Genomic DNA, 56,232 nt, shown 5'->3' on the forward strand with positions numbered 1-56,232 from the left:
AGACCGCACGAATTGTAGCCCGGCTAAGCGCAGCGCGAGCCGGGGAGTTTATTGCGGCTTTTTGGGCCGATACTTTTCCGGTAACTCCGGCACCGGGCGTTTGTCATCGATCAGGTGGCGAATCGTCAGGATCGGGTGCCGCCAGAGCATCCGCGGCCCCGCCCAGCGCATAATCTGCTTCATCTCTTCGCGTTTCGCGGGCTGATAGCAGTGCACCGGGCACTGCTTGCAGGCGGGCTTTTCTTCGCCAAATACGCACTTATCCAGCCGCTTGTCGGCATAGCCGTTGAGCGCCTGATAGTGTTCAGCGTCGTCGCGGGCATCCGGGCAGCGGCGCTGGTAGAGCGCAATCATGCTGCTAATGGTCTTTTTTTCCCGCGCAATACGTTTGCCCGCCATCGCCTGTTCCCCCCGATAAAGATGCATTCATAATACACATTCAGAGAGGGCGATGCAGCCCCATACTCCCTGAGGATTATGCCGGTTTATCCACGTGCCCCAGCGGTTTTTCCGGGAAGCACACATCGCGCACCCGGCGCTTGAGCTCCGCCGCGTCGGGAAAACCGCCATCCTGCTTGCGCTCCCAGATTTGTACATCATCAACGGCCACCACGAAGATCCCGCCGGTTCCCGGAACCAGCGTGACCGAAGCGATATCGGTGCTAAAGCTGTGCAGCAGTTCCTGTGCCATCCAGCTGGCGCGCAGCATCCAGTTGCACTGCGAACAGTAGGTGATGGTAATCGCGGCTTTATGGCTCATCGGCTTCTCGCTGTCGGTAAAAGGGCAAATTGTAAACAACTTGCAGATTAATTGAAGATAACATGATTATTTTGTTGCAAACGATAATACCTATCATTACCATTCGCAATCAATAAGCATGGAGAAAAAACGTCCAGTAACGGAATAACCGGACACACCTGCACTCTGGAAGTAACGCGTGAGCCAATACTAATAATGATTAAGGCGTGGCTACTATGTATAACTCCACTCAATCAACAGCATGGTTCAAGAAAAGCCTGCTGGTGACTTCTTTGCTTACAGCAATTTATCAGACTTCCGCCGGGGCGGCTGATACCACCGCGAAAACCACCAGCAGCGCATCGACTGATGACAGCTCGGAACGGATGACCGTTACCGCGCCGGCGCCGTTGCTGAAAGCGGGCAGCGAACATTCGATCGGCGCTCAGGAGCTGCAGGATAAAGGGGCCAACGACTTTGGCTCGATCATGCGCTACGAGCCGCTCATTAGCGCCACCGGCGCCAGCGGCGGTTCCGGCAACGGCAAAAGCGGCTTCGACCGCGGCGGCTATACCGGCTACAACATACGCGGCATGGAGAGCAACCGCGTCGGGATCGACGTCGACGGCATCGCCCAGCCGAACGCCACCGGACGCAGCTACGCCAGCCGCGCAGGCCTCAATACCTTCGGTATGGGCCGCGACTATATTGACCCCTATATGTACGGCAGCATCGATATTCAGTCCGGGGCGACATCAACGGAAACCGCCAATAGCGCCATCGGCGGCAACGTCTCTTTCCGCCCGAAATCCGCGGATGACTATCTGCATCCGGGCAAAACCAGCGCCTTCGGCTACCGCAGCGGCTACGACTCGTCCGATCGCAGCTGGCACAACGGCGTCACGGTCGCCGGCGGCGACGAGACCCTGCGCGGGATCTTCGTCTACAGCCGTCGCGACGGCCAGGAGACGGAAAATAACAGCGGGACCGTTGATTCCTATCCGGCAAACTGGCACTCGGACGCCTTTATGGCCTCCGGGATCTGGCAGCCGAATGACGAACATAAGTTCACCAGCACCTTCGATTATTACCATAAAACGAACCACACGCATTACGACGCCTGGGACTCCAGCGGCAACAGCGTTATCGGTACGTCAAACCAGACCAGCCAGACCCGCCGCTGGGGCCTGAGCCTGAAAGACGACTGGACGCCGATGAACGACTATATCGACAGCGTATCGACCAAAGTCTACTACCAGCATACCGAGGCCCATGACTGGACCTATATGCCGGACAGCGTCACCCGCGCGATGCAAACGGTGAGCTCCGACTACGATACCGACACCTGGGGGATTCAGAGCGCGCTGGCGAAATCGATAGGCCGCCACGATCTGAGCGCCGGTTTTAACGCCAGCACGACGAAAACCCAGCGGCCGTTAACCCAGTCGCCAACTCCGAGCGCCTTTAGCCAGATTATGCAGCCGGACGCCGACAGCCGCGGCTATATCGTCGCCGGCTTCCTGCAGGACAAAATTAACTTCGACCTCGACGGCCATAACTTTGCGGTTATCCCGGGCATTCGCGTGATGCATCAGTCGACCAAACCGGAAAACGTCTCCGATCTGGCCAACAACAGCAGCGTGCTGACCGGTTCCGACGTGTCAAATCTGTACGGTAAGAACGCTGATACCCAGGCGCTACCGTCGCTGGTGTTGCAGTACGATATCACCCCGCGCCTGATGACTTATCTACAGTATCAACGCGGCGCACAGTTCCCGAACGCCAGCCAGCTGTACGGTTCGTGGAACCTCGGCTCCAGCTACGCCGGACGCGCCCAGTATGCGCTGATCGGCAACACCGATCTGAAAACCGAAACCAGCGATAACGTTGAGTGGGGGATGAAGGGCGAAGTGGCGGAAGGCATCACCATGCGCACCGCGCTGTTCTACAACACCTATAAGAACTTTATCGCCTATACCCGCTACACCCGCGCCAATAATCCGACGCAGTTCACTAACGTACCGTCGAACATCTACACCATTTACCAGGCGGAAAACCGCGATAAAGCGTACATCTACGGCGGCGAAATCAGCGCTAAATTCAACTTTGGCACCTGGTTTGAAGAGGTTAACGGCCTGAGCGCCACCCTCGCTTACGGCTATAGTGAAGGGCAATCGAAATCCAGCTACAGCGGCGATAAGTACGTCGACCTCGATAGCGTCGCGCCAATGAAGGCCATCGTCGGCGTGGCGTGGGACGATCCGGCAAAAGTGTACGGCACCGCGCTGACCGCCACCTTTGTTAAGGGCAAGCGCGCCACCGCCACCAACCGCGAAAGCTATACCAACTCCGGCTCCGCGATTACCGATTCGACCAGCGAATATATGCGCGTTCCGGGCTACGGCATGCTGGACTGGACCGCGTACTGGCAGGTCGCGAAGAACGTGCGCGTCAACGGCGGCGTATACAACATTACCGATCGTAAATACTGGGATTATCTGAGCAGCCGCAATATCGAAACGGCGACGAACCAGGACGCCAACGACAGAGCGCTGGCGGTGATGCCTGGCCGCACCTGGCAGCTGGGCGTGAACGTCGATTTCTGACCGGCCAATAATAAGAAACCTGCTCCCCGGCCGCGCGCCGGGGAAACTCATCGTAGAGAAGGATGTGAATTATGCAAAACACCCAACCGCAACATACCCCGATGTGGCAGCGCTATCTGACCACGAAAGCGCAATCTTCCGCGAAATACGCCCGCGATATCGCCGCCGAAATGGGGATTAGCGAAGCCGAGCTGACCGAAGCCCGCCTGGGCTACGATGCCGTACGTCTGCAGGACGACGCCCGCGCCATTCTGACGGCGCTGGAAACCGTGGGGGAAACCAAATGCATCTGCCGCAACGAATACGCGGTGCATGAGCAGGTCGGCGAATTTACCCATCAGCATCTGAGCGGCCACGCCGGGCTGGTGCTCAATCCGCGCGCCCTCGATCTGCGCCTGTTTCTCAGCCAGTGGGCCAGCGCTTTTCGCCTGAACGACAACGGCCGCCAGAGCATCCAGTTCTTCGATCCGCACGGCGACGCGCTGCTCAAGGTTTACACCACCGGCAATACCGACATGGCGGCCTGGGATGCGCTGATTGCCGGGCATACGCAGCAATCGCCTGCCCCGCTGGCGATTCGCCCGGCCGAACCGCTGAAATATGCCGACTCCGCCGACGCGGCGGCGCTGGAAAATGAATGGCGGGCCATGACCGACGTTCACCAGTTCTTCGGCCTGCTGAGAAAATATAGCCTGTCGCGCCAGCAGGCTTTCCGCCTGGTCAGCGACGACCTCGCCTGCCGGATTGACACCCAGACGCTGCCGGGCCTGCTGGAAACGATCCGCCAGGATGGCAACGAGATCATGATTTTTGTCGGCAACCGCGGCTGCGTGCAGATCTTCACCGGCGCGCTGGAGAAGGTCGCCCCGATGCGCGGCTGGCTGAATATCTTCAACACCGCGTTTACCCTGCATCTGCGCGAGGAGAGCGTGGATGAGATCTGGGTGACCCGCAAACCGACCTCTGACGGCCACGTCACCAGCGTCGAGCTGTTCGCCAAAGACGGCACGCAGATCGCACAGCTGTTCGGTCAACGCAGCGAAGGCCACCCGGAGCAGGCGCAGTGGCGTGCGCAGGTCGATCGTTTGACCACCGAAGGGCTACTCGCATGAAGCGCTGGCTGATATTACTTGCGGCGTTTCCGCTGTTGGCCAGCGCCGCCGCCGAGCGGATTGTGTCGCTCGGCGGCGACGTCACGGAGGTGGTTTACGCCCTCGACGCCCAGCGGCAGCTGGTGGCAAAAGACAGCACCAGCACCTGGCCTGCCGCCGCGCAGAGCCTGCCGGATGTGGGCTATATCCGCCAGCTGAACGCCGAGGGGATCCTCTCCCTGCGGCCGACGCTGGTGCTGGCCAGCGCCCAGGCGCAGCCCTCGCTGGTGCTGAAAAAGGTTGAAGAGAATAAGGTTAAGGTGATCAACGTCCCGGGCGGCTACGACCTGCCGGCAATCGAGGCAAAAATTGGCGTGATTGCCGACGCCCTTGGTAAGCAGAGCGAAGGTAACGCCCTGCGCCAGAAGGTTCATCAGCAGATCGCGCAAATTCCGTCGCAGCCCGTGAACAAGCGGGTGCTGTTTATTCTCAGCCACGGCGGCATGAATACCATGGTGGCCGGGAAACAAACCGCGGCGGATGGCGCAATCAGGGCGGCCGGGCTGCAAAATGCCATGCAGAGCTTCGACCATTATCGCAGCATGTCGCAGGAGGGCGTTATCGCCAGTACGCCGGACCTGGTGGTGATCTCCGCCGATGGGCTGAAAGGCATGGGCGGCGAAGCCGGGCTCTGGAAGCTGCCGGGGCTGGCGCAGACGCCTGCGGGACGCCATAAGCAGGTACTGGTGATAGATGATATGGCCCTGCTCGGCTTTGGTCCGCGCACCCCGCAGGCGGTGCTCGCGCTGCGGCAAAAAGCGGAGCTGCTGCCCTGATGCGCTCCCACCCTGCCCGTCGTCTGTGGTTAATGACGCTGCTGCTGATTGTCCTGACGCTGTTCGCCACCACCCTGGGCGCCATGCGTCTGCCGTTGGCCAGCCTGCTGCCCTCAGGCGATGAGATCCTGAGAAACATCTGGCTGACCATTCGTTTGCCGCGAGTGCTGCTGGCGCTGCTGGTCGGCGCCGCGCTGGCGCTCTCCGGCTGCGTGATGCAGGGGCTGTTTCGCAACCCCCTCGCCGATCCGGGGCTGTTAGGGATCAGCGGCGGCGCGGCGCTGGCGGTCGCCTGCTGGCTGGTGCTGCCTCTGTCGGTGCCGCTGCTCGTGGCGCTGTACGCCCCGATGCTGGCGGCGTTTATCGGCAGCATGGCGGTGATGGTGGTGATTTTTATCCTCAGCCGGGCGGGAGACGCCTCGCTTTCGCGCCTGCTGCTGGTCGGCATCGCCATTAACGCCCTGTGCGGCGCGCTGGTCGGGGTGCTGGCGTGGATCAGCAACGATACCCAGCTGCGCCAGCTTTCGCTTTGGGGGATGGGCAGCCTCGGGCAGGCGGAATGGTCGACGCTGCTGGTGGCGGCCACGCTGATGATCCCGGCCTCCCTCGTGGTTTGGGCGATGGCTTCACGGCTTAACCTGCTGCAGCTGGGCGATGAAGAAGCGCACTACCTCGGCGTCAACGTTCGCGCCCTGCAGCGGCTACTGCTGCTGTGCAGCGCATTGCTGGTAGCGTCGGCGGTGGCTATCAGCGGCATTATCGGCTTTATCGGTCTGGTCGTGCCGCATTTGATGCGGATGTGGCTGGGGCCGGACCATCGCGGCCTGGTCCCCGGTTCGCTGCTGTGCGGCGCGATGTTACTGCTGCTGGCCGACACGCTGGCGCGTACCGTTGCCGCCCCCGCCGAGATGCCGGTCGGGCTATTGACCAGCGCACTCGGCGCGCCGTGGTTTCTGTGGCTGATTTTTCGTCGGGAGAAAGGGACCCATGGATAACCGCTATAGCGCGCGTTCGCTGTCGCTGCGTCTGGGTAACCGGCAGATTATTCATGATGTTTCGCTCCAGCTCTGCGGCGGTGGAATGACGGCATTGATTGGCCCCAACGGCGCCGGTAAATCAACCCTGCTGCGCCTGTTGACCGGTTATTTAACGCCCGACGGTGGCGAACGGGTGGTGGAAGGCCGTCCGCTGGAGAGCTGGTCGGCAGAAACGCTTTCCCGCCGCCGGGCGGTGATGCTGCAGCGCACCCAGCTTCACGCCGACTGGCCGGTTGAGACGGTTATCGCCATGGGCCGTTCGCCGTGGGGCGGCGTAGCAAATGAGGAGATGATCAGCCGGGTGATGGAAGAGACCGGCTGCGATCATCTGGCCGGGAGACGCTACCCTTCCCTCTCCGGCGGCGAACAGCAGCGGGTGCAGCTGGCCCGCTGTCTGGCGCAGCTGTGGCGCGATGGCGCCCCCGAGGGCTGGCTGTTTCTCGATGAGCCCACTTCGGCGCTGGATCTCTATTACCAGCAGCACCTGCTGCGCCTGCTCAAACGCCTGACCCGCAGCAGCCGGCTGCACGTCTGCATAGTGCTGCACGACCTGAACCTCGCGGCGCTGTGGGCCGACCGGATTCTGCTGCTGCATCAGGGGAAGCTGGTAGCCGAGGGCACGCCGCAGGAGGTGATCCAGCAGCCGATTATCCGCCGCTGGTACGGCGCGGAGGTTAGCATGGGGGAACATCCCGATGCGGCCGTTCCGCAGGTCTATCTGGCGCCGTGAACTGATGAAATAATTATGCAGGGCGGCGGCTAACGCCCCGCCCTGTGAAAACGTTCCTTTCTGAACAGCGAAGCCGGTATGTCTACCGGCTTCGCTGCGATTGCCAAATTAGAAGATCTGCCGATACAGCGCTTTAATCTCTTCCAGACTGGTGTCACGCGGGTTGCCGCCGGTGCACACGTCCGCCAGAGCCGCCGCCGCAAGGGCATCAATATCCTCTTCTTTCATACCGACATCGCGCAGGCGCACCGGGATATTGACGTCGCGATTCAGCTGCGCCACCGCCTCAATGGCTGCCTGTCGCGCTTCGGCAATCGGCAGGGTTGACGCCTGCTTGTTGCCGAGGGCCACCGCGATGTCGCGATATTTTTCGCCAGTATATTCGGCGTTGTAGGCCATGATATGCGGCAGCAGCACCGCGTTAGCCACGCCGTGCGGCGTACCGTAGAACGCGCCCAGCGGGTGGGCCATACCGTGGACCAGCCCCAGACCAACGTTTGAGAAGCCCATTCCGGCAATATACTGCCCCAGCGCCATCCCTTCCGCGCCCTGCGCCTCGCCCTGAACGGAAGCGCGCAGCGAGCGGCCAATCACCTCAATAGCCTTCAGATGCAGCATGTCGGTGAGTTCCCATGCGCCTTTGGTGATGTAGCCTTCAATCGCATGGGTTAGCGCGTCGACGCCGGTCGCCGCCTTCAGGCTGGCCGGCATACTGCTCATCATGTCGGCATCGATGATCGCCACTACCGGGATATCGTGCGGGTCGTAGCAAACAAATTTGCGCCGATTCTGTACGTCGGTAATCACGTAGTTGATGGTGACTTCGGCTGCCGTACCGGCGGTGGTTGGGATCGCAATCATCGGCACGGCGGCGTTTTTCGTCTCCGCCCCGCCTTCAAGACTGCGGACGTCGGCGAACTCCGGGTTATTAATGATGATGCCTATCGCCTTACAGGTATCCTGCGGTGAGCCGCCGCCGATAGCGATCAGGTAGTCTGCGCCCGACTGTTTAAACGTCTCTACGCCCTGCTGCACAACCTCAATCGTGGGGTTCGGAACCACTTCATCAAAAATGCTGTAAGGCAGCCCGGCTTCGTCGAGAATAGCAAAAACTTTTGTTGCGACGTTAAAACGAATCAGATCCTTATCCGTGACCACCAGCGCTTTTTTGAAGCCGCGTTTTTTAACTTCATCAACGATACAGCGAATCGAACCTGGGCCAAAATAAGAGGTTTCGTTTAAAATCATTCTGTAAGCCATTTGTGCTTCCTCAATTCGAGTGTTTGATAACCATAATATTTAGCCCTACAGTAACGTGACTGGCGCAGCCATTTTATTAATTCATATCAAATAACACCCTAATTGCCCGGCACGCTGACTCAGTTAATTAACGCATCGCACTTTAGCCATGAGATTCGTCCAACATACTGGACATCCGTGGCCACCATGTTAATGACGACCACAGGCATTGTGCAGCAATATAAATTTGAGAAAGATATTATCTCATGATGTATATTATTGAAGTGGATCACATTATTTTATTTTTAACCACCGACACGCATTCATATAGCAAAAAAGAGAGCTGTGCAGAAGCACGAAATGTCTCCGCGCGCCAACGTCATTGCAGCAGATAGTCATATCGTCGACTTAACACTTTAGAAACAAAAACATCATTCACACAACAAAACGGTCATTCCGGGCCGTCGACTATCGATTAAAAATCTCTCATAAGAATTATCTGTCATTATCGGCAATTGCTTATCGATCAATGGGTAGACGAAATGCCTTTTTCTTAAGAAGCGTGAATTTTTACTATTAAGAATATTCTCTATTAATTGCGAGATATTAACTGTCAAAAAGATAAAAAAATCAAAAAAACACCTAAGAGGTTTATATTTATTGCAAACACCCTAACCTCTTGTTAGTATGACTTTTAGTCCATATTTTTATTATAAAAATACCATTTATGATGCTTATTAACTTTTATTCTAATCACCTGACCATACTTCTCCAACGGCAGAAGTAAATGTCTGACTTTATAAATTGACATTTCGCACCTGTCGGCTAATTCACGAGTAAGTAACCCTTCAGGTTCATGTTCTTTCAATACATAAAGAATATACTCCTGCTCTGGTACAATTACCCCGGAGAATTTATTGATGCCCATTGAACTCATCAATACTCGTAAACTTTCAACTGCAGCTACAGAATTTTGATGTGAATGCGGGGTACAGGGTGAAAATGAAATCTTCATGAGTCAGCTCCTTCTGTCATTAAGTACACGGCAGTATGAATTGCCCCTACGAAAACGGCAACATTAGCTTTAAATTTCAACTTAAACAGTACATTTATCTGAAATTCACTTTTTTTTATGATAAAAACTCTGATATAAAGAGTGAATTTTTAATTCCGTGCGGAGATAAAAATGCGGTTCGATATAGAGGGATTTATTACATTTGATACTGAGGAAGCATCACTGGTCAATCTGTTGACCGGTGATTGTATTGAACTCTCTGCTACTTCCACTCGCCTCCTGACCAATCTGTTACAATACCGTGGGGACATTATTTCTCGCGTTGACATTTTTCAGTCGGTATTTGAAAAATATGGCGCCAGACCTTCTAATAGCAACCTGAATCAATACATCTCAACGCTGCGTCGCAGCCTTGCGGATCTGGGCGTTGAGAAAAATGTGATTATTACGGTACCGCGAATTGGCTTTAAAATTTCTGAGGAAGTCATTATCACCAGCGACAATGATTATTCCTCCTCTTTCACTCTCCCGACGCTGGCCCCTGAACTTCCCAGGCGTAATCTGCTGTGGCAACACCGCAAAGTCGCCATTTTATTTATCCCGTTGGTGATAGCTTTGATGCTGCTTTTACAGTTTTTTACCCATCAAAAACAGTCCCCTACAGCGGTTTTCACTCAGGATAAATGTATTTTTTATGGCGCAGGAGCGCTACGCGCGGGGGAAATACTCAGAAATAAAAAGCTGTTCCCCTCGGGGCTCGATTGTTCTACACCCAAGAAAATTTATCTTTTCAACCGACAATTAAATCAGGAACAGGACTTAGGTATTTATATGGATATATTCATACTCAAATGCGATATAAAGTACCAGCAGTGCCACAGTCATTACTATAAGGAAATAAAAAATGCGTAAATACGCTTTTATCGCGCTGGCCTGTACGCTAACGCTGGCATTAGCTTCCATCCTGTACATTTGTTTCAACAGCCATGACGCTTTCTCCTGTAAATCACAATACGATCTTACAGAGGAAATAAATGAGAATATTCTCCGCTCGCAGGGCTTGCTTTCCGCTGAACTTTCGAATCATCGTCTTTTAATCAACCTTGAGGGATTACTTACCAGTAATGGCGATAAATACATTGTCTCGCGCACCATCGTCCTCAATTTAAAAAAAACCACTACTGCCGATCATCTTTTTTATATTTCCGATGCGCAAATCACTCGCCACAGCGGTGATAATACGCCTGAGAACATCGCGCAAAAAAACCTCTTTAGCGACCAAACTAATGATAGAATCATCTATATCAATCGCGTTAATGATGATACTATTTTATTCGGTAACCAAACGTTCCCACAATATGGTTGCCAGCGTCAAAAAAACAATCATTGATTGAGATTTATCTCATTAATTTTAATTATAAAGATATCATGACGATACATTTACTACCGACGTTAGCCAGCATCGCTAATATCATTGATATGATTAACCCACGGCTAAATCTGCACCATGTCAGAACGGCGTTTATCGCATCGCATCTGGCAAATTTAGTCAATTTTTCTGCGGCCCAGCGGCGTAAAACTATTCTCGCCGCGCTTATTCATGATGTCGGCGGATTAAATGAAAAGTCGCGCCTTGAGCCGCTCAACTACATCGATAATGAACATAATAATCACGCGCTAATCGGCAGCGAGTTGCTTAGCCGAATTCCGCTGTTTCGCCCGCTCAACAGAATCGTTCGCTATCATCACACCCGCTGGCGCAACGGTCTGGGGCATTATATTGAAGGTGAGCGGGTGCCCGAAGAGAGCCATCTGCTCTTCTTCGCTGACCGGCTGGATGTACTTTATTGCGAGCACCGTACCGATCATAGCGCCTTTTTAAGCAACAAGCTGGTCGACATCGTTGCTGCCGGAGCTAATATTCTTTATAAACAGGAGTATATTCAGGCCTTCAGAACGCTCTCCGCCGATGGCCATTTCTGGTCTGTCATGGCATCCACCGATTATCGCGATTACATTAACGCGATCTCCGGCGTCCATAACGACACCCTCTCTTTACACAACCTCCGCGATATTGCCGAACTGGTCTCTTTTATTATCGATCAATTCAGTCGGCAGACGCCCTGGCACTCCGCCGCCGTGGGGCACATTGCCGGTTATCTGGCGACAAAAATAGAAATGAGCGCGACGCAAGCGCTGAAAGTAGAAATTGGTGGGTTACTGCATAATATTTCCTGTCTGGATCATCGCCCGCCGTCAAAACGCGTTGGTGCGTCAGACAACGCCCGGCACACGCTTTATCCTATTGAAGGTATTGATGATATTTCTGAGTGGATGGCCATGCAAAATGGACCCGCGCCGCTTCAATTACACGAGGAAATCCTTAAGCCAGAAGCCGTGCTTATCGCGGTAAGCCGACGGGTGGTCCATGCGCTAAATGGACCGAAAGCGGAAGAGAAGTCGCTGGCGCAGTTAATAAAAAATAACCCGGGAGAGGAAATTCCCCCGTTTATGTTATCCCTGATTGCCCAATATTCCCCACAGATTATCCAGGTCTATCGTGCAACCGCTGGCGAAATACAGGCGTTAATGAATCGCATTGCGCAACTCACGCATTCCGTTTAGAGGCTAACCCGGCCTAATCACAGACTCAGGCGCTCAATCCGCCGTCCAGAACCAGGGTTTGCCCGGTCATATACTGGCTCCCCTCACCGATTAAAAACGCCACCGCCTGCAGCACATCATCCGTTTCGCCCAATCGGCGTAGCGGTATCGACTGGCGCATCTCTTTCAATTTTTGCGCGGGTATCTCCTCCAGCATCTCCGTACGGATCAGGCCCGGCGCCAGGCAGTTGACCCGAATGCCGAAGCGCCCGACCTCCAGCGCCAGCGAGCGCGCAATACCGCTCATCGCCGCTTTACTCGCGGCGTACGCCGTCTGCCCCACGTTGCCCTTTAACGCGCTGACCGACGACATCATCACAATGGAGCCCCGCCGCTGCGTGAGCATCGCCGGCAGCAGCACCCGGTTCCAGTTCATCATCGAGATCACATTGGTGTCCAACACTTCGCGCCAGAGCGCGGCGTCCTGATGAATATGCAGGCCATCGCGAGCTATCCCGGCATTGTGAATAATCGCTTCCGGCGCCCCCCGCTCGGCCAGTAGCGCCTGCGCAAGCTGTTCAACCCGCGACGCGTCGTTGCCGTCGCAGACGTATCCCTGTACCCGGTGGGCGGAATTTTCGCTCGCCGCCCGGGTGGCGTTAATCGCAGCCTCATCGCGGCCGGTAAAGACCACGTTCCGGCTTTGCGCCAGGCCGGTGACCAGCGCCCGACCAATACCGCGGCTGCCGCCGGTCACCAATATCCATTGTTGCGCCATATCAGTTACCTGACTCTTTGCTGATGTGCTGACACAGTTCGCCCAGGGTGATCCCCGGATTGTGAATAAACCAGTCCGCCTCCAGGGTGATATTGAATTCACGTTTTGCCAGCACCATGAGCTCGACGTAGTCCAGGCTATCCAGTTTCAGTCGAACCAGCGGCGTATTCTCATCAATCTCATCCGGTTCCAGGTCTTTCGCATCGCAAATCATTTCACATACTTTTTGCAGAACTTCATCATAGGCAGTCATAAATTATCCTTAATTATCAATTATGCACGGGGCCAACTTTTAGCGTGACCACGTTCGTTATTATCAGGTCATCCAGCTCCGCCGCCGCGGCAATGCGCACCAGCGCCCCCTGTTCGGCCTGGCCCACCACCAGCGAGGGCAGCAGCCAGAGCGACAGAGATTCGGGACAAATCGGCGTCGCTTTGCCCGCGAGACGAGCATCAAACACCACCTCCTGGTGGGTTTGCAGCACCGGATAGCGGGTAAATATTTGCTGCAACGAGGTTTCTCCCGGCCCGAGCAGGGAGGCGATATTCTCCTGGCGCAGCAGCGCGGGATCGCCAATCAGCTGGCGGAACAGCAAGGCGTCAAGAAACTGCCACTGCGCCAGGTCGGGCCAGGCGGCGTGGAAGTACGACTGCAGCTCGCGCAGCGTCTTTGGCGCAATCGTGCAGGGCTGTTTACCCACCAGCGATTCCGGCTCGGCCGCCGTGCTCATCTGGCAGGAGAGGCAGAGTTCGCCATTGTGCGGATTGCTGACCGATGTGGCGGACAAAAGGCGATTTTTGGCTACCCCGGGCGTTAACAGCCAGTCGGTATCGCACCATATTGGCCTGCGCAGGCGAACCTGGCATTTTACATAACGCTCAGGGCGGTACAGCCGGGAGTGGGCATCGCGCTTCACGTCGAGCAGCGCGCGCATTCCGTGGACGCTCAGCTGTCCCCCGCCCATCTCACGCGCTGCCGCGAGGTCGAAGTGAATCGGGTTTTCGTCATCGGAAAACGCCGCCCACTGCCGCGCGTCGGCAAGGGTGTAGTGCAGCAGCGTCACGCGTGTTTCTCCAGCACCAGCGCGGCGTTCGCGCCGCCGAAACCAAAGCTCAGATTCAGCGCCCGATGTATCTCCCCCTGACGGTGCCCTTCAGCGATATAGTCAAGATCGCACTGCGGATCAGGCTGGGTTAAATGGGCCGTCGCAGGCAGTATCCCCGCCGCCATCGCCTGCAGGCAAACAATGGTCTCGAAGCTCCCTGCGGCGGCAATCAGATGCCCGGAGTAGGCTTTGGTGCTGGAAATCGGGATGCGGTACGCCTCGTCGCCCAGCGCCTTTTTCAGCGACTGCGTTTCGTTGAGATCGTTGAGCGGCGTGGAGGTGCCGTGGGCGTTGATGTAATCGAGGTCGGCAGGCTGGAGATCTGCGCAGCGCAGCGCCCAACGGATGGTCTGCTCGCGGGCTACGCAGTCCTCCGCCGGGGAGGTAAAATCCACCGCGTCGGAGAAATTAGCATAGCCGGTGACCTCCGCCAGGATCGTCGCCCCGCGCGCGAGGGCGCTCTCGCGCTCCTCCAGGCACAGCACCGCCCCGCCTTCCGAAAGCACGAACCCGCTGCGCTGCAGGCTGAACGGACAGCTGGCCCGCTCCGGCGACTCCGTTTCCCGGCTCAGCGCGCCGAGCACATCGATATTCCAGATCGCGCAAACGCTGTTTAGCGATTCCCCGGCGCCGGCGAGCAGCATGCTGGCGCGGCCAAAGCGAATCGCATCATAGGCCTCGCCGACAGCGATAGTGCCGGTGGCGCAGGCCGCGACCGGGGTATTTTGATAGCCGCGCAAATTCCACAGCTGGCTACAGGCGGCGGTGCTCACGTTGGGCATGGAAAAAAAGCAGCTAAAGGGCGAGGAGACGCCGGTTTTCTCAAACTCGGGTACCGCCAGATAGCTTTCATCCAGCCCTGCCCAGCCGGAGCCGATGATGGCGCCGCACATTAGCGGGTCATAAAACGCCGTGGGAGCTTCCCCCGCAAAGGCCATCGCCACCGCTTCCCGCGCGGCGGCCAGCGCCAGGCGCGCGTGACGCGGCAGACGCCGACGAATCGCGGCGGGAACTCCCTTGAGGCTGGGTTCATTCTCCACCTGACCGATAAAATGCGTGTGAATACCGTTCGCGGAGAGATCCACGTAGCGGTAGCCGCGTCGATAATCCATGATGGCCTGCCAGCTTTCGGCGGCGCTATCGCCGAGGGGAGTCACCGCGCCATAGCCGGTTATCACCACGCGATAAGGGGAGTTACTGTGGCTCATTCTGGGAAGTCCTCTGTTGCGGGTTAATGCCTCCCTGCGCCAGCCAAAGCTGCAAAGTGGCATAAAGATAGTCGTACTGGTTCTGCGCCAGGCTGTTCTGCACATCAAGCAGCGCGTCCTGGGCGTTCAGCAGAGTCTGATAATCCACCGCCCCTGAGCGGTAGCGGCTCCCGGTGAGCGCCAGACGCTGCTCGCCCAGCTGCAGCGTTTGCAGCAGACGATCGCGCTGCTCGTCGGCGTTAAGCCGCTTCTCCATCGCGTTGTCCACCTCCGACAGCGCGGTATAGGCGGTGCGGCGAAAGTTCACCGCCTCCTGCTGTACCTTCACGCTGGCCTGCTCCACGGTGAGCTGTACCGTGTTCCACTGGATAAAGGGCGCGGAAACGCTGCTGCCCACGGTGCGCAGCGGGTCGTTAAACCACTGGTGAAAGAGCTGGCTTCCGGCGCTCAGCGTTCCCTGCAGCGAGAGCGTGGGATAGAAGCTCAGCCGCGCGGCGTCTGAGCCCGCCAGCGCCGCCCGCAGGCGGGATTCCGCCGCCTGCAGGTCCGGACGGCTGGCGAGCGCGGCCAGCGGCGTGGCGTTGGCAATAGCGATATGCTGACGCACATCCAGCGCGGAGGACTCATCGGTGTGCTGAGCCGGCGGTCTGTTGAGCAGCAGCGCCAGCGCGTTACGGGAAATCGCCCGCTGCTGCTTCAGGCTCAGCAGCTGATTCTGCCGGCTGATGACCGTCTGCCGCGCCTGCAGCACATCGAGCAGGCCCACTTTACCCGCTCGCTGCCAGGACTCAATCTGCGCCAGCGTCTGCCTGGCGATATCCAGACTCGCCGCCTGATACGTCATTTGCTGGTTCAGCAGAGCGATGTTCCAGTACAGCTGCGCGGTAGTATCAATCGTCGACAGGATCGTCGCCCGGTAGTCCTGCTCGCTGGCTATCGCCTCCCATTCGCTCTGCTCCCGGATCCGCGCCAGCTTGCCCCACAGATCCAGCTCATAGCTCAGGGACAGTGAGGCGCTGTAGCTCTCCTGCGAACCGCCGCTGCTAAGCGGTTTTGAGTTACTGCCGGAGCCGTTGAGGCTCGCGTCGGGGCTGATATTGGTCCGGGTGAGCCCAGCGGAAATACGCGCCTGCTTAAGGGTTAAGGCGGCAGCGGCGAGATCGTTATTGCTTTCCAGCACCTGCCCCACCACCCGCGACAGACGTTCGTCGCCGAAACGGTCCCACCAGCGCTGCGCTTTCTCCTGCGAGCGCGCCATGCTGTCTCCCTCCGTCCGCTGCCAGTTCTCCGGCACCGACAGCAGCGGGCGCTGATAATCGCTGCGGGTTAAATTCCCGCAGCCCGTCAGCAATACAATTAACGGTAATAAAGTCAGCGGTCTCATTCGCGGGCCAGAGCCTCCGTCGGGTTCAGTCGCGCCGCGCGGCGCGCTGGAAAATAGCCAAACGTCAGGCCAATCAGGGCGGAAAAACCGCAGGCCATCGCTACCGGCAGCCAGGTGAAGACCATGGAAAACTCCTGCGTCAGCAGGGCAAACAGGTTACCGGCGACCCAGGAGCCCAATACCCCCGTCAGCCCGCCGAGCGCGCAGATCATCACCGCCTCAATTAAGAATTGATGCATGATGTCGCTGGGGCGAGCGCCGACCGAAAGCCGGATGCCAATCTCATGGGTGCGTTCGGTAACGGAAACCAGCATGATGTTCATGACGCCAACGCCGCCAACCAGAAGCGAGATGGCGGCAATCGCGGTGATCAGCAGCGACATGGAGTCAGAGGTTTTTTGCAGCGCGTTGGCGAGCTGTTCGTCGGTCTGGACAAAGAAATCTTTTTTGCCGTGCTCACGGATAAGATGCCTTTCCGCCCGCCGCGCCGCGTCCTGCGGCGACAGCGTTTCCTGAAAGCGCAGCGTGAGCGCCTCCAGCGGTTTGTCCCCGGAAATCCGCTGCAATAAAGAGGTATAGGGGATCCAGGCCGACATAAATCCGCTGACCACCTTCGGTCCCGGCTTGCTGGCGATGCCGATCACCCGCCACGGCGCGCCGGCGATTTGCACAATTTTACCCAGCGGATCTTCATTACCGGGAAACAGCGTCTCTTTGCTGGTTTCATCCAGCACCAGCACCGGTTCACGATCGTCGACATCGCGGTGGGTAAAACCGTTGCCGTGAAGGAAACGAATGCCCTGCAGTGAGAAATAATCGGCGGAAACCCCGGAAAGAATAATCGAGGAATCAAACCCCTGGCGCACCGCGGTCGTCATGCTCGAGACGATCGGCGACACCCCAAGCACCCACGACTGTTTGCCGAGGCTGGCGATATCATCCAGCGACAGCGCCCGCTCCATATCCGGACGCTTGCTGCCCCAGCCGGTGCCGGGGCGGATTTCGAGCGTGGTATTACCCAGTTTGCCTATCTCGTTCATGATGCTCTGCCGGGCGCCTTCCCCCACCGCCATGGAGGAAACCACGGACGAAATGCCGATGATAATCCCCAGCATCGACAAAAAGGCGCGCATACGATGCCCCAGCAGCGACCGCCATGCCATCCGTACCGACTCTCCGATACTGCGCGACAGCGAGGCCCGGCCGTTATCCTGTACCGCGGGCAGCCGCGGAATGCCGCGATTATCACGCGCGCCGTGGGTGCTATCGGCGACCACCTGCCCATCGCTGATCTCGACGATCCTCTGGGCCTGCTGCGCTACCTCGCGATCGTGGGTCACGATAATCACCGTATGCCCGTCAGCGTTCAGCTGGTGCAGAACATCCATCAGCGCCCGGCCGCTGACGCTATCCAGCGCCCCGGTGGGTTCATCGGCAAGAATAATCTGCGCGCCGTTGATCAGCGCCCGACAGACGCTGACCCGCTGCTGCTGGCCGCCGGAAAGCTGCGCGGGTTTATGCGCCAGGCGCGCGTCAATGCCCAGCTTTTCCGCCAGCAGCGCAATGCGCGCCTGGCGCTCAGCGGCGGGCATCGCGGTATAGAGCGCAGGGATGGCAATATTCTCTTCCGCCGTCAAATAAGGCATCAGGTGATAGCGCTGAAAAATAAATCCCAGCCAGCGGCTGCGCAGCTCCGCCAGCGCCGCGCTGTCGGCCTGATGGGTGGCGATGCCGTTGATATATACTTCACCGCTGCTGGGTTTATCCAGACAACCGATAATATTCATCAGCGTCGATTTACCCGAGCCGGAAGCGCCCATAATCGCCACCATCTCGCCGGGCATAATGGTCAGAGAGATGGATTTCAGCACCGGAATCAGTTGCGTCCCGGCAACAAAATGACGCGTGACGTTGTTCAGCAAGATTAACGGCTCAGCCATCAGACGGACCCCGCATCCTGCGGGATCACCACCCGCTCACCGGGCTGTAATCCTTCAAGAACCTGCGCATACTGGCGGTCGTTAATCCCGATGCGGATGGTGCGCTCCTCGCTGCCGTTCTCCTTTTGCACCACGACCAGGTAGCGCTCATCCCCGAGCGAACGCCCCAGCGCGGCAACCGGCACGCGCAGCGCATCTTTCACCTGCGCGATGCGGATAAACACCTGGGCGGTCATCGAGGTTTTCAGCAATCGCTGGCGATTATCCACCTCGAAGGTGCCGTTATAGTAAATGGCGCTGCTCTGCTGGTTACCGGCAGACGCGCCGGCGTTTTGTTCCTCCAGCGCCTCCTGCGGCGCGGGCTGGACATAGCCAAGCTCCCCTTCATAACGGGTTTGCGGGTCGGCAATGACGTAAAACCATAGCGGCTGTCCCGGATGGATTTTCTGGATATCGGCTTCGGAAATGCGGGTTTGGACCTGGACTTTATCGAGATCGGCGAGCACCAGAATCGTGGGCGCAATTTGCGAGGAGACGATGGTTTGCCCTTCGCGGGTCACGATGCCCAGCACTTCGCCATCCATAGGCGCGAGAATGCGGGTATAGCCGAGGTTGGCGTTGGCGGTCTGCACGCTCATTTCCGCCTGCACAATCTGCGCCTCATTCACCGCTATCTGCTGAACCTGCGCGGCATACTGCGCCTGCGCCTGTTCAAGGTCGCTGCTCACGCCGGAGCCGTCGCGGCTCATGGCCTGCTCGCGCGCCAGCGCTTTGCGGTACTGCACCAGCGTGGCCTCAGAGGCCTGCTTTTGCGCTCTGGCGCTGGCCAGCTGCGCGGTAGCGTTGCGTAAGTCGGAAAGCTGCAGCGTCGGGTCGATTTCGGCTAACAGCTGCCCTTTGCGCACCCGCTCGCCCTGGCGCACGTACAGCTTACGCAGCTGGCCGCTGACCTGCGCGCCGACGCTCACCTGGACGGCAGGTTTGATAATCCCGCTCGCCAGCACGACCTTTTCGATATCCCCGCGATCGAGCGTAACGGTATCAATCGACTCGGTCTGTGCCGGAAATGAGCGCTGATAGTAAACGGCGGCAACAATGGCCAGCATAGCGACCAGCGCAAACAGCCACGTTTTACGGCGGCGTAAAAATGCTCTTCTCATTGCTCCACCTCTCCCTGTGTGATATCGCGCAGCTTGCCTTCCTTCAGGCGATAAACCCGCGTGAAATGATGCAGGATCTGCTCGCTGTGGGTCACGACGATCAGCGTCTTGCCCTGTTCGCGGCAGTGCTGGCACAGCGCGAGGATCGCCGTTTCCGCGGTTTCATCATCAAGATTGGCGGTCGGCTCGTCGAACAGCAGTATGGGCCGGGTGCTGTAGAGCGCCCGCGCCAGCATCAGCCGCTGACGCTGGCCCAAAGAGAGCGCCGAGTGGCTCTCGCGGATCAGCGCCTCCATTCCTCCCGGCAGCGCCTGAACCACCGGCCCCAGCGCCATTTTTTCGACCAGCGCCTCCACTCGCCCGCGATCGCTGTCGCTGTACCACGGATCAAACAGGGTGATGTTTTGCAGCACCGAGGCGTTGAACAGGATGTCTTCCTGACTCTGTAACCATACCTGCGACGCCAGCTGCTGCGCGCTCACCTCGTCGTTGTTCAGCAAAATTCGCCCATGCTGCGCGGAAAAAAGCCCTGCCATCAGCCGCAGCAGGGTGCTTTTTCCGGCGCCGGAATCACCCACGATCGCCAGCCGATCGCCGGGCTCCAGGATGAGATCAACGGCATTGAGTACCGGACGCTGCGGGTTGTAATGAAAGCTCACCTGCTCGAACGTCAGCCGCGGAACCGCTTCACCGCTGAGCGGAGCAAACTGGGGCGCAGCAGGCTCATGGCGAGTGAACAGGCCCTGAGCGCGGGTATCGATCACGTGCAGCTGTGATTTACGGATCACGGCATAAAATATCCGCGTGACGTAGGAGGTAAAAATCTGTCGTAAAAAGCTGTAGGCAAAAAAGTCGCCCAGTGAGATAAGCTTTGCGTGCACCAGCGGCAGCACCACCAGCATGAAAACCACCATCTCAAGGCTACCGGTCAGCTGGTACAGTCCCTCTTTGACCTGCTGATAGACTTTCTGCCGCTGGAGGCAGGTGAAAAGGTCATGAGACAGACGGGCAAACTGCGCTTTACGCTGCGTTTCCAGCCCGGCGGTTTTGATGGTTAACACGCCCTGAAGCGTTTCCATAAAAAAGTCATTCAGCGTCGCGCTTTTCAGCTGCAGCTGCTGCGTATACCAGCGGTCGCGGAAAATGGCCCAGACGCTAATCAGCCCCATCGCCACAATACCCACGGCGGAAATCAGCGCCAGCACCGGGGAGATCCAGAACATAATGCCGATCGCGATAACGCAGATGATCCAGTCCGAGCGGAGCCCGTTATCCAGTTCGATTTTTTGCAGCATCCCCCCCTGCCAGGCGATAAAACGGCTGAAAACGTCCCCCGGCGCGCGTTTTTCAAAAAAACGCAGCGGATTATTCAGCAGGCGGGAAAAACCGATATCGCTCTTAAGCAGGACAAAGCGGCGAATAAATCGCTCGCTAATCACCCTGACGCCCAGCGCCAGCAGCGTGGATACAACAAAGGCGAGGATGAACCATAAATAAGGAAACTGCGTATTCTGAACGTCAGAGAAGGCCTGGTTGATCGCCCGGCTGACCATCGTCGGCATTAAAAACAGGGTGAGCGACACCAGGAAGGTCAAGAGCATCAGCTTATAAATGCCCGGTACCGCCGCGGTCTCCTTCAGGTTCATCGCCCCCGGCATCTCCTGCTGCGCGCCGGCAATAACCGGGTCCGGGCCGGCAATTGCGCCGGGCGACTCTTCCAGGATCAGCGCATAGCCGCTAATCTCTTTTTTTAATGCCGAGAAAGGCAGCCACTGCTGGCCAATCGCCGGATTCATGACGCAGACGTAATCCCCTTTTCGCCAGGCCAGCAGAACATAGTGGCTGGCGCCGTAGTGCAAAATGGACGGGAACGGCAGCGCATGAAGCTCTGAGTGATCGAACAACACCGGCGCGGTGGCAATGCCGATCTGCTGCAGGATAACGGATAAATCGCTCAACGATGTCCCATGATCGGATGCCGGGAAAATTTCCCGCAAAGCCGGCAGCGAGCACGGAATATTCTGGGTTTGCGCCAGCATCGCAATACAGGAGAGGCCGCATTCATTGGTCTCTTCCTGGAAAACCATATCAGGAATAATCTTTTTCATGATGATGCATCAGTGATTAATAAAATAGAGCGAATGGCTGTGCCACAAAAGCCAATCCTGCGGATAATCGCGCAGGGTGTTTTCAATAATCGGCGGCAGATTGGCCGCGACCTCTTTTGGCGACAGCGGGGAATAGATTTTTATTTTTATCCCGTGCTGATAATAGAGGTGATAAAAAACCACCTTCGCCGATACGATGCGAGAAAATCGCTGTACTCCGCTATGTAATTTCGCCGGGCGGCCAAATAGCCGGCAGCTTATTTTCCCGGACTGCGCTTCCGGGGTCTGCACGGTGTAATCGGCAGGAATGTCGGGGAAAATAATCATATTTTCCCGCCCTGCCGATACATTAGTCATTAACGCCATAAGCTCGCTAGCCAGCGATGTATTATCCTGGTGGATTGAGCAATAAGAGAGCGCGACGCCGCCCATTTTACGGCTGGCGACGGTGTAGCTTTCCGCGCTGGAAGAGACCACTACGCTGGCTTTGCCCGGCGTCACGCCGGCTCCGACCATCGCCGCTAAGATATCGGAAACGCAGTGCAGCGGCGCAAGGACGACCGGCGTCTTTTGCGCCGCCAGGGGAGCGACAACGGCGTCAAGCTCTCGCGTGCATGCCTGCATCTGGGCCAGGGTGGCCGGGTGCTGTCCCCAGGTCGCCCCTATCTCCAGCAGCTGGCGGCGCATGGCTATCCATCCGGCATCGATTCGGCCCTCGACGCCCGTCAGGCAGCGGTAGTTTTGCGTCGCCACGGCAGTGCGGCCACGGTACTGTCTGCCCAGCAGCCGCAGCCGACACAGCGCGCGAATCGCCAGCAGCAGCAGCGGCATCGGGGTAAAACGCATGACTCTACGCACCGCTTTTTGGCCGTAGCCGGTAAGAGGCCGGTAGCGCCAGCTCAGCTGCGCGGACCATTTTCTTACGCTGAAGAGGCTCCAGACGATGAGAAAGCGCGCCACGCTTACTCCTTATCCTGGGTTAACAGCTGGCGCAAATAGTCGGCAAATTCAGGAAACTGACGATCCTTCGCCACTACGTATTTCTTATTCACAATAAACAGCGGCGTCGCGTTAATGTCATAAAGCTCGGTGATTTTCGCCATATATTCCAGACGTTCGGCCACGGCCTGACTTTGGCGTAGCTGATGGTATTTATCGACATCAATACTATTCTTTTTCAGCCAGCCATTAAGCGTTTCCTCATCGGCTAAATTAACCCCGCGGGTCATTACCGCGTTAAATGCCTGGTCGCGCGTCTGGCGCTCAATACCCATAACTTCAAGGGTCGCAAAAACCGGCGCAAAGACCGCCAGGCCGTTATTCTCGCCAGTAATATGGATAACTTCAAAAGTGCTATCCGCGGGTAGCGTGGCGGCGAATTTTTCGATCTCTTCCTCGTTCGATGCGCAGTAGTGACAGCCATAGGACATCACTTCAATAATGCTTTTCTCATTTTTTATTGGGCTACTGGCAACGGTTGCGCTGTCAATTTCCCGCAGGGCGGAAGGCTGACTGCTATCCAGTGAAAATGTATTAAACACAAATATGTGATAGCACAGCACGGTAATTAGCGACGAAATTAACGCCACCAGAAACGTATAGCCAACGGCGGTAATAGGTTTTATCTTCATTTGATACCAGGCTCGTGAAAATAGCGGAGAAATACATGGAGGGTTCCCCCTCCATGTATCACATCAGTGATTAATAACGGGCGCTATTTGGCACGACGCACATGCTGTCCGGCGCATCTTTCATGCTAACGGTTGAACCGTGCTTATCCGTACAGGTGGTCACTTGTTTACAGGTAGAAACACCGCCAACGACCACTGTCTCGTAAGAGCTTGTGCAAGTTTCTTTGCAGCAGCCGCCAATAATAGTTGACGCTTCAATCATACTTAATTTTTGCATTTGTTAGATCCTTAACTATTTATATTGAAATGTATTTTTCTTACACTTACCTACTGGCTTAGCTCTCTGCCAGTAATTCTGTCGATGTTAGACTTTGTACGCTGTTATACGCAGGGGGTGGCGACGATACATTTGAAAATATTAAACAGCTCTACGTTATTTTTAGCATTTAACTTTTTCATCAGGCCCCGTTTGCAGCGGCTCAGTCGACGAACATCAATTTTTTGCTCAGAGGAAATTTGCGACAATGACTTCCCTTTGAATATTTCTTCCATTAACCACCAGTCATCGCTGGAGATACTGTTATTAAAATCCCGGGCTAACCACTTCTGTCGGGTATAATTAATTAGCGAGCGGCTATAAAATATTTTCTTTGCCACCATCGAATCAGCGCCTTCAATGAATTTGAAAAAATTCTCCAGCGATTCATTTTTTAATAACCAGCTCGCCTCCGGGAGCAGCGAATGCAGTGCAAAAAACAGAGAAATATTATTTTCTCCTAATAAAATCACCAGCTGCTGATTTTCCCGGCAGTAGTACTCTTTAATGGTGTATAGCGCATTAAAGCGTTCGTCCGGCAAACTGTCGACATCGCAGAGCACCCAGCGCAGCTCCTCTTTCTGCTTCGGCAGACGCAGCGTATTAATCAGCTGAGAGAACTGGTCGAGCCTTGAGAAAGCGCAGTCGCCGTCATGCGCGGCAAGATCGTCAACCAAAGAACGTACGCCTTCTGAGAAAAAGATATTTTTATCGTAGAGAAAGAAACGGCGGCTCATTTATCATCATCCTTGATCTATTCTACTGGTAATTAAGGGTGTAATACGCTGTTGCCTGGAAGGCACCGGTCTGCAAGGTTTTGTTACTCAAGGCGTCCGGTTCCCCTTCAACAAAAGCTTTAAAATTTAACTGCATGGTGGCATCGGAAATGGCGACCGCGGTTGTTGGCGTATTGAGTGAAATCGCCGTGCCGTTACTCTCTTCAAAACCAATGCCAATACCGCTGGCGGAATTTGGCGCTACCGGCGTAATCGCCAGACGGTCGCTCATATTGGCATTTTCCGTCCCGCTAAAGGTTACGGTAACGGAATTAAAAACATCGGTACTGCAATCCTTAAGCTCAATCACAAACGCTTTGGGCTGTGATTTGCTCTCCGCATAGAGCGTACGGGTTGAAATCTGGCCAAAATCCACGGCGATATTTTTGGATGAAGGAACGATACTGCAGCCATGGGCCGCGACGGTGCCTTTGAAGGTTAAGTCGCCGCCGATCAGTTCCCCGCTGGCGTACGCCGGCGCGGCCGCCGACAGTAAGCCCAGAAGTACCATAGATGCGATAAATTGACGCATGCTGCCCCCTTACTGAAACTCAGCGACCACGGTGGCCGATGCCTGGAAATCCCCTTCGAGAACATTGGTCCCGGCATTGGCAATCGGCGCGGCGGTCAGATTCCAGGTTCCCTGATTATTATTAAAACCCGGCACGTCATAAAATCTATTCGCGGCCACTAAACTACCGCCTGAATCTTTCAGAATAATGCCAAGATTGGATCGATCGACGGCGCCGGTGGTCCCTAAATAATCGCTATTAAAACTGGCGGTATTGGCCTGCTGAATACCCAGACGAATATTTAAATTACCGTTCGCGAAACTTCCCCCTTCGCACTTCACCTGAATCGGCACGGGCCGGCTGTAATTATTGCCATTTAGCAGCGAACCCGAACTGGGGATGGTATCAAAATCAACGACGATCGGTGTACCTGAGTTGACAATGCATTTATCCGGAACGGTAATGACCCCGGAATTAATCGAGACAATCGACATTGGAGTGCTGCCCATTCCTGAGCTATAGTTCCCCAGGCGGCCGTAAAGCTTGGCGATTTCTGTACCCAACAGGTTAACGCCGTTGACAATAGGCTTAGTAATCATAAACGTTACCCGCCCCTTGGCGCCGGACTCAAAGTTATTAAATTGGGTGGTTGGCGGAACGCATTTATTCTGAAAGGCGTTATTCGATTCATTATAAAAAGGTACCGCAAAATAATCCATGCGCTGACCACGGATATAAATTTCAATTTTAACATCCATATAATCATTGAGCTTTAAATAGCCCGGCGCGCTTCCCTGCTGCATCAGCGAGGCGGTCGCAGAGTAATAAATCGCCTGATTTTCCATGGAAATGGTACAGCTGGCTATACCAGAATATTGCCCGCCCAATGAAAATTCATAAGGAATCGTTGCCCCTATGCTGTTATTGGTAATATCCTGATTGACCACGTCAATATTATACATTTTAGGTCCGCCGACCGGCGTGATTTCCCCTTCAATCGCCGCGCTGGCGTCAAGGGATAATAAGCCGCCGCAGAGTAAAAGCGTGACGCAAGATTTTCGCCCGATAACCATCGTCGTCATCAGAGATACTCCATTTTTAAACGTAGCAGTCCGCTAAAGTTGCCCGCGGTCACGTTTCGTCCGGTTGACTCCAGCACGGCAATAAACGTCAGGCTGCTATCGCCGGTTTTCACAATAAACGGCGGCTGCGTTTGATTAATATCCAGCGCCCGTTCTTTGACATCCAGCAGGCGAATACCGGCTCCTGAGGTGCTGCCGGTCAGGCGCAGCAGCTGGCGATTATGTTCATCCGATTCGCCGATAAAAGTGAGCTGAACCGCCTGCTCGCCGGTGGTGTAGAGATGCTTGCTGTTGCCCGTCGTCCGTGAGGCGATGCTGTCGCGCGCCTGCGAGGCGCCTTTCAGGCAATCTCTGAGTTCGACGCGAACCAGCACCGGCTGGCTCCTGTCGCCGGCCTGATGAAAACGGCGGGCGCTGATTTCACCCATCTCGATAATCTGCAGGCGGCTCTGCGGCGCCAGCACGCAAGGCGAGGCATAAACGGAGCCATTGAATATCACGTTACCGCCATCTTCCCCCTGATGATCCCGGTTATAGTGCTGTGGCTGTAGCGGAATATCAGCGTCGGCCAGCGCTGGCATACTGATACCGAATACAAACAGTGCTAATAGCGATAGACGCGTTTTCATCATCAGGTTCCTCTTTAATTACCCTTGCTGCGATGGCGGCAGCGCTTTACAGGTATTTCCTTCACAGCGATATTTCAGCTCCGGATGACCGCCATAATCATTCACATACATCATGGCGAAATCTCGCACGCTGCCGTCGGTTACGCTGAATTCCATGCTCGACTTCGGCGCAATCATAATCCCCGGAAACTTAGTGATTTTTTCACCCTTAACGCGGGACAAGCTAATAATGGTGATGTAATAGGGCGTCGGGTTTTGCGCGGTCATCTTATTGCCGCTCTTTTGAAAGACGACCTGGTCCTGCCAAATCTCGCTTTTGCTTTTGGGAATAATGGCCGTCGGGCGGTAAAATAATTTAATCCGCGACTGCATGGCTAACTGCAGGACATTCGCTTTATCCGGCTTGGGCGGGATTTCGCGCACGCTTAAATAAAACAGGCTTTCCCGATCCTGCGGCAGCTGGTTAATACCGTCAGTTTTGGTGACCCGAGCCACCCCTTTTTGCCCGCCGTTAATCCGCTGTAAAGGCGGCAGCACCACCAGCGGAGAGGTAATCTTGTTGCCCTTGCTGTCCTCAACCCACGATTGCGCGAGGAAAGGAATATCCGGGCTGGTGTTGGTTAAATTCGCGCTCGCCGAGCTGTCTTTACCGGTGATGATAAGACGCGTGCGATCCAGCGAAACCCCTGCCTGAGCGGTACCGCTTACCGCCGTCAGCATCACAACGCCCATCCAGCAGAATTTGTTGCTTGTTATGCTCATTTTTGGCCTTTTATTACTGTCACTGTCATTTACACGGCAATAGCGCGGCTGTCGAACGACGCACAATGGTCGGCGGGATGGCAATCTGGCACTGCTTTTTCCCGCTCCACACTACGCTTAGCAGCTCCTGAGGATTCACCCCCGCCAGCCATCCCTGGCCACCTTCCATAATCATGGAGACGCTCACGCCATCGCCGTTGATAACCTCCGCGCCGAACGGTGGATAGGTACCGTCAGCCAGGCGAATAATCCCCATCATTTTTTCTCCCTTCGCCATGCCAAAGGTCTGATAGCCAATGGCGCCTTCGGTCAGCGTGGCGGTGCTGATGGCTTTTGCCGGTTCGATGGATTCCGACATCGCATCGACATCAACACGGGTATCAAAGCTGTTGTAGCTCACGATGTCCGGAATAACGGCAATGCCGAAATTGTTGGTTCTTGATTTACCGTCATTGAGCGGAACGTCGCCGATACCGTTGGTATTCACCATCACGCGCGCCGTGTTGAGCGTCGCGCCGCTGTTGTGGATCGCCGCCCCGTGCCGGGTAGCGGTAAAGCCGCCGCGCAGGGTGCTGCTCAGGGAAACGTAGTGATCCTGCTGATAGCTGGCGTTGCTGTTGATTTCGGCATACTGCGAGCGGCGCTGATAGTAGCCGTCGACGTTGGCATAGCCGCTCTGGCTCGCCCCGGCACGCAGTCGCCACAGGTTGTTGTAGTCGCTGCTGTCGGTGTACGAGAGCATCGGGCTGGTTTTGCCGTTATTGGTCTGTACGTCGAGACCGCTCCATTTGCTATCGCCAACGGGAATGGAAAGCGAGAAAGCAATAGAGTCGTCTTTACGCCCTTCGTAATCGGAACGGTAGGCCGAAATATTGGTGGTGATCCCGCGAATATTACCGACGTTAAACGAGCGCCCTAACGAGATGCCGTAGCGATCCTGGCTGCTTCGATTCCAGTAATTCTGGTGGGTATAGGTCAGAAAGACGGTAGTCGCTTTGCCTGGCTCATCGGCCCAGAACGTTTTATTCCCGGTGATGGTATAGACTTCTTTTTCACGCCCAAGGCTGTCGTAACCCTCGTAACGCTCGTTGAGATATTGCGAGAAAGAGCGGAAATCTTCCTGAGAGAAGCGATAGCCGGCGAAGGTAATTGAACTGTTATATTCGTCGAACGTTTTCGCATAGCTCAGCTTAAACGAGGTGCCTTTAAGCCGCTTCTGGTTTGACTGCTGGCTGTAGGATTCGGTGGCGTCCAGCGAGAGTGCGCCCAGTACGCTGAGATCGCGACCAATACCGGCGGAGACCGCGGTATATTCCGCTCCTGCGCTTTGTAAACCACCGTACAGCGACCAGGCGTTGGTTATCCCCCAGGAGAAATCACCGGAAGCGAAACCTGGTCCCTGAATTTTATGGTTATAGCGGGACGGCGCGCCGACAGCCACGTTGTAGCGCACGTAGCCGGGACGCGTAAGGTAAGGAATGTTGGCGGTGTTAACCTGGAACGTCGAAATGGAACCGTCCTGCTCCTCCACCTGAACATCCAGCGTACCGCGCACCGAGCTGCGTAAATCCTGAATGTTAAACGGCCCGGCGGGAACCGTCGTTTCATAAATAATGCGCCCGCTCTGCTTCACCGTCACTTTGGCGTTGGTCTTGGCCAGGCCGCGAATTTCCGGCGCGTAGCCCTGCAGGTTTGGCGGCAGCTGACGCTCATCGCTGGCGAGATTAAGCCCGGTAAAGCGCACGGTGTCGAAGACCTGAGAATCAAGGTAGATCTCCCCTGCCGTCAGCTTTGCCGCCATCATCGGCAGCGGACGGTAGGCGTAGATCTGATTCATGTCGAAATCAAATTGATGCGTCGCGCTGTAATAGCTGGTCTGATATTCGCCGCGCAAACGCCAGCCGCCGAGGTTAAACCCGGTCTGGCCGTATCCGCTCAGGGTGGTGTAATCTTCATGCATATCAAGCTGGCGGGTATATTGCCCGGTCAGACTGTAGTCGAGCAAAAACCCACCGATGCCCTGGTCCCAGCGCTCCGGCGGCGTCCAGTTCGGATCGTTGTATTTCATCCACGCCTGCGGGACGGTGATGTCCAGCACCCCGGCGTAGTTGCTGAGCTTAGCCCCAGGAAGGCTCAGCAGGTCATAGCAATCGGCAAACGGCTGCGCGACCTTTTTCTGCGCTTCTTCTTTCAACGCCAATCTGGCAAGAATTTCGCCGTTAATGCAGGCCTGGGTATGCTTCTGGTCCTTAGAAGCCAGATAGCGAACCTTTTGCTGCCCGACCGCCTGGCCATTTATTTTAATATCTAATAAGTACTCGCCCGGCGGGACATAGTTGTCGGTGGCAAAACGGGTTAAATCGATATTGTCGCGATCGGCGGCATCCAGTACGTCGGTATTGAATTCCACGTCGGTTGAGGCACAAGCCATAGAAGCACAGCAGAAAAAAAGCATCTGAGAGAGGATTATTTTTATTTTTAGTTCTGCTGACATGACTATTCATCCCGAATCATTCAGTAAAATATCGTGCGCGGTAAACAAGCTACAACAGCAATAGCTGGCTTGCGTCTAGTTGTAATCCATATAAAAACGAGTGACGGCGTAAAAATCCCCAGCCTTAATATGTTGCTGAACCGGAACCAGCGAAGCGGTGAATTTCAGCGTATTATTCTCATCACTTAGCAGATATCCCGAGGAGGGTTCTCCAAAAGTTAAAAGTTCCCCACGGCGATCGCGAATCTGTATACCAAACCCCTTTCCTTCCCCATCCGGAATTAATACGGTCGGGTCCTGCGATGACGCATTGCCGGTAAAAGTAATCGTGGCATAAGCACCGGGCGTTGATTGATTTTCGCTGCCGTAAGATGCGCAGCCCACTAAGCGCACCAGAAAAGGCCGGACGAGCTTGCCTTCTTGATCCATATTAATATCGCGAGCGGATATGTTGCCGAAATCCACCCATAGCTCCCGCGAGCTGGGATCAATATCGCAGGCGGCAGCAACCAGCTCCCCCGAAAGCGCCAGCTGTCCGGGCGTAAAATTAGTACTCGAAGCATGTCCGGAAAAGAGTAATACCGATACGAATAGCGCCATCAGTCTCTTTTTCTCTGTATCCTTAACCATACTCAGAATTCCATATTATCGGGTACACCATCCAATATCGCGGGGAGAAACCTCCCCGCGAGCGATAACTCAAAATCGATTATTGATAATCGATAGTGAAATTGATCGTTGACTGGAATGCACCCGCGGTTACGGTAGTGGTTGAACCGCTCGCTGCCGCTTCCGCTTTCAGGAAGGCCACGAAAGGAATGGTGTTAGTACCATCGACCAGGGTGACCGGCGTGGTCTGCGCGCCCCAGGTCACAGTCTGGCTAGCGCTATCTTTCAGGCCGATACCTGCACCAGATGCGGTACCAGAAGTAAAGGCAGCCAGAGTAGGATCGTTCGGGTTAACCGAAGTCGGGGTATAGGAAACAACGGCGCTGCTGGCGATGGTGGTATCGCAGTACTGCAGCTCGATGTTTTTGGTTTCAGTTGCCTGACCACCGCCTTGCAGCAGGGAAACTGGAACCTGACCAAAATCAACGGTTACCGGGCTGGACGACGGCGCTAAACCACACGCGGTATTCACCAGCTCACCCTGAAGCTCAATCTGACCATTAGTGGTATCAGCCAGTGCAGACATTGAGCCGAGAGCAGCAGTTAATGCCACAGCCATAGCAACTTTATTCAGTTTCATAGAAAATTCCTGCGTTATAAATTTTTATCCTAAAGAGTAAGGAGCTATAAAATTGCTGAGTTATACTCTCATAACAATTTGCAGCCCTCCGCATCACCGAAAAATCCGTTTCAATAATTAGACTATTAATTAATATTAATAATTTAATTAAAGCCAGATCCCCTGGTCGACAAAAATACTAACAAATCATTTTTTAGGTAAAAAGAGATACATTTACAAAGGAATTAAAAAAAGATTTAACCTCGCGAACAATGCCACCATAGGAAATTAACTCGCAGAATGCTGAGATATATCCTAAAAACAAATTACGACAGGTAATTAATAGAGGATAAACGAAAGATGTTGATGGTAAGAGAATTGTAACATAGATCACATTTTATTAACAAAGACCCTTTTCTTCTATACGCAATAGTGAAAAGCAGGTGGAATAAGGGAAATAACGCGAAGCGTACGGCACCGGTGAAAAACGGATTTCTCTCCGTCTATACCATCGACCTGCATTCGCCAGTATAGCCTTTTTCCGCTGCGACCTCCCCCTCCGGCATACCGCCGCTGCTTCTTGTTTTCCTGACCTGAAGACTCCGTTATCATGCGGCTCATGAGTCAATAAACAGAAATGCACAGTTTCACGGGAACCGATGAGCGATAGCGCGACGTCATGAAAACAATAAACTCCGCTAACTCATTAAAACTTCAGAAAATGGACAGCAAAAACTGATGAGTACACTAGAGAATCTTGACGCCCACACCCCGATGATGCAGCAGTATCTCAAGCTGAAAGCCCAGCACCCGGAGATTCTGCTGTTTTACCGGATGGGTGATTTTTACGAACTGTTCTATGACGATGCGAAACGCGCATCGCAGCTGCTGGATATCTCGCTGACGAAGCGCGGCGCCTCCGCGGGCGAACCGATTCCGATGGCCGGGATCCCCCATCACGCGGTAGAGAACTATCTGGCTAAGCTGGTTAATCAGGGCGAGTCGGTGGCCATTTGCGAACAGATTGGCGATCCGGCAACCACCAAAGGGCCGGTTGAACGCAAAGTCGTCCGCATTGTGACCCCGGGTACCATCAGCGATGAAGCGCTGCTGCAGGAGCGCCAGGACAATCTGCTGGCCGCCATCTGGCAGGACAGTAAAGGTTTTGGCTACGCCACCCTCGATATCAGCTCCGGACGTTTTCGCCTGAGCGAACCCGCTGACCGCGAAACGATGGCGGCTGAGCTCCAGCGCACCAACCCCGCCGAGCTGCTGTACGCGGAGGATTTTGCCGAGTCGTCGCTGATTGAGGGCCGCCGCGGTCTGCGCCGCCGTCCGCAGTGGGAATTTGAAATCGACACCGCGCGCCAGCAGCTCAATCTCCAGTTCGGCACGCGCGATCTGGTTGGTTTCGGCGTTGAAAACGCCCCGCGCGGCCTGTGCGCCGCCGGCTGCCTGCTGCAGTACGTCAAAGATACCCAGCGCACGTCATTGCCGCATATCCGCTCCATCACGATGGAGCGCCAGCAGGACAGCATCATTATGGATGCGGCCACGCGCCGCAATCTGGAGATCACCCAGAACCTGGCCGGCGGCTTTGATAATACGCTGGCCTCGGTGCTCGACTGCACCGTGACCCCCATGGGCAGCCGTATGCTTAAGCGCTGGCTGCATATGCCGGCGCGCGACACCGCCGTGCTGGTAGAGCGTCAGCAGACCATCGGCGCGCTGCAGGAACATTACACCGAGCTGCAGCCGGTACTGCGCCAGGTCGGCGACCTCGAACGTATTCTGGCGCGCCTGGCGCTGCGCACCGCCCGCCCTCGCGATTTAGCCCGTATGCGTCACGCTTTCCAGCAGCTGCCGGCACTGCGCGCGATGCTGGGGGACGTCGACTGTGCGCCAGTACAGCGGCTCCGGGAAAAGATGGGGGAATTTAGCGAGCTGCGCGAACTGCTGGAACGGGCGATTATCGAGGCGCCGCCGGTACTGGTTCGCGACGGCGGCGTTATCGCCCCCGGCTATAACGCGGAACTCGATGAGTGGCGCGGCCTGGCCGATGGCGCGACCGATTACCTCGACAGACTGGAAGTTCGCGAGCGCGAGCGTCTGGGGCTGGACACGCTGAAGGTAGGCTACAACGCCGTCCACGGCTACTACATCCAGATTAGCCGCGGTCAGAGCCAGCATGCGCCGATCCACTACGTCCGTCGCCAGACCCTCAAGAACGCCGAGCGCTATATTATTCCTGAGCTGAAGGAGTATGAAGACAAAGTGCTGACCTCCAAAGGGAAGGCGCTGGCGCTGGAAAAGCAGCTGTACGATGAACTTTTCGATATGCTGCTGCCGCATCTTGGCGACCTGCAGCAGAGCGCCAGCGCGCTGGCGGAGCTCGATGTGCTGGTGAACCTCGCCGAGCGCGCGGAGACCCTCAACTACTGCTGCCCGACTTTTAGCGATAAGCCGGGTATTCGTATCAGCGAAGGCCGCCATCCGGTGGTTGAGCAGGTTCTGAAAGAGCCGTTCATCGCTAACCCGCTGCACCTCGCCCCGCAGCGGAGAATGCTGATTATCACAGGTCCGAATATGGGCGGTAAAAGTACCTATATGCGTCAGACCGCGCTGATCGCCCTGCTGGCGTATATCGGCAGCTACGTTCCGGCGGAAAAAGTCGATATCGGCCCCATCGATCGTATTTTCACCCGCGTCGGCGCGGCGGATGACCTGGCCAGCGGCCGCTCAACCTTTATGGTAGAGATGACCGAAACCGCCAATATTCTGCATAACGCCACCGAGCATAGCCTGGTGCTGATGGATGAAATCGGTCGTGGCACCTCGACCTACGATGGCCTGTCGCTGGCGTGGGCCTGCGCGGAAAATCTGGCGAACAAGATTAAGGCCCTGACCCTGTTTGCCACCCACTACTTCGAGCTGACCCAGCTGCCGGAGAAAATGGAAGGCGTGGCCAACGTCCATCTTGATGCTCTGGAGCACGGCGACACCATCGCCTTCATGCACAGCGTGCAGGATGGCGCGGCCAGTAAGAGCTACGGTCTGGCGGTTGCCGCGCTGGCCGGTGTGCCGAAAGAGGTGATTAAACGCGCGCGGCAGAAGCTGCGCGAGCTGGAAAGCATTGCGCCGAGCGCTGCCGCCACGCAGGTGGACGGTACCCAGATGTCGCTGCTTTCCGCTCCGGAAGAGACCTCGCCCGCGGTTGAAGCGCTGGAGAATCTTGACCCGGATTCGCTGACTCCGCGCCAGGCGCTGGAGTGGATCTATCGCCTGAAGAGCCTGGTGTAGTTCTCGTTTAACGTGAAAAAACGGCAGCGCCCTGCGGTGCTGCCGTTTTAACAAATGCAAACTGGGTGCGAGAGGATGCATCCTGACAACCAATACGCGGGGTTGCCCCCGCGCTGATGCTATTTCTTCGATTCGTAAGCGAGAACAGCTTTAAACTCCATACTACGCTCTTTAATACTGAGTTCGCACAGCGAGCTGCGCACCAAAAGCGTAAATCCCAGTACCGTAATACACAGTACGACGATTGCCACAAGGGCATATTTTGTTAGCATGTCTTGCCTCCCTGCAAAGAAGAGACTAACATCTGAATTGTTAGGGTTCATACGCCAGCCTCGGTTGATAGAAATATCTCCTGGGGCTTTCGTCTATCTGAATCCTTGTCAATGCTCAAAGCCAGATAGCCTCAAGCACCCGCCGCTATTCTATATTTTCCCGGCCGCGAAGCTTATCGGTAATTTATCAAACCCGTTGATTTTATTATAAACTGGAAGAAGGCTCGCAAACGTATCTGCTCTATTAACCTTTTTTGATATTTAAAAATTTAATGACTACAGATTTCTCATTGATTCATTAAATATAAAAAAGGCCCGACTGAGCGGGCCCGTTTATTTTATCGTTTATCCTCCGCCAGCAGCGGCGGAATATGCGGCACCATTGGCGCGTCATCGATATCCTTTTGGGTCATGCGGAACGCTTCCGGATAATGTTCCCGGCTGGTGCGGCGTAGCGGTTCAGTATTCCGCCAGGTGTAGAAACAGTGCTGGCACTGAAATACCGTCCAGACATCTTTTACCGGCGATGTTGCCAGCACTTCAATATGTTCATCGGCGCAGCGTGGACAAATCATCTTCTTCTCCTTATTTACGTTTGGCCAGCATGGCGGTCAGTTTTTCAGCCCAGGCTTTGGTTTCAGGAAGATCCTGTACCGGCTGGCTGTAGTGGCCGCGCAGATCGGGCGCAACCGGCGTGGTGGCGTCGATAATCAGTTTGTCGGTGATCCCCGCCGGGCTGGAGCCTGGATCAAGCTCCAGGACCGACATATTCGGCAGCTGCACCAGGTCACCCGCCGGGTTGACCTTCGACGACAGCGCCCACATCACCTGCGGCAGGTTGAACGGGTCGACGTCTTCATCAACCATGATCACCATCTTCACGTAGCCCAGACCGTGCGGCGTGGTCATCGCCCGCAGACCCACCGCGCGGGCAAAGCCGCCGTAGCGTTTTTTGGTGGAGATAATCGCCAGCAGGCCGTGGGTGTACATCGCGTTGACGGCCTGCACCTCCGGGAACTCGGCCTTCAGCTGCTGATACAGCGGTACGCAGGTGGCCGGGCCCATCAGGTAGTCGATCTCGGTCCACGGCATACCGAGATAGAGGGACTCGAAAATCGGCTTACTGCGGTAAGAAACCTTATCGATACGCACCACCGTCATATTACGGCCGCCCGAGTAGTGGCCGGTAAATTCGCCGAACGGGCCTTCAATTTCGCGCTTGCGGCTTTCAATCACCCCTTCGAGGATCACCTCTGACCCCCACGGTACGTCGAAGCCGGTCAGCGGCGCGGTGGCGATTGGGTACGGGCTTTCACGCAGCGCGCCGGCCATCTCATATTCCGACTGATCGTATTTCAGCGGCGTGGCGCCCATCAGGGTGATAATCGGATCGTTACCCAGGGTAATAGCGATCGGCAGGTCTTCACCGCGCTCTTCCGCTTTGTGCAGATGCAGAGCGATATCGTGCATAGGTACCGGCTGCAGACCGAGTTTACGTTTGCCCTTCACCTCCATACGGTAAATGCCGACGTTTTGCTTACCAAAATTGTCCGGGTCGAGAGGATCGCGAGAAACCACGCAGGCTTTGTCGAGATAAAAGCCGCCGTCGCCGTCATTGAGACGGAACAGGGGCAGAATATCGAACAGATTAATCGCCTCGCCGTCGACGGTATTTTCCGCCCACGCCGGGTTTGCCCGCCGCTCCGGCGTCACCGGGAATTTATCCCAACGACGAATAAATTCGTCGATCTGATTTTTCACCGGCGTATTCGGCGGCAGCCCCAGCGAGATAGCGTGGTTCTGCCAGGAACCGATGGTGTTCATTGCCACGCGCGCATCGGTAAAACCGCGAATATTGTCAAACCACAGAGCGGGAGCGCCATCGCCGATGCGCCCGGTCGCGTTTGCCGCCGCGGCCAGATCCGGCTCCGCGTTCACTTCTTCGCTAATTTTCAGCAGTTGCCCCTGGTCGTCCAGCGCCTGCAAAAAGCTGCGCAAATCATCAAAAGCCATTATTCATTCTCCTGTGATACATTCTCTACCGCCCGCAACCCGCTCCAGCGGCGCGCTTTGTGATACTCCAGACCGAACTGATCCAGCACCCGCGTGACAACGTGGTCAGTGACGTCCTCAATGGTTTTGGGATGGTTGTAATAAGCGGGCATGGGCGGCACCATCGCCACCCCCATGCGTGACAGGGCCAGCATGTTTTCCAGATGGATCGTGCTCAACGGCATTTCACGCGGCACCAGCACCAGCTTACGCCCCTCTTTCAGCACCACGTCCGCGGCCCGCCCCACCAGCCCCTCGGCATAACCGGCACGGATACCCGCCAGCGTTTTCATACTGCAGGGGATAACGATCATGCCGTCGGTACGAAACGAACCCGATGAGATGACGGCGGCCTGGTCCGCCGGACTGTGCGAGAAATCGGCCAGCGCAGCCACTTCACGGGCGCTGTAAGGCGTTTCCAGCTCAATGGTGGTTTTGGCCCACTTTGACATCACCAGATGCGTTTCCACTTCCGGCATCTCTCGAAGCGCTTTGAGCAGCGCCACGCCCAGCGGAGCACCCGTCGCTCCGGTCATCCCTACAATTAGCTTCATCATCGCCTCATAATTGTTCGTATACGAACGTTTTTATTAAAACTACGCTTGATGAGCTTTTCGTGCAAGTGCGTTCGTACACGGCCGCATTTTTCATCAAAACAGGAAAAATGCTAAAACGCCTCCCGAACGGCTATCATAGAACCGACGGTTTGATTACGGAGTTGTCATGGAGTTAAAAAACGAGGCGTTTCACCTGCTACGCCAGCTTTTTCAGCAGCACACCGCCCGCTGGCAGCTTGAACTGCCGGACCTCACCAAACCGCAGTATGCGGTGATGCGTTCCATTGCCGAACATCCCGGCATTGAACAGGTGACGCTAACGGAAGCGGCGGTCAGCACGAAAGCGACGCTGGCGGAGATGCTGAGCCGAATGGAGAGCCGCGGTCTGGTTCGTCGCGAACACGATCCGGCGGACAAACGCCGTCGGTTTGTCTATTTAACCGCAGAAGGCGAAGCGCTACTGGCAAGCTCAATGCCGCTGGGTAACGCCGTTGATGAAGAATTTTTAGGTCGGCTGAACGATGAAGAGCGCCAGCAGTTTTCGCAAATCATCCACAAGCTGATAGCGCGAGAACCCAATTAACCCAGGCGCTCGCGGAGAAAATCAATAAACGCCCGGACCCTGACGGGAACGTGCTGCGCGTCCGGGTAAACCGCGTACACCCCCTGGCGCGGAAAGCTAAACGCCGGCATCACCTTCACCAGCGCGCTGTCTGCCAGCGCAGCGGCCACCAGCCATTCGGGCAGCAGCGCGATGCCGCTGCCCGCCAGCGCAAAGGCCATCAGCGCACTGGCGCTATCTGCCGACAGCCGCGGCGCCTGTTTAATCTCGAAGGCGATGCTCTCCTCATCGGGCCCGGTAAGCGGCCAGCGGAGCGGCGCGGTCAGACGTTCATGAATAATCCACGCCGCGTGGGCCAGCTCCTCAAGCGTCTTTACAGGATGCTGCGCCAGCCATGATGGGGCAGCAACCGGGACGATGGCAAAACGCGATATCAGCGCCGCGCGGTAGCGCGAATCCGCCAGCGTCCCGAGGCGAATCGCCACGTCAAACCGTTCGGAGATTAAATCCGCGTGGTGAGAAGAAGAAACATGGCGCACGCGGAGCGCTGGATGCCGCTGGCTGAACTCCGCCAGCGCCGGGATAATCACCTGCGCGCCATATTCTGGCGTCGTTGTGATCCGCAGTTCACCGCTCAACCCCACATGGCTGCCCCGGACGTCGTCCTGCAGGTTTTCCGCCGCTTTCAGCAGCGCGACCCCGCGATGATAGAAGAGCGAACCGGCTTCCGTCAGCGTAAGCCGCCGGGTCGATCGCAACAGCAGCGTAACCCCCAGCTCGCTCTCCAGCTGGCGAATGTTGAAACTCACCACCGCCTTGGTCTGCCCCAGGGCCGTCGCCGCCGCGGTAAAACTTCCGCTATCGACCACCGCTACAAACATGTTCATCCGCTGCAGGTTCAGCATCGCGCCGCCAATTGTCAAAAAATTTCAGACAGTATATCTCCGAATGTCGTGTTTATTCGCCCTGACGCTGAGGTTTACAGTAGCGGCCTTCACGGGGGGTTTAATCAATGACGTATCGCAGCAAGGTCGCAACCGTTTTTCTGCTGGGTTTCTTTCTCGACTTAATCAATATGTTCATCGCCAGCGTCGCCTTTCCGGCGATGGGCCGGACGCTGCACGCGTCGGTGGGCGAACTGGCGTGGGTCAGCAATGGCTATATTGCCGGGCTCACGCTGGTACTGCCATTTAGCCCCTGGCTCAGCCAGCAGTTTGGTACCCGGCGGGTATTCCTGCTTTCGCTCAGCATATTTAGCTTTGGGGCTCTGGCCGCAGGAATGGCCGACTCGTTGACCAGCCTTGTCATGTGGCGCGCCCTGCAGGGGATGGGCGGCGGACTATTGATTCCGCTAGGCCAGTCGCTAACCTGGCAACAGTTCAGGCCTCATGAGCGGGCGAAACTTTCCGCCGCGGTGATGCTGGTCGGGCTGCTGGCGCCGGCGTGCTCGCCGGCGATCGGCGGGGTGCTGGTGCAATCGCTCAGCTGGCGCTGGGTTTTCTTTGCCAGCCTGCCGATCGCGCTGCTGACGTTCGGACTGGCAGCGCTGTGGATTAAGGATGAGAGACGCGTCGCGCGGCCGGGGGAACTCCTGCGTCTCTCGCTACTGCGCGATCCGCTGCTGCGCTTTTCAATGCTGGTCTATCTCTGCGTGCCGGGGACTTTTATTGGCATCAATGTCGTCGGGATGTTTTATTTACAAAGCGTGACGGGGATGTCGCCCTCCGCCATCGGCGCCCTGATGCTTCCGTGGTCGCTGGCCTCGTTTGTGGCGATCGCGACGACCGGCCGCTATTTCAATCGTCTCGGCCCTCGCCCGCTTATAGCGGTCGGCTGCCTTCTCCAGGCAGTCGGGATCGTCACCTTGGCTGGCGTCAATGCCCATACCGCCAGCAGTATGCTAATCGCGGCATTTATATTCATGGGCGCAGGCGGCAGCCTGTGCAGCAGTACGGCCCAGAGCAGCGCGTTTCTGAATGTGGCGAACGGCGATATGCCGGACGCCAGCGCGCTGTGGAATCTTAACCGCCAGCTCAGTTTCCTGATGGGATCTGCGCTACTGGCAGCCTTACTGAGCGCCTTTTTGCTTTACTGGCCAACGCCGCAGGCGTGGCGTATTTATCGCCGCCGCCGCGTTGACCCTGGCGCCGCTGCTGGGCTGCCTTACCTTCGATAACCGGGCGATAATCATGCGCCTGCACGGTAAAATGGAGAACAAATGAATCGCTATATTGCGGAAGTTATTGCGGCCCACGTTGCTATAGAAAACTGGCTGAATCAGGGGGACGGGAGCGCCGACGCGCTGATGCGTCGCTTTAGCCCGGACTTTACCATGATCCCGATAAACGGTATGCGCATGGATCATCAGGCGGTCAGCGCCTTTTTTCACGGGGCTCGCGCCAGCCGTCCGGGCTTAAAGATTGTCGTCGATAGTGCCGCCATACTTGCCGAATGGCGCGATGGCGCAGCGGTGAGCTACCGGGAAACACACGCTCTCCCAGGCAAAGCGGAAACCGCGCGCTGGTCGACGGTTCTTTTCCGTCTGCAGGAAGAGAAAATCATCTGGCGGCACCTCCACGAGACGGCGATCGCGTAAGCGACGGAGGCCCAAAAAAGAAAAAGGCCCAATCAAAGGATTGAGCCTTTTTTAAGAAAGGTGTCTTACTCGCGGAACAGCGCTTCGATGTTCAGCCCCTGACTTTGCAGGATCTCCCGCAGACGGCGAAGACCTTCTACCTGGATCTGACGCACGCGTTCGCGGGTCAGGCCAATTTCGCGGCCCACATCCTCAAGCGTCGCGGCTTCATAGCCGAGCAGACCAAAGCGACGAGCCAGCACTTCACGCTGCTTGGCGTTCAGTTCGAACAGCCATTTGACGATGCTTTGTTTCATATCATCGTCCTGCGTGGTGTCTTCCGGGCCGTTGTCTTTTTCATCGGCCAGAATATCCAGCAGCGCTTTTTCCGAGTCGCCGCCCAGCGGTGTATCCACCGAGGTAATGCGCTCGTTCAGACGCAGCATCCGGCTCACGTCATCAACTGGCTTATCCAGCTGTTCGGCTATCTCTTCCGCGCTTGGCTCGTGGTCCAGCTTATGGGACAACTCGCGTGCGGTACGCAGATAAACGTTCAGCTCTTTGACGATATGGATAGGTAAACGAATGGTACGGGTTTGGTTCATGATCGCCCGTTCAATCGTTTGGCGAATCCACCAGGTCGCGTAAGTCGAAAAACGGAACCCACGTTCCGGGTCAAACTTCTCAACTGCGCGAATCAGCCCCAGGTTACCTTCTTCAATCAGATCCAGCAGAGCCAGACCGCGATTGCCGTAACGGCGGGCTATCTTGACGACCAGACGCAGGTTACTTTCGATCATCCGGCGGCGTGACGCAACGTCACCACGCAGCGCGCGACGCGCAAAATAAACCTCTTCTTCGGCCGTCAGCAGTGGGGAATAACCAATCTCTCCAAGATAAAGCTGCGTCGCATCGAGCACCCGTTGGGTTGCTCCCTGCGAAAGAAGCTCTTCCTCAGCCAGATCGCTATCACTGGGTTCCTCTTCAACTAAGGCTTTCTCATCAAAAACCTCGACTCCGTTCTCATCAAATTCCGCGTCTTCATTTAAATCATGAACTTTCAGCGTATTCTGACTCATAAAGATGGCTCCTACCCGTGATCCCTGAGCAAAGCACCTTCCGCTAAACATCACTTAAAAGACGCCCGGACGAGAACCTTTTCTGCCCCGGTAAAGCAGGCATTCTGGCCGCCCTGGCGCCTCTTTTAGCGATACTGAGCTTATCCGTACTTTGCCAAATTATCGCTGCGGTAAATACTGCAGCGGGTTGACGGATTTCCCCTTGTAACGAATTTCAAAATGCAAACGTGTAGAACTTGTACCTGTGCTACCCATGGTAGCGATTTTCTGCCCCGCCTTGATATCTTGTTGCTCTTTTACCAGCATCGTATCGTTATGTGCGTAGGCGCTCAGGTAATCATCGTTGTGTTTGATGATAATAAGATTACCGTAACCGCGCAGTGCGTTACCGGCATAGACGACGCGCCCATCTGCGGTCGCGACAATAGCCTGTCCTTTACTGCCTGCAATATCAATACCTTTATTGCCACCTTCGGCACCACTAAAGTTCTCGATAACCTTGCCATCAGTCGGCCAGCGCCATGAAGAGATCGGCGAACTGGTTGACGTACTGCTTGCAGTCGATTGGGTTGTGCTGACAGCCGGGGCCGTAACAGGCGCGACGGTTGTTGTCGTCGTCGCAGGCTTGTTATTCGGCAACATCTTATTAGCACTCTGTTCACCTGAAGATTCAGAATACGTAATAGTTGGTTGGGACGCAACCACCGCGGTGGATTTTTGTGCAGAATTTGCGGTTAACATCCCGCCGCTGCTGGCCTTCACGCTGGCCTGGGCGACAGGGTTATCTCCGGTGATTGGCTGACCGGACGCGTTGCCAACCTGCAGCGTCTGACCCACGTTCAGACCGTACGGCGCCGGGATATTATTACGCTGCGCCAGGTCGCGGAAGTCGTTCCCGGTGACCCACGCAATATAGAATAGCGTGTCGCCGCGTTTAACAGTATAGGTACTGCCGCCGGTATAGCTACCTTTCGGAATATCCCCATACTTACGGTTGTAGACAATTTTGCCGTTCACCGTTTGTACCGGCTCCTGAGCCATCGGCTGAACCTGAGCGGGCTGCGTCTGCACCGGCTGCGTTTGTACCGGGCGCGCCTGCGGAACGTTATTGGATGGAGGCGTGATCAGCATTCCGGAATTCGTGCTGGAAGACGAAGTCCCGCCAGCCGAGCTGACCGGCGCAGGCGGATTGTTGGAGCTGCTGCAGCCTGCCAGCCACAGTGACACCAGTGATAAAGCCGCAATGCGGCTTAAGGTAAAATTTGGGCTTCCCGCGCTCATTTATCCCCCAGGAATATGTTAACTACCAATATCTTGCTCACCGGACGGCGCCCGGCCAGGACACGAAAAATGCGTCCACCCTATGCCTAAATGCAGGCAAAAAAACCTGGAATAATCCGGGTTCAGGCTAACTCCCCCTTCACGAGGGGAACAAAGCGCACGGCTTCGACAGTATCAATGACAAACTCGTTGCCGCGCCGACGGATCCGCTTCAGGAACTGATGCTCTTCGCCAACCGGCAGCACCAGTACGCCGCCATCGTCCAGCTGCGCCAGCAGCGCGGCCGGAATTTCCGGCGGCGCGGCGGTAACGATAATCGCGTCGAACGGCGCACGCGCCTGCCAACCCTGCCATCCATCGCCGTGACGGGTTGAAACATTATGTAAATCAAGTTGTTTAAGACGACGGCGCGCGTGCCACTGCAAACTCTTAATTCGCTCAACCGAGCAAACGTGATGCACCAGATGCGCCAGAATCGCCGTCTGATAGCCAGAGCCGGTGCCGATTTCCAGCACCCGGGACTCCGGCGTTAGCGTCAGAAGCTCGGTCATCCGCGCCACCATGTAGGGTTGCGAGATGGTTTGCCCCTGACCAATCGGCAGCGCCGTGTTTTCCCACGCCTTATGTTCAAAGGCTTCATCAACAAACTTTTCTCGCGGCACCATGGCGATCGCGTTCAGCACGCGCTCGTCAATAATGCCCTGCGTGCGGAGCTGATTGAGAAGACTTTCAACACGTTTACTTACCATTGCGTATCAACTCCAACGCGATCCAGCCAGCCGCTAACCACCTCATGCGCGCCGTGGGCGGTTAAATCGACGTGTAGCGGCGTGACCGACACATAGCCTTCATCCACGGCGGCAAAGTCGGTATCCGGCCCGGCGTCGTACTTTTCGCCCGGCGGTCCGATCCAGTACAGCGTATTGCCGCGCGGATCTTTTTGCGGGATCACCTGGTCGGAAGGATGGCGACTGCCGCAGCGGGTCACGCGGATACCTTTGATCTGCTCAAGAGGCAGATCCGGCACGTTGATATTGAGAATGCGCCCGGTGCGCAGCGGCTCGCGGCCTAAAGCGCGCAGAATAGAGCAGGTGACCGCAGCAGCGGTATCGTAATGCTGATAGCCGTTTAGCGAGACGGCCAGCGCCGGAAAGCCCAGATGACGGCCTTCCATCGCGGCGGCAACGGTGCCGGAATAGATGACGTCGTCACCGAGGTTGGGTCCGGCGTTAATGCCGGAAACCACGATATCCGGACGCGGCCGCATCAGGGCGTTGACCCCGAGATAAACACAGTCCGTCGGCGTGCCCATCTGTACGGCGATATCGCCGTTATCAAAAGTGAAAGTACGAAGCGAAGATTCCAGCGTCAGGGAGTTCGACGCTCCGCTGCGGTTACGATCGGGTGCAACTATCTGAACCTCAGCGAATTCCCGTAAGGCCTTTGCCAGGGTCTGAATGCCCGGCGCATGAATCCCATCATCGTTACTCAGCAATATTCGCATAGTCACCCGTTGTATTGATAAGCTCCCTTACTACGCTGGTGGCGAAGCTGCCCGCGGGCAGCCAGAAACGCAGTTCAACGGTAACGTCATCCCACCAGTTCCAGCTCATCTGCTGGGGATAAAGCAGCATCGCCCGGCGGGCGGCCTCTACTTTTTCACGCACCAGCAGCGCCTGTAGCTGCGTCTCTTCGACCACTGCCGCCTGCTCGGCGGCCAGCGCATCCCGTTGGCTTCCCCAGTCGCCGCTGCCCACAAGCGCAGCGGTAATCATCAGCTCGCGGTTATCTACCCGCGCCTGGAGTTCCGTCAGTTCTTCAGAGGCCGCAACGAACCAGCTTCCGCGCCCCGCTAATTGTAGCGCATCGCCATCAACAACCTGATTAAATTCCGGTTTTTTTAATCTAATACCAACCTGTTGATTAAACAATGCGCTGCGGGCCGCCGACAACCAAAAACTGCGTTTATTGCGATCGCGCACCGGCGCGCCGCTCTCGGCCCAGCGCAGCGCCCCCAGCAGGTTACTGCCGCCGATACCGAAGCGCTGGGCGCCAAAATAGTTAGGTACGCCATGCTCAGCAATCGCCTGTAAACGCGTTTCGACATCGTCGCGATCGCTGATTTCGCGCAGCACCAGCGTAAACTGGTTCCCCTTCAGCGCCCCGAGGCGCAGCTTGCGCTTATGGCGCGCGTACTCCAGTACCTGACAGCCTTCAAGCTGAAATTTGCTCAGGTCGGGCATCTCTTTGCCCGGCACTCGGGCGCACAGCCACTGTTCAGTCACCGCGTGTTTGTCCTTCTGCCCGGCAAAGCTCACTTCACGCGCATGAATTTTAAGGAATTTTGCCAGCGCGTCAGCAACAAAACGTGTATTGCAGCCGTTTTTCAGAATACGCACCAGCACATGCTCGCCTTCGCCGTCAGGCGCAAAGCCGAGATCCTCAACCACCACGAAGTCCTCCGGGTTGGCTTTTAGCAGCCCCTGGCTCAGCGGTTTTCCATGCAGATAAGTGAGTTCGTCAAAAGCGATCATTTCTCCGCCTTACGCAGCAGCGCCACCGCTTCACAGGCAATGCCTTCGCCGCGACCGGTAAAGCCCAGCTTTTCCGTGGTGGTGGCTTTGACGTTAACATCGTCCATATGGCAACCGAGATCTTCGGCAATAAAGATGCGCATCTGGGGAATATGCGGCAGCATTTTTGGCGCCTGGGCGATAATGGTGACGTCAACGTTGCCAAGGGTATAGCCTTTCGCCTGAATCCGCCGCCACGCTTCGCGCAGCAGTTCGCGGCTGTCGGCGCCCTTAAAGGCCGGGTCGGTATCCGGGAACAGCTTGCCGATGTCGCCCAGCGCCGCCGCGCCGAGCAGCGCATCGGTCAGCGCGTGCAGCGCGACGTCGCCGTCGGAGTGGGCCAGCAGCCCTTTCTCGTAGGGTACGCGCACGCCGCCGATGATGATTGGGCCTTCACCGCCAAAAGCGTGTACGTCAAAACCGTGTCCAATTCGCATTAAGCCTTCTCCTGGTGTCGGGAACGGGTAAGGTAAAATTCGGCCAGCGCCAGGTCTTCCGGGCGCGTCACTTTAATATTATCAGCTCGTCCGGCGACCAGTTCAGGATGAAAGCCGCAGTACTCCAGCGCCGAGGCTTCGTCGGTGATGGTCGCCCCTTCATTAAGCGCCCGCGTCAGGCAATCAACAAGCAGTTCGCGAGGGAAAAATTGCGGCGTCAGCGCGTGCCATAAATCGTTACGTTCAACGGTATGGGCGATGGCAGCCCTGCCCGGCTCCGCGCGCTTCATCGTGTCGCGAACCGGAGCGGCCAGAATGCCGCCCGTACGACTGGTTTGGCATAGCTGAAGCAGGCGGCTGAGATCGTCCTGGTGCAGGCAGGGGCGCGCGGCATCGTGCACCAGCACCCAGTCGGCTTCGCCAAGAACCTTCAGGCCAGCGAGAACGGAGTCCGCGCGTTCCGTGCCGCCATCAACGACGGTGATTTGGGAGTGGTTCGCCAACGGCAGTTGGCTGAAGCGAACGTCGCCCGGGCTGACGGCAATCACCACCCGCTGTATAAGGGGGTTTGCCAACAGCGCGGCGACCGCGTGCTCGAGAATCGTTTTGTTACCGATTGAGAGATATTGTTTAGGGCATTCCGTTTGCATGCGGCGGCCAAAACCGGCTGCCGGCACCACGGCGCAAACGCCCGGAAAAGTGGCTGCCATGTTGTAATCCTGGGCCTGTTTATCGATTATTCTGCTGTTGCCCCGCGGCCTGGTTGCGTTTTGACGCATCCGGCACCAGACGATAAAACGTTTCGCCCGGGCGGGTCATACTGAGTTCATTGCGCGCGCGCTCTTCGATAGCTTCCTGACCGCCGTTGAGGTCGTCAATTTCGGCGAACAGCTGATCGTTGCGTGCTTTTAATTTAGCGTTCGTTGCCTGCTGCGCGGAGACATCGTCGTTAACCCGGCTATAGTCGTGCAGACCATTTTTGCCGAACCATAGCGAGTACTGCAGCCAGACCAGCAAAGCCAATAACAGCAGCGTTAGTTTACCCATCCTGCCCCCTGAAAAACGGCATCATCATCCCATAACTCGCCCGAGTTCTCTACTCTGGCGCGCGGACGACGCCGCGTAACGCGGGGACTGTACCACATTTTTACCGTTGATACCCAGGCTAGATTCATTCGTAGAAAGGACTACCCCAGTAGCCAGAGGAACAGCAGACCGAACATCAGTCCGACGGTTAAAATCGTCGCGCAGACGCTGTACTGAAGTTTGCCGTCCATCAGCGAATGCAGCGCGATGCCAACCACGACGGCAACCGGCATTAATGCCAGGAAGAACGGCCAGGTGTAGAGGAGGACAAATAGCGTGTTACTGCCATAGATCAGGAAGGGAATACCCAGCGCCAGCAGCCATGAAATAAAGCCAACGGCAGCGCCCGACAGAGACCAGGTGGTCTCGTCGCTGACTGCCGGCGGCGGTTCTGAACGAATAATACTGATGTTCTGGGTATTGCGCATATCGAATCCTGTTGACCTAGCGATCGGCATCCTGTGATGATGCCGCTGCCGTTTCAGGATCTGATAATATCGCTCTGTCGTAGCAGGTCTAATAATTGGTGCACCAAATTTGTTACCAATTGTTCACCGTCGAGGTGAATTTCGGCGCGCTCCGGGGATTCATACACTGAATCAATTCCGGTAAAGTTGCGCAGCTCCCCGGCCCGTGCCTTCTTGTACAGCCCTTTCGGATCCCGCGCTTCGCAGATCGCCAGCGGCGTATCGACAAAGACTTCAATAAAGCGCCCTTCGCCCAAACGTTCGCGCACCATCTGCCGCTCTGCGCGATGCGGTGATATAAACGCAGTCAATACTACCAGCCCGGCATCCACCATCAGCTTCGCCACTTCACCCACCCGGCGAATGTTTTCTTTGCGGTCGTCGTCGCTGAAGCCAAGATCGCTGCACAGGCCGTGACGCACGTTATCGCCATCCAGTAAATAGGTGTTCACGCCGAGCCGATGCAGCGCCTCTTCCAGCGCGCCGGCAACGGTGGATTTCCCCGAGCCCGAAAGCCCGGTGAACCACAGCACCACGCCGCGATGGCCATGATGCTGCTCGCGCTGCGCCTGCGTGACAGGATGTGCGTGCCAGACGACGTTTTCGTCATGTCGGGCCATTACTTGCCTCCCAGCAGGTCGCGGGCGTCCCAGTGCGGGAAGTGCTTGCGAATAAGCTGGTTCAGCTCAAGCTCAAATGCGCTGTATTGCGAAGCGCCTGCCTGAGCCTGCTCGTTCGGTTCGCGTACCATCCCTGCGCCAACGGTCACGTTGGTCAAACGATCGATAAAAATCAGGCCCCCGGTGACCGGGTTATCCTGGTATTTATCGAGTACCAGCGGCTCGTCGAAAGTCAGATCCACCAGCCCAATGCCGTTGAGCGGCAGCGATTCCACTTCGCGCTGGGTCAGGTTGTTAATATCAACCTGGTAGCGTACGCCATCCACGCGGGCGCGGGTTTTCTTACCGGCGATTTTAATGTCATAGCTCTGGCCAGGCGTTAGGGCCTGCTCCGCCATCCATACCACATCAACGCTGGCGCTTTGTACCGCAGGCAGAGAGACCGTCGCGTCCACCAGCAGGTCACCGCGGCTGATATCAATTTCATCCTTCAGCACAAGAGTGATAGCTTCCCCGGCCGCCGCTTCCGGCAGATCGCCGTCAAAGGTGACGATGCGCGCCACGGTGGATTCCACCCCCGACGGCAGCACTTTCAGGCGCTGTCCTACGCTCACGCGGCCGGCGGCAACCGTACCGGAGAATCCGCGGAAGTCGAGGTTCGGGCGGTTGACGTACTGCACCGGGAAGCGCAGCGGCTGGCTTTCCACCACGCGCTGAATCTCAACGGTTTCCAGCACTTCCAGCAGCGTCGGGCCGCTGTACCACGGCATTTTATCGCTCTGGCTGGCGACGTTGTCCCCTTCAAGCGCGGAAAGCGGGACAAAGCGAATGTCGAGATCGCCTGGCAGCTGTTCAGCAAAGGTCAGATACGCTTCACGGATGGTGTTAAAGGTATCTTCGCTAAAATCGACGAGGTCCATTTTATTCACCGCCACCACCAGGTGTTTGATCCCCAGCAGCGTGGAGATAAAGCTGTGACGACGGGTTTGATCGAGCACGCCTTTGCGGGCGTCGATCAGCAGGATCGCCAGGTCGCAGGTTGACGCGCCGGTCGCCATGTTGCGGGTATATTGTTCGTGTCCCGGGGTGTCGGCGATAATAAATTTGCGCTTCTCGGTAGAGAAGTAACGGTAGGCGACGTCGATGGTGATGCCCTGCTCACGCTCGGCCTGCAGACCGTCCACCAGCAGCGCCAGATCGAGTTTTTCACCCTGGGTACCGTGACGTTTGCTGTCGTTATGCAGCGAAGAGAGCTGATCTTCGTAAATCTGACGGGTATCGTGCAGCAGGCGGCCAATCAGCGTACTTTTGCCGTCGTCGACGCTGCCGCAGGTCAAAAAGCGCAGCAGGCTTTTGTGCTGCTGGGCATGCAGGTAGGCTTCAACGCCGCCTTCATTGGCAATTTGTTGTGCAATAGTCGTATTCATGGCGGCTCCTTAGAAATAACCCTGACGTTTCTTCAGCTCCATGGAGCCTGCCTGGTCGCGGTCAATCACGCGCCCCTGTCGTTCGCTGGTGGTCGAGACCAGCATCTCTTCGATGATCTCCGGCAGCGTTTGCGCATTGGACTCCACCGCGCCGGTCAGCGGCCAGCAGCCGAGGGTGCGGAAGCGTACCATCTGTTTTTTGATCATCTCGCCGGGCTGTAAATTGATGCGATCGTCATCGATCATCATCAGCATCCCGTCGCGCTCCAGCACCGGACGCTCCGCCGCCAGGTACAGCGGAACAATTTCAATATTTTCCAGATAGATGTACTGCCAGATGTCCAGCTCGGTCCAGTTGGAGAGCGGGAACACGCGGATACTTTCGCCCTTGTTAATCTGGCCGTTATAGTTGTGCCACAGCTCCGGGCGCTGGTTTTTCGGATCCCAGCGGTGGAAGCGGTCGCGGAAGGAGTAAATACGCTCTTTAGCGCGGGATTTCTCTTCATCGCGACGGGCGCCGCCGAACGCGGCATCGAAGCCGTATTTGTTCAGCGCCTGCTTGAGGCCTTCGGTTTTCATGATATCGGTATGCTTGGCGCTGCCGTGAACGAACGGGTTAATCCCCATCGCTACCCCTTCCGGGTTTTTGTGCACCAGCAGCTCACAGCCGTAGGCTTTAGCGGTACGGTCACGGAACTCGTACATTTCGCGGAATTTCCAGCCGGTATCGACGTGCAGCAGCGGGAACGGCAGGGTGCCTGGATAAAACGCTTTACGCGCCAGATGCAGCATCACGCTGGAGTCTTTGCCGATGGAGTACATCATCACCGGGTTAGAGAATTCGGCGGCCACCTCACGAATGATATGGATGCTTTCCGCCTCCAGTTGCCGCAGGTGAGTAAGTCGTTTTTGGTCCATAACCGTTCCTTAAGCCAGATTTACTACAGAAGCCTTAAAGGCGTCTGAGGATGAGGTGTGTTGAAACCAGGCGAGCTGTTGATGTAATTGCACCACTTCACCCACCACCAGCAGCGCGGGCATCGGGGCGTCTTTCGCCAGGTTTTCAAGCTGTTGTAATGTGCCGGTCTTCGTTTGCTGATCGGCGCGGGTGCCGCGCGAGATTACCGCCACCGGGGTATCGCCTCCGCGGCCGTTGGCGATCAGCTGAGCGCTGATTTCCGCCGCTTTCAGGCTGCCCATATAAATGGCCAGGGTCTGGCCGCTTTGCGCCAGCCGCGCCCAGTCAAGCGGCGAATTTTCAGCGCCAAAGTGCCCGGTAATGAAGGTTACGCTCTGGGCATAATCACGATGCGTCAGCGGAATACCGGCATAGGCCGTTGCACCCGCCGCCGCCGTGACGCCCGGGACGACCTGAAACGGAATGCCCTCTTCGGCTGCGGCCTGCAGCTCTTCACCGCCGCGGCCAAAAATAAACGGGTCGCCGCCCTTCAGGCGAATCACCGTTTTGCCCGTTTTCGCCGCTTCCAGCAGCAGGCGGTTGATCTCCTGCTGCGGTACAGATACGCCGGCGGCGCTTTTGCCGACGCAGATTGTCTCCGCGTCCCGGCGCACCAGTTCACGTACTTCCGGGGTGACCAGGTTGTCGTAAAACACCACATCCGCCTGCTGAAGGGCCTGCAGGCCGCGCAGGGTCAGCAATCCGGCATCGCCTGGCCCTGCCCCGACGAGAATAATTTCACCAGGGCGTTTTTCCGGCTGAAGAAGTTCATCTTCCAGCGCTTTTTCCGCTTCATCTTTATTGCCCGCCAGCATCAGGCTGGCAAAGCGACCGGTAAACACGCGCTCCCAAAAGCGGCGGCGTTCGGCGGTGGTTTTCAGATGGGTTTTAATATGGTGACGCCAGTAGCTCGCCGTTTCAGCCAGCCGACCCAGGTTGGTGGGCAGCAGCGCTTCGATTTTTTCGCGCAAAATCCGCGACAGCACCGGCGCTTTTCCGCTGGAAGAGATAGCCACCAGCAGTGGAGAACGATCGACAATGGATGGAAAGACAAACGAGCACAGCGCCTGATTATCCACGACGTTGACCAGCCGATAGCGCGCGTTAGCCGCGACATAAACGCGTTGGTTCAGCTCGTCATCTTCCGTGGCGGCAATCACCAGGAATACGTCGTCAAGCTGCTGCTCTTCGAATACGGTTGCCCGCCACTGAATTTCCTCGCGCTCGACCTTTTCGGCAAGTTCCGGTATCAACGTTTCGGCGACAATTTGCACCTTCGCTTCAGCACGCAGCAAAAACGTAATCTTACGCGCGGCTATCTCGCCGCCGCCGATCACCAGCACGGGTCTGTCTTTCACTTCGGCAAATATCGGCAAGTATTCCACTGCGCAACAACTCTCTTACAATCAGCAATAGAGCGACTATAGGGTGCGGTTTAGAGCAAATGAAATTACGAAATGGAATGAGTTGTTACTCAAAAGAATAACGACCTGGGAAAGCAAATATCAAAAAGTGCTTAACACGCGGTTTTTCCACCATTTAAGAGCGATTGAAATTGTTTAACCCCGGTCACAGTTTCATACTACGCGGGTGAAATTGTTTTAAGTGCTAAAGGACCCCCTATGTTTTCCGCATTGTGCCGTCGCCTGCTCCCCCTGGCGTTGGGCGCAGGTTTTGTCTTCTCCGCCGCCCCGGCATTCAGCGCCCCGGGCGAAACTGCCAATGCCCAGGCTCGTCATATCGCCACCTTTTATCCCGGAAGAATGACCGGCACGCCGGCCGAGATGCTGTCGGCCGATTATCTCCGCCAGCAGTTCGCCCAGATGGGCTACCAGAGCGATGTGCGCAGCTTCAATACCCGTTACGTCTATACCGATAGCAATCAGCGTAAAAACTGGCATAACGCCACCGGCAGTACGGTGATCGCCGCTCATGAAGGCCAATCTCGCCAGCAGATTATTATCATGGCGCACCTGGATACCTACGCGCCGCAGAGCGATAAAGATGTTGAAAACAACCTCGGCGGCCTGACCCTGCAGGGGATAGACGACAACGCGATGGGTCTCGGCGTCATGCTGGAACTTGCTGAACAGTTAAAGAACGTTCCTACCCGTTACGGTATTCGCTTCGTCGCCACCAGCGGTGAAGAAGAAGGCCGGCTGGGTGCGCAGAATCTGCTTAAGCGCATGAGCGACGCGGAAAAGAAAAACACCCTGCTGGTGATTAATCTCGATAACCTGGTCGTGGGCGATAAGCTGTACTTTAATAGCGGCCGCAGCACGCCAGCATCGGTGCGCAAGCTCACCCGCGACCGGGCGCTGGCTATCGCCCGTAGCCACGGCATCGCGGCCTTCACCAATCCTGGGATGAACCGGGACTTCCCGAAAGGCACCGGCTGCTGCAACGACGCCAGCGTTTTTGATAGCGCCGGGATCCCGGTACTGTCGGTGGAAGCGACCAACTGGTCATTAGGTAAGAAAGACGGTTATCAGCAGCGGAGCAAATCACGCAGCTTCCCGCAGGGCACGAGCTGGCATGACGTACAGCTGGATAACCTACAGTATATTGATAAAGCGCTGCCGGGGCGTATTGAGCATCGCGGACGCGATGTGATGAAAGTGATGCTACCGCTGGTGAAAGAGCTGGCGAAGGCGGAGAAGAGACCCGCCTCAAAATAGACTAACGATAAAAATCAGGCAACAAGGACTGTCGCCATGATGCGTTTTCATTTTTTAATACCGCTAGCACTTCTCCGGGAGTGCTTTTTTAACAATCCTCGCTCAATCAGCAGGCGGTATGTCTCTCACCGTCTCCACTGCCAGAAGTCATTCAGCTTGCTGGCCAACCTGCGGGGAAAAGGGGTTTTCCTGTACCGTTGGCTGGGCACCGTCCTGTTGCCTGGACGGCGCAAGCACCGTCTGAACACACCGCTACAATCCGCGTAACCGATCCGTTGGATTTACGTTAGAGCGCTTCGAAAATATCTTCAGAATACCCGGAAGGCACATCCCTATCAGAATCAATCCTCCCCCGAAAATAACATTGGCGGAAAACGTTTCATGCAATAACCAGAGTGCGAATAGTGCGGAAAACACCGGCTCCAGATTGTAAATCAGAACGGCTCGCGTTGGCGTTGAATACCGCTGGAAATGCGCCTGAACCCAAAAAGCAATGACAGTAGAAAAGACTGCCGTTATCCCTAACGCGATGACAAGCTTGCTACTCCAGTTACGAGGGAGAATCTCACCTCCGCTGATGTGCTGTAGTCCCAGAAAGATTACGGCCATCGTAGAGATCTGTAAAAACGTTAGTGTCATATTATTATGACGCGCGCAGAAACGATCGAGCGCAATAATATGTATGGCGGTGAACAACGATCCAATAACGACCAACCCATCTCCCAGATGGAGCTGCCATCCCTGGATATCGGCCATCAGATATAAACCCGCAAGACCAAACAATGTCGCTAATATCGCGTCAAAAGAGGGGCGTTTCCCCATCAATGGTCCCGTGAGCAATAACACCCAAATGACACTGAGCCCCGCAAGAAAACCGGTATTTGAGGCCGTTGTTAACTGAAGACCATAAATAAGGAACACAAATGAAGTTCCCAATAGCAGACCCAGTAGTAGACCAGACAGAAATGTTTGTCGCGATAATGTTCCCAATCCTCTCAAGCTGAACGGCAGCAAAAAGAAGGCCGAAAGCAGAAAGCGTAGCCCTAACACCATCATTACCGGATAGGTATTGACCACCATTTTCATAACCGGAAAACCAATCCCCCAGCCCGCCGCGACAACGGCCAGCAATAGCTCGGCAACCCAGCGTTTTGGCACTCTGGGCTTCATTTAATCCCCCCCAGGCGCTGTGCTGTACCGGCAAGCAACTCCACTGCTGTTTTAAGTTCTTCACGCTCCGTCATATGGCTAAAGCTCATGCGAATTGCCCCTTGAAGCAAGGCATCATCCAGCCCCATAGCGCTTAAAACATGGCTGGGTTTTTGTTCCGTTGAATGACAGGCTGAGGCACTACTGAGCGCAACTTTCATTTTGAGTTTTTTCAGAAGCATACTGGACTTAATGCCAGGCAAAGAGAAGTTCACGGTATTAGGCAGGCTTTGCGTCCTACAGCCATTTATCACAACGTCCGGCATTATTGATTCGAGGAGATCGATAAAATAACTCTTCATCTCTTTTTGAAACGCAATGCGCTGCGGATATGAGGAGATAAACAGCTCAGCAGCCTTTGCCATTCCAGCAATAGCAGGAAGATTCACTGTGCCGCTACGGATGCCTGACTCCTGACCTCCTCCATGAATGAGTGGCGAGTGCCGGAGGATGTCAGGCCGTGAGCTGTAGAGTGCGCCGACGCCTTTGGGGCCATAGAATTTATGAGCTGAAAAACTGACAAAATCAGGGCTGGACTGTGTCACCGAGAAGGGGAGTTTCCCCACGAGCTGGGCGGCGTCGCTATGGAATAATATACCGTGCTGGCGCGCTATAATTCCAATTTGATCCAGAGGCTGTAGAACACCAGTTTCATTATTCGCTGCCATGACAGAAATTAGTCGAGTTTCTGGACGGATAGCCTCTTTTAGAGCCTCAATGGAGACGCGTCCCAGACGATCGACAGGCAGAAAAGTAATGTCGACACCGTGTCGCCTGACATACTCACAAACTTTTAGCAGGCATTCGTGCTCGATCGAACTGGTAATGATATGAACGTTGCCGGTGTGTAAGAAGTAATCACACACTGCTCGAATAACCGTGTTATTTGCTTCAGAAGCACCAGAATTGAAAGTGATAAATTCCGCATTGGCCCCAATCATTTGTGCCACAATGGCCCTGCACTCTTCTAAATAATTTTGCGCTCTGATCCCTTCATAATGACTGACAGAAGATGCATTGGCGAAGTATTCGTCAAAGCAGTGTATAACAGTAGCGCGGACTTCAGGAGCCATGATGGTTGTTGCGTTATTATCCAGATAAATCATGTTTATATCCACTTCCTGTTAGACAGCCATAGGGTCTGCTTTTATAGACGATACGGCACTGTATTCCATTTTAGCGATGTGGCCTTCATCATCGCCAAAAAATATATTAGCGATGGTGAGATTATGATTTTGAGGTTTTTGCATAACAGTTAATGCGGTGCGGCCTTGTACCACCTTATTGTGATCTGAAAAATCAGACCAGTCGATGATCACAAAGTCACGGGATTCTGTAAAGCGCTGTTTCAGTTTGAAAAGTATATCTTTATAGTGTTGGAAAATGATAGCTGGACATTTAGCAGTAAAAACGTCACCATTTTTTCTTGCTAAGACAAAAGGAATGACATCAGGGACTGATAACTTTATTTCAGCATGAGATCCATTTTCAGTAATCAATAATCCTTCCGTATTGTCCTTGAGTTTCTTTTTTATAGTTTCGATGGACCGATTTTTACTGGTTCGCTCGGAAAAAACCATTAATTTATCGCGTTTGATGAGAGTATTTTTTTGGATAAAAAATTCAATTTCCTCAGGAAGTTCTCCAGCCGCTTGCGGTTCTGGTATCTTTTCGAGTTGAGGGAGAGTACAGCTATCTTCAGAACAGGCAATCCCGAGATCGTCTACCAGAATACCGTAAACGAGTTTGATATTTTTTTGATATTTACTGATAAGTTTTTTTCCGAAAGCAACGGCATCAGATAGCGTGTTAAGCGCAAACTCGTCTGCGCCAAATTGTCGATTGAAATGACCACCTTCGAGATAGACAACGAGCTTACCGGTACTTGCGGCGTAACAATTTTCGATTATAACTTCCAGGGAAGAATGATAATCACCTTTAGGTACTATTTCCTTTTCTAATGACATGACGCTACCTTGCGCTTTATTTAAGAAAAAACTCCCCAGCAACAGCCAGTAAAAGGTGGGGAAATCGAGGCGTTCAGAAAATATTGGGGTATTCGAATGATGAGAGAAAATCCGAATATAT

Annotated in this window: 56 protein-coding genes and 1 pseudogene (1 of these 57 only partly in view); 13 read left to right on the forward strand and 44 right to left on the reverse strand. The window is 55.7% G+C overall.

The features are described 5' to 3' along the window. Positions 1-48: 48 nt before the first annotated feature. The gene (locus tag ABLU88_RS18035) at positions 49-399 is read right to left on the reverse strand and encodes a nitrous oxide-stimulated promoter family protein (RefSeq protein WP_014226548.1); all 351 of its coding nucleotides are present in this window, start codon (positions 397-399) and stop codon (positions 49-51) included. Between the two features lie 76 nt (positions 400-475). After that, positions 476-760, reverse strand: coding sequence for a SelT/SelW/SelH family protein (locus ABLU88_RS18040; RefSeq protein ID WP_004853555.1), 285 nt, complete (start codon positions 758-760; stop codon positions 476-478). Positions 761-975: 215 nt separating this feature from the next. Here ABLU88_RS18040 and ABLU88_RS18045 point away from each other — a divergent pair, with 215 nt between their 5' ends. From ABLU88_RS18045 to ABLU88_RS18065, 5 genes are all read left to right on the forward strand, one after another. Beyond that, positions 976-3,345, forward strand: a complete 2,370-nt coding sequence (locus ABLU88_RS18045) for a TonB-dependent receptor (protein WP_348837425.1) — start codon at positions 976-978, stop codon at positions 3,343-3,345. Between the two features lie 71 nt (positions 3,346-3,416). Beyond that, on the forward strand, positions 3,417-4,457 hold the full coding sequence (locus ABLU88_RS18050; protein WP_348837428.1) for a ChuX/HutX family heme-like substrate-binding protein: 1,041 nt from the start codon (positions 3,417-3,419) through the stop codon (positions 4,455-4,457). After that, positions 4,454-5,272 (forward strand): hemin ABC transporter substrate-binding protein, encoded by an 819-nt coding sequence (locus ABLU88_RS18055; protein WP_222582235.1) that lies wholly within the window; start codon positions 4,454-4,456, stop codon positions 5,270-5,272. The genes ABLU88_RS18050 and ABLU88_RS18055 overlap by 4 nt, the downstream gene beginning before the upstream one ends. Continuing rightward, positions 5,272-6,267: an iron ABC transporter permease gene (locus tag ABLU88_RS18060; protein ID WP_348837432.1), complete on the forward strand. Its 996-nt coding sequence runs from the start codon at positions 5,272-5,274 to the stop codon at positions 6,265-6,267. Before ABLU88_RS18055 ends, ABLU88_RS18060 begins: the two co-directional genes overlap by 1 nt. Continuing rightward, entirely contained in the window at positions 6,260-7,039 is a 780-nt protein-coding gene (locus ABLU88_RS18065; RefSeq protein ID WP_348837435.1) for a heme ABC transporter ATP-binding protein, read from the forward strand. The genes ABLU88_RS18060 and ABLU88_RS18065 overlap by 8 nt, the downstream gene beginning before the upstream one ends. A gap of 108 nt (positions 7,040-7,147) precedes the next feature. On the opposite strand, the gene fucO is transcribed toward ABLU88_RS18065, so the two are convergent. Both fucO and ABLU88_RS18075 read right to left on the reverse strand, forming a co-directional pair. After that, positions 7,148-8,299: a lactaldehyde reductase gene (gene fucO, locus ABLU88_RS18070; RefSeq protein ID WP_348837438.1), complete on the reverse strand. Its 1,152-nt coding sequence runs from the start codon at positions 8,297-8,299 to the stop codon at positions 7,148-7,150. 673 nt (positions 8,300-8,972) lie between these two features. After that, positions 8,973-9,293 carry a FaeA/PapI family transcriptional regulator gene (locus ABLU88_RS18075; protein WP_348837441.1) on the reverse strand — a complete coding sequence of 107 codons (321 nt, stop codon included), beginning with the start codon at positions 9,291-9,293 and terminating at the stop codon, positions 8,973-8,975. A gap of 171 nt (positions 9,294-9,464) precedes the next feature. Between ABLU88_RS18075 and ABLU88_RS18080 the strand changes: the two genes are divergently transcribed. The 3 genes from ABLU88_RS18080 to ABLU88_RS18090 are packed head-to-tail and all read left to right on the forward strand — an operon-like array spanning position 9,465 to position 11,918. After that, on the forward strand, positions 9,465-10,205 hold the full coding sequence (locus ABLU88_RS18080) for a winged helix-turn-helix domain-containing protein (protein WP_348837444.1): 741 nt from the start codon (positions 9,465-9,467) through the stop codon (positions 10,203-10,205). After that, positions 10,198-10,683, forward strand: coding sequence for a hypothetical protein (locus ABLU88_RS18085; RefSeq protein ID WP_348837447.1), 486 nt, complete (start codon positions 10,198-10,200; stop codon positions 10,681-10,683). Before ABLU88_RS18080 ends, ABLU88_RS18085 begins: the two co-directional genes overlap by 8 nt. 38 nt (positions 10,684-10,721) lie before the next feature. Next, positions 10,722-11,918, forward strand: coding sequence for an HD domain-containing protein (locus ABLU88_RS18090; protein WP_348837450.1), 1,197 nt, complete (start codon positions 10,722-10,724; stop codon positions 11,916-11,918). 25 nt (positions 11,919-11,943) lie between these two features. On the opposite strand, the gene ABLU88_RS18095 is transcribed toward ABLU88_RS18090, so the two are convergent. The 19 genes from ABLU88_RS18095 to ABLU88_RS18185 all read right to left on the reverse strand — a co-directional run bounded on the left by ABLU88_RS18095 (position 11,944) and on the right by ABLU88_RS18185 (position 31,032). Beyond that, complete coding sequence (locus ABLU88_RS18095) at positions 11,944-12,675, reverse strand: SDR family NAD(P)-dependent oxidoreductase (RefSeq protein ID WP_348837453.1); 732 nt, start codon at positions 12,673-12,675, stop codon at positions 11,944-11,946. A 1-nt stretch (position 12,676) separates the two neighbouring features. Beyond that, a complete protein-coding gene (locus ABLU88_RS18100; protein WP_004853570.1) occupies positions 12,677-12,928 on the reverse strand; it encodes an acyl carrier protein in 252 nt (83 codons plus the stop codon). A 16-nt stretch (positions 12,929-12,944) separates the two neighbouring features. Beyond that, on the reverse strand, positions 12,945-13,739 hold the full coding sequence (locus tag ABLU88_RS18105; RefSeq protein ID WP_348837456.1) for an acyl dehydratase: 795 nt from the start codon (positions 13,737-13,739) through the stop codon (positions 12,945-12,947). Further along, positions 13,736-14,989, reverse strand: coding sequence for a beta-ketoacyl-[acyl-carrier-protein] synthase family protein (locus ABLU88_RS18110; RefSeq protein WP_348837459.1), 1,254 nt, complete (start codon positions 14,987-14,989; stop codon positions 13,736-13,738). The genes ABLU88_RS18105 and ABLU88_RS18110 overlap by 4 nt, the downstream gene beginning before the upstream one ends. Then, a complete protein-coding gene (locus ABLU88_RS18115) occupies positions 14,976-16,373 on the reverse strand; it encodes a TolC family protein (RefSeq protein WP_348837462.1) in 1,398 nt (465 codons plus the stop codon). The genes ABLU88_RS18110 and ABLU88_RS18115 overlap by 14 nt, the downstream gene beginning before the upstream one ends. After that, positions 16,370-18,313, reverse strand: a complete 1,944-nt coding sequence (locus ABLU88_RS18120) for an ABC transporter permease (protein ID WP_348837465.1) — start codon at positions 18,311-18,313, stop codon at positions 16,370-16,372. The genes ABLU88_RS18115 and ABLU88_RS18120 overlap by 4 nt, the downstream gene beginning before the upstream one ends. Continuing rightward, positions 18,313-19,473 (reverse strand): efflux RND transporter periplasmic adaptor subunit, encoded by a 1,161-nt coding sequence (locus ABLU88_RS18125; protein ID WP_348837468.1) that lies wholly within the window; start codon positions 19,471-19,473, stop codon positions 18,313-18,315. Before ABLU88_RS18125 ends, ABLU88_RS18120 begins: the two co-directional genes overlap by 1 nt. After that, positions 19,470-21,581: an ATP-binding cassette domain-containing protein gene (locus tag ABLU88_RS18130; RefSeq protein WP_348837471.1), complete on the reverse strand. Its 2,112-nt coding sequence runs from the start codon at positions 21,579-21,581 to the stop codon at positions 19,470-19,472. Before ABLU88_RS18130 ends, ABLU88_RS18125 begins: the two co-directional genes overlap by 4 nt. A 9-nt stretch (positions 21,582-21,590) precedes the next feature. After that, positions 21,591-22,541, reverse strand: a complete 951-nt coding sequence (locus ABLU88_RS18135) for an ABC transporter (RefSeq protein WP_348837474.1) — start codon at positions 22,539-22,541, stop codon at positions 21,591-21,593. Positions 22,542-22,543: 2 nt separating this feature from the next. Beyond that, entirely contained in the window at positions 22,544-23,212 is a 669-nt protein-coding gene (locus tag ABLU88_RS18140; protein WP_128334998.1) for a DsbA family protein, read from the reverse strand. A gap of 70 nt (positions 23,213-23,282) precedes the next feature. Further along, positions 23,283-23,489, reverse strand: a complete 207-nt coding sequence (locus ABLU88_RS18145; protein WP_014226573.1) for a DUF4762 family protein — start codon at positions 23,487-23,489, stop codon at positions 23,283-23,285. 104 nt (positions 23,490-23,593) lie between these two features. Further along, positions 23,594-24,265, reverse strand: a complete 672-nt coding sequence (locus ABLU88_RS18150; RefSeq protein ID WP_014226574.1) for a transcriptional regulator — start codon at positions 24,263-24,265, stop codon at positions 23,594-23,596. 22 nt (positions 24,266-24,287) lie between these two features. Then, positions 24,288-24,836 carry a fimbrial protein gene (locus tag ABLU88_RS18155; RefSeq protein WP_348837477.1) on the reverse strand — a complete coding sequence of 183 codons (549 nt, stop codon included), beginning with the start codon at positions 24,834-24,836 and terminating at the stop codon, positions 24,288-24,290. A gap of 9 nt (positions 24,837-24,845) precedes the next feature. Beyond that, positions 24,846-25,898 (reverse strand): fimbrial protein, encoded by a 1,053-nt coding sequence (locus ABLU88_RS18160; protein WP_348837480.1) that lies wholly within the window; start codon positions 25,896-25,898, stop codon positions 24,846-24,848. Beyond that, positions 25,898-26,527 (reverse strand): fimbrial protein, encoded by a 630-nt coding sequence (locus ABLU88_RS18165; protein ID WP_348837529.1) that lies wholly within the window; start codon positions 26,525-26,527, stop codon positions 25,898-25,900. The genes ABLU88_RS18160 and ABLU88_RS18165 overlap by 1 nt, the downstream gene beginning before the upstream one ends. 18 nt (positions 26,528-26,545) lie before the next feature. Beyond that, positions 26,546-27,289 carry a molecular chaperone gene (locus ABLU88_RS18170; protein WP_348837483.1) on the reverse strand — a complete coding sequence of 248 codons (744 nt, stop codon included), beginning with the start codon at positions 27,287-27,289 and terminating at the stop codon, positions 26,546-26,548. 25 nt (positions 27,290-27,314) lie between these two features. Then, positions 27,315-29,783, reverse strand: coding sequence for a fimbria/pilus outer membrane usher protein (locus tag ABLU88_RS18175; RefSeq protein ID WP_004853590.1), 2,469 nt, complete (start codon positions 29,781-29,783; stop codon positions 27,315-27,317). 75 nt (positions 29,784-29,858) lie between these two features. Then, complete coding sequence (locus tag ABLU88_RS18180) at positions 29,859-30,413, reverse strand: fimbrial protein (RefSeq protein WP_348837486.1); 555 nt, start codon at positions 30,411-30,413, stop codon at positions 29,859-29,861. A gap of 79 nt (positions 30,414-30,492) precedes the next feature. Next, entirely contained in the window at positions 30,493-31,032 is a 540-nt protein-coding gene (locus tag ABLU88_RS18185) for a fimbrial protein (RefSeq protein WP_004124241.1), read from the reverse strand. Between the two features lie 717 nt (positions 31,033-31,749). Between ABLU88_RS18185 and mutS the strand changes: the two genes are divergently transcribed. Next, on the forward strand, positions 31,750-34,311 hold the full coding sequence (gene mutS, locus ABLU88_RS18190) for a DNA mismatch repair protein MutS (protein ID WP_348837490.1): 2,562 nt from the start codon (positions 31,750-31,752) through the stop codon (positions 34,309-34,311). A 119-nt stretch (positions 34,312-34,430) separates the two neighbouring features. Here the strand turns inward: mutS and ABLU88_RS18195 are convergent, their stop codons facing one another. The 4 genes from ABLU88_RS18195 to ABLU88_RS18210 form a co-directional block, all read right to left on the reverse strand. Further along, on the reverse strand, positions 34,431-34,583 hold the full coding sequence (locus ABLU88_RS18195) for a Hok/Gef family protein (RefSeq protein WP_009651623.1): 153 nt from the start codon (positions 34,581-34,583) through the stop codon (positions 34,431-34,433). Between the two features lie 338 nt (positions 34,584-34,921). Further along, entirely contained in the window at positions 34,922-35,158 is a 237-nt protein-coding gene (locus tag ABLU88_RS18200; RefSeq protein WP_004853596.1) for a non-oxidative hydroxyarylic acid decarboxylases subunit D, read from the reverse strand. Between the two features lie 10 nt (positions 35,159-35,168). After that, on the reverse strand, positions 35,169-36,596 hold the full coding sequence (locus ABLU88_RS18205) for a non-oxidative hydroxyarylic acid decarboxylases subunit C (protein ID WP_109240807.1): 1,428 nt from the start codon (positions 36,594-36,596) through the stop codon (positions 35,169-35,171). Then, entirely contained in the window at positions 36,596-37,189 is a 594-nt protein-coding gene (locus ABLU88_RS18210) for a non-oxidative hydroxyarylic acid decarboxylases subunit B (protein ID WP_004104955.1), read from the reverse strand. Before ABLU88_RS18210 ends, ABLU88_RS18205 begins: the two co-directional genes overlap by 1 nt. Before the next feature lie 169 nt (positions 37,190-37,358). Between ABLU88_RS18210 and ABLU88_RS18215 the strand changes: the two genes are divergently transcribed. Then, positions 37,359-37,775: a MarR family transcriptional regulator gene (locus tag ABLU88_RS18215; protein ID WP_004853601.1), complete on the forward strand. Its 417-nt coding sequence runs from the start codon at positions 37,359-37,361 to the stop codon at positions 37,773-37,775. On the opposite strand, the gene ABLU88_RS18220 is transcribed toward ABLU88_RS18215, so the two are convergent. Further along, a complete protein-coding gene (locus tag ABLU88_RS18220; RefSeq protein WP_014839360.1) occupies positions 37,772-38,659 on the reverse strand; it encodes a LysR family transcriptional regulator in 888 nt (295 codons plus the stop codon). The genes ABLU88_RS18215 and ABLU88_RS18220 overlap by 4 nt on opposite strands. A 107-nt stretch (positions 38,660-38,766) precedes the next feature. Here ABLU88_RS18220 and ABLU88_RS18225 point away from each other — a divergent pair. Both ABLU88_RS18225 and ABLU88_RS18230 read left to right on the forward strand, forming a co-directional pair. Further along, a pseudogene (locus ABLU88_RS18225) lies at positions 38,767-39,976 on the forward strand (MFS transporter). Beyond that, entirely contained in the window at positions 39,973-40,350 is a 378-nt protein-coding gene (locus ABLU88_RS18230; protein ID WP_032751032.1) for a DUF4440 domain-containing protein, read from the forward strand. Before ABLU88_RS18225 ends, ABLU88_RS18230 begins: the two are co-directional and overlap by 4 nt. A gap of 65 nt (positions 40,351-40,415) precedes the next feature. Here the strand turns inward: ABLU88_RS18230 and rpoS are convergent, their stop codons facing one another. The 13 genes from rpoS to cysG all read right to left on the reverse strand — a co-directional run bounded on the left by rpoS (position 40,416) and on the right by cysG (position 51,633). Continuing rightward, a complete protein-coding gene (gene rpoS / locus ABLU88_RS18235) occupies positions 40,416-41,408 on the reverse strand; it encodes an RNA polymerase sigma factor RpoS (RefSeq protein WP_004104962.1) in 993 nt (330 codons plus the stop codon). Positions 41,409-41,567: 159 nt separating this feature from the next. Continuing rightward, a complete protein-coding gene (gene nlpD, locus ABLU88_RS18240) occupies positions 41,568-42,629 on the reverse strand; it encodes a murein hydrolase activator NlpD (RefSeq protein WP_223852525.1) in 1,062 nt (353 codons plus the stop codon). 182 nt (positions 42,630-42,811) lie between these two features. Beyond that, positions 42,812-43,438, reverse strand: a complete 627-nt coding sequence (locus tag ABLU88_RS18245; protein WP_009651549.1) for a protein-L-isoaspartate(D-aspartate) O-methyltransferase — start codon at positions 43,436-43,438, stop codon at positions 42,812-42,814. Beyond that, positions 43,432-44,193: a 5'/3'-nucleotidase SurE gene (gene surE / locus ABLU88_RS18250; protein WP_025106440.1), complete on the reverse strand. Its 762-nt coding sequence runs from the start codon at positions 44,191-44,193 to the stop codon at positions 43,432-43,434. The genes ABLU88_RS18245 and surE overlap by 7 nt, the downstream gene beginning before the upstream one ends. After that, positions 44,174-45,223, reverse strand: coding sequence for a tRNA pseudouridine(13) synthase TruD (truD, locus tag ABLU88_RS18255; protein ID WP_014226586.1), 1,050 nt, complete (start codon positions 45,221-45,223; stop codon positions 44,174-44,176). The genes surE and truD overlap by 20 nt, the downstream gene beginning before the upstream one ends. Next, positions 45,220-45,699 (reverse strand): 2-C-methyl-D-erythritol 2,4-cyclodiphosphate synthase, encoded by a 480-nt coding sequence (gene ispF / locus ABLU88_RS18260; RefSeq protein WP_004853615.1) that lies wholly within the window; start codon positions 45,697-45,699, stop codon positions 45,220-45,222. Before ispF ends, truD begins: the two co-directional genes overlap by 4 nt. After that, positions 45,699-46,409 carry a 2-C-methyl-D-erythritol 4-phosphate cytidylyltransferase gene (ispD, locus tag ABLU88_RS18265; RefSeq protein WP_004853617.1) on the reverse strand — a complete coding sequence of 237 codons (711 nt, stop codon included), beginning with the start codon at positions 46,407-46,409 and terminating at the stop codon, positions 45,699-45,701. The genes ispF and ispD overlap by 1 nt, the downstream gene beginning before the upstream one ends. 19 nt (positions 46,410-46,428) lie before the next feature. After that, positions 46,429-46,746 carry a cell division protein FtsB gene (gene ftsB, locus ABLU88_RS18270; RefSeq protein WP_004104977.1) on the reverse strand — a complete coding sequence of 106 codons (318 nt, stop codon included), beginning with the start codon at positions 46,744-46,746 and terminating at the stop codon, positions 46,429-46,431. 140 nt (positions 46,747-46,886) lie between these two features. Next, positions 46,887-47,213 (reverse strand): DUF3561 family protein, encoded by a 327-nt coding sequence (locus ABLU88_RS18275; RefSeq protein WP_004124286.1) that lies wholly within the window; start codon positions 47,211-47,213, stop codon positions 46,887-46,889. Between the two features lie 53 nt (positions 47,214-47,266). After that, entirely contained in the window at positions 47,267-47,872 is a 606-nt protein-coding gene (gene cysC, locus ABLU88_RS18280; RefSeq protein WP_048260280.1) for an adenylyl-sulfate kinase, read from the reverse strand. Beyond that, positions 47,872-49,299, reverse strand: a complete 1,428-nt coding sequence (gene cysN / locus ABLU88_RS18285; protein ID WP_182158230.1) for a sulfate adenylyltransferase subunit CysN — start codon at positions 49,297-49,299, stop codon at positions 47,872-47,874. Before cysN ends, cysC begins: the two co-directional genes overlap by 1 nt. Positions 49,300-49,308: 9 nt before the next feature. Further along, on the reverse strand, positions 49,309-50,217 hold the full coding sequence (gene cysD, locus ABLU88_RS18290; protein WP_004104981.1) for a sulfate adenylyltransferase subunit CysD: 909 nt from the start codon (positions 50,215-50,217) through the stop codon (positions 49,309-49,311). Between the two features lie 9 nt (positions 50,218-50,226). Continuing rightward, positions 50,227-51,633: a siroheme synthase CysG gene (gene cysG / locus ABLU88_RS18295; RefSeq protein WP_163586344.1), complete on the reverse strand. Its 1,407-nt coding sequence runs from the start codon at positions 51,631-51,633 to the stop codon at positions 50,227-50,229. Between the two features lie 246 nt (positions 51,634-51,879). On the opposite strand from cysG, the gene ABLU88_RS18300 reads away from it, so the two are divergent. Beyond that, on the forward strand, positions 51,880-52,935 hold the full coding sequence (locus tag ABLU88_RS18300) for an aminopeptidase (RefSeq protein WP_025106436.1): 1,056 nt from the start codon (positions 51,880-51,882) through the stop codon (positions 52,933-52,935). A 252-nt stretch (positions 52,936-53,187) separates the two neighbouring features. On the opposite strand, the gene ABLU88_RS18305 is transcribed toward ABLU88_RS18300, so the two are convergent. The 3 genes in view from ABLU88_RS18305 to ABLU88_RS18315 are tightly spaced (at most 18 nt apart) and all read right to left on the reverse strand, a layout consistent with a single transcriptional unit that may run on beyond the window. Further along, positions 53,188-54,105, reverse strand: coding sequence for a DMT family transporter (locus tag ABLU88_RS18305; protein ID WP_048260287.1), 918 nt, complete (start codon positions 54,103-54,105; stop codon positions 53,188-53,190). Then, positions 54,102-55,250, reverse strand: a complete 1,149-nt coding sequence (locus ABLU88_RS18310; RefSeq protein ID WP_348837500.1) for a cysteine desulfurase family protein — start codon at positions 55,248-55,250, stop codon at positions 54,102-54,104. Before ABLU88_RS18310 ends, ABLU88_RS18305 begins: the two co-directional genes overlap by 4 nt. Before the next feature lie 18 nt (positions 55,251-55,268). Beyond that, positions 55,269-56,232, reverse strand: partial view of a hypothetical protein gene (locus tag ABLU88_RS18315; protein WP_348837502.1) — the 3' portion only. Its footprint extends 11 nt past the window's final position; the window shows 964 of its 975 coding nt (coding positions 12-975); its start codon lies off the right edge, out of view; its stop codon occupies positions 55,269-55,271.

This window comes from Klebsiella sp. GW_Kp182, from assembly GCF_040062275.1.
Classification (GTDB): Bacteria; Pseudomonadota; Gammaproteobacteria; order Enterobacterales; family Enterobacteriaceae; genus Klebsiella; species Klebsiella michiganensis.

Coding starts and splice junctions, on each gene's coding strand:
- ABLU88_RS18035 (WP_014226548.1), bottom strand. CDS start 399: ATGGCGGGCAAACGTATTGCGCGGGAAAAAAAGACCATTAGCAGCATG.
- ABLU88_RS18040 (WP_004853555.1), bottom strand. CDS start 760: ATGAGCCATAAAGCCGCGATTACCATCACCTACTGTTCGCAGTGCAAC.
- ABLU88_RS18045 (WP_348837425.1), top strand. CDS start 976: ATGTATAACTCCACTCAATCAACAGCATGGTTCAAGAAAAGCCTGCTG.
- ABLU88_RS18050 (WP_348837428.1), top strand. CDS start 3,417: ATGCAAAACACCCAACCGCAACATACCCCGATGTGGCAGCGCTATCTG.
- ABLU88_RS18055 (WP_222582235.1), top strand. CDS start 4,454: ATGAAGCGCTGGCTGATATTACTTGCGGCGTTTCCGCTGTTGGCCAGC.
- ABLU88_RS18060 (WP_348837432.1), top strand. CDS start 5,272: ATGCGCTCCCACCCTGCCCGTCGTCTGTGGTTAATGACGCTGCTGCTG.
- ABLU88_RS18065 (WP_348837435.1), top strand. CDS start 6,260: ATGGATAACCGCTATAGCGCGCGTTCGCTGTCGCTGCGTCTGGGTAAC.
- fucO (WP_348837438.1), bottom strand. CDS start 8,299: ATGGCTTACAGAATGATTTTAAACGAAACCTCTTATTTTGGCCCAGGT.
- ABLU88_RS18075 (WP_348837441.1), bottom strand. CDS start 9,293: ATGAAGATTTCATTTTCACCCTGTACCCCGCATTCACATCAAAATTCT.
- ABLU88_RS18080 (WP_348837444.1), top strand. CDS start 9,465: ATGCGGTTCGATATAGAGGGATTTATTACATTTGATACTGAGGAAGCA.
- ABLU88_RS18085 (WP_348837447.1), top strand. CDS start 10,198: ATGCGTAAATACGCTTTTATCGCGCTGGCCTGTACGCTAACGCTGGCA.
- ABLU88_RS18090 (WP_348837450.1), top strand. CDS start 10,722: ATGACGATACATTTACTACCGACGTTAGCCAGCATCGCTAATATCATT.
- ABLU88_RS18095 (WP_348837453.1), bottom strand. CDS start 12,675: ATGGCGCAACAATGGATATTGGTGACCGGCGGCAGCCGCGGTATTGGT.
- ABLU88_RS18100 (WP_004853570.1), bottom strand. CDS start 12,928: ATGACTGCCTATGATGAAGTTCTGCAAAAAGTATGTGAAATGATTTGC.
- ABLU88_RS18110 (WP_348837459.1), bottom strand. CDS start 14,989: ATGAGCCACAGTAACTCCCCTTATCGCGTGGTGATAACCGGCTATGGC.
- ABLU88_RS18115 (WP_348837462.1), bottom strand. CDS start 16,373: ATGAGACCGCTGACTTTATTACCGTTAATTGTATTGCTGACGGGCTGC.
- ABLU88_RS18120 (WP_348837465.1), bottom strand. CDS start 18,313: ATGGCTGAGCCGTTAATCTTGCTGAACAACGTCACGCGTCATTTTGTT.
- ABLU88_RS18125 (WP_348837468.1), bottom strand. CDS start 19,473: ATGAGAAGAGCATTTTTACGCCGCCGTAAAACGTGGCTGTTTGCGCTG.
- ABLU88_RS18130 (WP_348837471.1), bottom strand. CDS start 21,581: ATGAAAAAGATTATTCCTGATATGGTTTTCCAGGAAGAGACCAATGAA.
- ABLU88_RS18140 (WP_128334998.1), bottom strand. CDS start 23,212: ATGAAGATAAAACCTATTACCGCCGTTGGCTATACGTTTCTGGTGGCG.
- ABLU88_RS18145 (WP_014226573.1), bottom strand. CDS start 23,489: ATGCAAAAATTAAGTATGATTGAAGCGTCAACTATTATTGGCGGCTGC.
- ABLU88_RS18150 (WP_014226574.1), bottom strand. CDS start 24,265: ATGAGCCGCCGTTTCTTTCTCTACGATAAAAATATCTTTTTCTCAGAA.
- ABLU88_RS18155 (WP_348837477.1), bottom strand. CDS start 24,836: ATGCGTCAATTTATCGCATCTATGGTACTTCTGGGCTTACTGTCGGCG.
- ABLU88_RS18160 (WP_348837480.1), bottom strand. CDS start 25,898: ATGACGACGATGGTTATCGGGCGAAAATCTTGCGTCACGCTTTTACTC.
- ABLU88_RS18165 (WP_348837529.1), bottom strand. CDS start 26,527: ATGAAAACGCGTCTATCGCTATTAGCACTGTTTGTATTCGGTATCAGT.
- ABLU88_RS18170 (WP_348837483.1), bottom strand. CDS start 27,289: ATGAGCATAACAAGCAACAAATTCTGCTGGATGGGCGTTGTGATGCTG.
- ABLU88_RS18175 (WP_004853590.1), bottom strand. CDS start 29,783: ATGTCAGCAGAACTAAAAATAAAAATAATCCTCTCTCAGATGCTTTTT.
- ABLU88_RS18180 (WP_348837486.1), bottom strand. CDS start 30,413: ATGGTTAAGGATACAGAGAAAAAGAGACTGATGGCGCTATTCGTATCG.
- ABLU88_RS18185 (WP_004124241.1), bottom strand. CDS start 31,032: ATGAAACTGAATAAAGTTGCTATGGCTGTGGCATTAACTGCTGCTCTC.
- mutS (WP_348837490.1), top strand. CDS start 31,750: ATGAGTACACTAGAGAATCTTGACGCCCACACCCCGATGATGCAGCAG.
- ABLU88_RS18195 (WP_009651623.1), bottom strand. CDS start 34,583: ATGCTAACAAAATATGCCCTTGTGGCAATCGTCGTACTGTGTATTACG.
- ABLU88_RS18200 (WP_004853596.1), bottom strand. CDS start 35,158: ATGATTTGTCCACGCTGCGCCGATGAACATATTGAAGTGCTGGCAACA.
- ABLU88_RS18205 (WP_109240807.1), bottom strand. CDS start 36,596: ATGGCTTTTGATGATTTGCGCAGCTTTTTGCAGGCGCTGGACGACCAG.
- ABLU88_RS18210 (WP_004104955.1), bottom strand. CDS start 37,189: ATGAAGCTAATTGTAGGGATGACCGGAGCGACGGGTGCTCCGCTGGGC.
- ABLU88_RS18215 (WP_004853601.1), top strand. CDS start 37,359: ATGGAGTTAAAAAACGAGGCGTTTCACCTGCTACGCCAGCTTTTTCAG.
- ABLU88_RS18220 (WP_014839360.1), bottom strand. CDS start 38,659: ATGCTGAACCTGCAGCGGATGAACATGTTTGTAGCGGTGGTCGATAGC.
- ABLU88_RS18230 (WP_032751032.1), top strand. CDS start 39,973: ATGAATCGCTATATTGCGGAAGTTATTGCGGCCCACGTTGCTATAGAA.
- rpoS (WP_004104962.1), bottom strand. CDS start 41,408: ATGAGTCAGAATACGCTGAAAGTTCATGATTTAAATGAAGACGCGGAA.
- ABLU88_RS18245 (WP_009651549.1), bottom strand. CDS start 43,438: ATGGTAAGTAAACGTGTTGAAAGTCTTCTCAATCAGCTCCGCACGCAG.
- surE (WP_025106440.1), bottom strand. CDS start 44,193: ATGCGAATATTGCTGAGTAACGATGATGGGATTCATGCGCCGGGCATT.
- truD (WP_014226586.1), bottom strand. CDS start 45,223: ATGATCGCTTTTGACGAACTCACTTATCTGCATGGAAAACCGCTGAGC.
- ispF (WP_004853615.1), bottom strand. CDS start 45,699: ATGCGAATTGGACACGGTTTTGACGTACACGCTTTTGGCGGTGAAGGC.
- ispD (WP_004853617.1), bottom strand. CDS start 46,409: ATGGCAGCCACTTTTCCGGGCGTTTGCGCCGTGGTGCCGGCAGCCGGT.
- ftsB (WP_004104977.1), bottom strand. CDS start 46,746: ATGGGTAAACTAACGCTGCTGTTATTGGCTTTGCTGGTCTGGCTGCAG.
- ABLU88_RS18275 (WP_004124286.1), bottom strand. CDS start 47,213: ATGCGCAATACCCAGAACATCAGTATTATTCGTTCAGAACCGCCGCCG.
- cysC (WP_048260280.1), bottom strand. CDS start 47,872: ATGGCCCGACATGACGAAAACGTCGTCTGGCACGCACATCCTGTCACG.
- cysN (WP_182158230.1), bottom strand. CDS start 49,299: ATGAATACGACTATTGCACAACAAATTGCCAATGAAGGCGGCGTTGAA.
- cysD (WP_004104981.1), bottom strand. CDS start 50,217: ATGGACCAAAAACGACTTACTCACCTGCGGCAACTGGAGGCGGAAAGC.
- ABLU88_RS18300 (WP_025106436.1), top strand. CDS start 51,880: ATGTTTTCCGCATTGTGCCGTCGCCTGCTCCCCCTGGCGTTGGGCGCA.
- ABLU88_RS18305 (WP_048260287.1), bottom strand. CDS start 54,105: ATGAAGCCCAGAGTGCCAAAACGCTGGGTTGCCGAGCTATTGCTGGCC.
- ABLU88_RS18310 (WP_348837500.1), bottom strand. CDS start 55,250: ATGATTTATCTGGATAATAACGCAACAACCATCATGGCTCCTGAAGTC.